Source organism: Sphingobium sp. B2D3C (assembly GCF_025961835.1).
GTDB lineage: Bacteria > Pseudomonadota > Alphaproteobacteria > Sphingomonadales > Sphingomonadaceae > Sphingobium.
In genome coordinates this window covers 171202-228264 of sequence record NZ_JAOQOK010000001.1, presented here as the reverse complement: position 1 = coordinate 228264, position 57063 = coordinate 171202, and the positions used below count along the sequence as shown (strand labels likewise).

The window sequence follows — 57063 nt, the reverse complement described above, 5'->3', positions numbered from 1 at the left end:
TCGACTTTGCCGATGTCGCCCGCTGCGCCTCGGCCAATGACTGGGATTGCGGGGCCGGCCACATGGTCGGCGCAGCCAAGCGGCTGCAGGCGGCCGGCGCGGAAGCGCTGATGATCTGCGCCAACAGCCTGCACAAGGTGGTGCCGCAGATCGAGGCGAGCGTGGACCTGCCGGTCATCCACATCATCGACGAGATTGGTGCGCGGCTGAAGGCGGACAAGGTGAAATCGGTCGCGCTGGTCGGCACCAGCAATGTGATGAGCGACCGCGATTATCGCCAGCATCTGGTGCAGGAGGGCGGCGTCTCACTGCTGCCCGCCGAGGCCGATCTGGCCGAGGGCATCGACAAGCTCGTCTATACCGAGCTGGCGGCCGGCATCATCACCCGCGAGGCCGAGCGCTACATGAAGACCGAGCTGACCAACATCGCCAAGGAGGATGTGCAGGCCGTGGTTCTCGCGTGCACGGAGCTCGACCTGATCGTGGACGTGAATGCCAATGTGCTGCCGATCTACGACAGCACGACCATCCATGCCGAGGCCGGCGCCCGCTTCGTGCTGGGCAAATAGCCGGGCCGCTTTGGGCTTGTGCCGGGGTTCGCACCGGGCGATACATACGGTCCTAATGGTTTGAAAGACCAAGCGAGAGGATCTGCCCGATGCGAGTCTCCCCAACCAAGATCTCGTTGCCTTTGATCGCCGCCGCGCTGCTGCTGAGCACGGCCCCTGCTCATGCTCAGATGCGTGCACTCAATGACGCGGTGGTGGCGCATCCCGACCCCGAATCGCTGTTCACGAGTCCCGACCCGAAGCTGCATCGCAACAAGCAGACCGCGCTCAAGATCGTGAAGGAGTTGCTGGAGGCCAATCACTGGGACCGCGCGCCGCTGTACCTCACCGATCGCTACATCCAGCATAATCCGATGGCGGGTTCAGGCCTCAAGGCCGTGATGGACTTCTTCATGAACGTCGCCAAGCGCACGCCCACGCCGATCCCTGAGAAGATGAAGACGCCGGTGGTGGCGGTGCAGGCCGAGGGTGATTTTGTGACGGTCAGCTTCGTGCGGGAAGTGCCCTATCCCAACGATCCTTCCAAGACCTACACGACGACCTGGTTCGACATGTGGCGCTTTGTCGATGGCAAGGCCGACGAGCATTGGGACCCGGCGACGCTGCCCGCCGCCCCGCCGCCCGCCGCAGCCCCGACGGCCGCGCCCGCCGCGCCGTCCCAGCCCGTGCCGCCGCCGGCCGGCTGAATCATAAACAGGGAGAGGACAAATGACGACACGCACAACTCTGACCGGCGTGGCGCTGAGCGCACTCATGCTGGTCGCGCAGCCTGCCCCACTGCTCGCGCAACATGCCGGGCATGGCGATCAGGCCGATCACGCCCGCATCCTTCAGGAAGTGCAGGATCGCACCCAGATCGAGAAGCTGATGTGGGATTATGTGCGCGCGGCCGACAGCTTGAATGCCGAGGCCTATGCCGCGCAGTTCACGCCCGACGGCGCCTTCAACGACGTCAAGGGCAGCGAAGCGCTGCGCAAGATGATCACCGCCATGAAGACCAGCCAGGAGGAGCGCCGGGCCAAGGGCGAGCATATCGGCGCGATGCACCACATGATGAGCAACCAGACCATCACCTTCATCGACCGTGACCATGCGCAGGTGAATTATTACTGGCAGACGGTGTTCGCCGACCGCGCGCTCAATCCCCCGCCGCGGCTCGCCGCTGCCGGTCGCGGGCGGGACGATGTGGTGCGCGTCAATGGCAAGTGGCTGATCCAGCTGCGCAATGTCGCGGTAAAGGACTAAGAGCGGAGGCCGCCCGTGCAGCAACAGGTCGCCGTCATCACGCTGGGCATCGGCGATCTGGCACGCGCGCGGCGCTTTTATCGCGAGGGTTTCGGCTGGACGCCGGTGTACGAGGGGGAGGACATCCTCTTCTACCAGATGAACGGCTTCGTCCTCGGGCTTTGGGCGAAGGACGCGCTGGCGCAGGACATGCAGCGCCCAGTGGCTAGCCATGGCGCTGCTCCGGTGGCGCTGGCGCATAATGTCGCGACGCAGGCGGAGGTTGCGCCGCTGATTGCCCGGCTTGTCGAGGCCGGCGGCGAGCTGCTGCGCGCCGCCGACGCGCCGCCCCATGGCGGGATGCGCGGCTATGTTGCCGATCCTGACGGCCATGCCTGGGAGATTGCTTGGAATCCGGCCTGGCCGATCGATGCCGAGGGGCGCGTGACCTTCGCGCTGTGAATGGGGGTTAAGCTGTCTGCGCGCGCCTTAGCCCCTCCCCTTCAGAGGAGGGGTTGGGGTAGGGCTCACCGCCCACGAATGTTCGCAATGCGAGCGATGCTGCGCATCGCCACCACCCCCTTCCCCTCCCCTGAAGGGGAGGGGCTGATGGACGTCAGGCGTCCGTCGGCTCGGCAGGCTCCTTGGCAAGCAAGATCGGATCGTCCAGCCCCGCCGCGAGCGCATCCTCGACTGTCTCCAGCCAGATGAACTCCAGCTTCTCCCGCGCATTGGCGGGAATGTCGTCATAGTCGCGCTTGTTACGGGCGGGGAGCATGACGCGGGTGATGCCGGCACTCGCGGCGGCGACGACCTTCTCCTTGATACCGCCTACCGGCAGCACAAGACCGCGCAGGGAAATCTCCCCGGTCATCGAGGTATCGCTGCGCACCGTGCGGCCGGTGAGCAGGGAGGTGAGCGCCATGAACATGGCGACGCCCGCGCTTGGCCCGTCCTTGGGCGTGGCGCCGGCGGGGACATGGACGTGAATGTCGCTCTTCTCCAACAGCTCCGCCGAGACGCCGAGGCTGTCGGCTCGGCTCTTGAGCAAGCTCAGCGCCGCCTGCGCGCTTTCCTTCATCACGTCGCCGAGCTGGCCGGTGAGGATGAGCCGGCCGGAGCCTGACATCTTCGTTGCCTCAATGAACAGGATGTCGCCGCCGACGGGCGTCCAGGCCATGCCGGTGGCCACGCCGGGCACGCTGGTGCGCTGCGCCACCTCATTCTCGAAGATGCGGTCGCCCAGCACCTCGTGCAGATCATCGACGTCGATGGAGACCTGCGCGGCGCTGCCCTCGGCAATCCGCACGGCGGCGTTGCGGATGGTCTTGCCGATCTCCCGCTCCAGGTTCCGCACGCCCGCCTCGCGGGTGTAATAGCGGATGATCTCGCTCAGCACGGCATCGTCCACCGTCACCTGCTCGGCCGTAACGCCATTGGCGGCGAGTTGGCGCGCGACGAGATAGCGCTGGGCAATCGCCAGCTTCTCATCCTCGGTATAGCCCGAGAGGGTGATGATCTCCATGCGGTCGCGCAGCGGGCCGGGGATCGTGTCCAGCATGTTGGCCGTGGCGATGAACACCACGCGCGAGAGATCGAACGGCACGCCGAGATAATTGTCCCGGAAGCTGCCGTTCTGCTCGGGGTCGAGCACTTCGAGCATGGCGGCCGAAGGATCCCCCTGCACACCGCGCCCCATCTTGTCGATCTCGTCCAGCATGATGACGCAATCGCGCCGCCCGGCCTTGCGGATCGCCTGGATGATGTTGCCGGGCATGGCGCCGACATAGGTCCGGCGGTGGCCGCGAATCTCCGACTCGTCATGCACGCCGCCCAGACTCACGCGCTCGAACGGGCGGCCCATGGCTCGCGCGATGGACTGGCCGAGCGAGGTCTTGCCGACGCCGGGCGGGCCGGCGAAGCACAGGAGCGGCGCCTTGCCGCCGGGCGCGAGCTTGCGCACGGCGAGATATTCGACGATCCGCCGCTTGATCTTGTCGAGGCCGTAATGATCCGCATCGAGCGTCTCGCGCGCCTTGGCGATGTCGATGGGCTGCTCTTCGGGAATGTCCCACGGCAGTTCCGTCAGCCAGTCGAGATAGGTGCGGATGATGCCATGCTCGGCGGCGGCCTCGGGCATCCGCTCGAGCCGGCGCAGTTCCTTGCGCGCTTCCTTCTCGACCGCCTCGGGCATCTTGGCGGCCTCGATCTTCTCGGTCAGCTCCGCGATTTCCGCCGCACGGCCATCGTCCTCGCCAAGCTGGCGCTGGATGGCGGCCATCTGCTCGCGCAGGATCGCTTCGCGCTGACGGCTGGTCAGCGTCTCCTGCACGTCCTTGCCGATCTCGGCCGAGAGGCGCAGCACCTGCAGGCGCTGCTCCAGCAGCCGTGAGACACGGTCCAGCCGCGCCGGCAGCGAGACAGTCTCCAGCAGTTCCTGCTTCTGGGTGGTATCCACGTCCAGATAGGCGGAAACGGTATCGGCCAGCGTCGATGCCGACGCGATGTTCTGGATCGCCTCGGCCAGACCCTGCGGCGCCTGCGGCAGCAGCTGCACCGTCTCCAGCGCCTGTTTGCGCACATGGATCAGCCGCGCCTCGACGTCCGGCGTCTTGTCCTCCTGCTCGGCGAGCTTCTCGACCCGCGCGACCATGAACGGCCAGCCTTCCAGAAACTCGACAATGCGAAAGCGCGTTTCGCCCTGCAGGATGAGGTGATGGGTGTCATCGGGCGCCGTCACATAGCGCAGCACATTGGCGAGCGTGCCCATGGCGTGCATGTCCGCAGGGACGGGGGCGTCGACGCCCGCATCGCGCTGGGTGAGCACGCCAATCGGCAGGCTCTCGCGCACCGCAGCCTGTGCGGCGTTGACCGAGATGGCCCGGCTGAGCGCCAGCGGCATCACCACATCAGGGAACAGCACGAAGCCGCGCACGGGGACGATGATGATCGCATCCTCCGGCAGCGGGCGGAAAGGCTGCGTCTCGCCGGGCGCGGCGCCCTGGGGCTGCGCGGCGCCGGTGGACGTGGGATTGGCGGTGTTCGTGGTCAGAACGTCCATCAGAAGCGGCCTCCATCGACCTTGCTGAGCGTAACGAGCAGGCAGCCATTCACGGCGGCGCGACGCACGCCTTGATACTGGCCGCCGGGGAGCGGCAGGCGGCGCTCGAAGCGGCCCTGCGGCAATTCGAGGCGATGAATGCGCGCGGTGCGCAGCTCCGGCGGCAGGATGCGCTGGCCGCGCACGATGAGCACGCCATCCTCGATGAACGCCTCCGCCTTCTCGGCATCGACGCCGGGCAGCGCCACGATGACCAGCACCTCATGCGCCGTCTCGATCATGTCGGCGGGTGGCTCCCAGGCCGGCGGACCGCTGGCGGCGCGGACGGGCGCATAATTCTGCTGCTGGAGGCGCTGCATACGATCCAGCAGGTCGACCGCATCGGCCCACATCCAGTGCCTGTTCCGCGAAGTCATGCGCGCCCTCTTCCCCTTGGGTCACCGGGCGAGATGCGCGGCGTGCATCCAATAAGGTTGCTCGCCGGGCCGATTTCAAGCCCGGCAGAAGGGCGCGGGGAAAGCCCAGGCAGCAATCAGCTGCCGGGCAGCACCGCAGGCAGATGCACGGGCGCGTTCGGCCCGAGCGGTAGGTCGAGGAGCGTCCAGCCGGCGAGCAGTGCCCCGCCAAAGAGCAGCAGCCAGAGGGAATAAGGCAGCATGACCGCCGCAAGGCTGCCAAGGCCGAAGCTCGGCACCCAGCGCTGGCAATAAATGAGGATCAGCGGGAAATAGACCATCAGCGGCGAGATGATGTTGGTCGCCCCATCGCCGACGCGATAGGCGGCCGTCGTCGTCTCCGCACTGATCCCGAGCAGCATCAGCATCGGCACCAGCACCGGGGCGAGCAGCGCCCATTTTGCGCTGGCCGAGCCCACGAACAGATTGAGCACGGTGGTAAACAGCACGATCAGGAGCAGCAGCACCGGCGTCGGCAAGGCGACGGCCTGCAGACCGCCGGCGCCGTGAATCGCGAAGATGAGGCCGAGATTGGACCAGCCGAACATCGCCACGAAATGCGCCGCCGCGAAGGCGAGGACGAGATAATAAGCAAGGTCGCCCATCGCCCCGCTCATCATCTTCACCACGTCGCGATGATCGGCGATGGTGCCCGCCGCCTTGCCATAGGCCCAGCCGCCGGCAAGGAAGAGCAGGAAGAAGCCGCCGACCAGCGACTGGTAGAAGGGCGTCAGTCGCGCCTCCGGCACCGCTGCATTTGCATCGACCAGTGGCGCACCCGGCATCAGCGCCATGATCGCCCAGAGTGCGACCACCGCCAGCATCGCCAGGCCGCCGTGGCGCAGGCCCTTGCGCTGCGCGGTGGTGAGGCGCTGTTCGGCGGTGGCATCCGGCGTGCCCGCAATCATCGCCGCCTCGCCCTGCGGCACATAGCCGCCAAGGCGTGGCTCGATGATCCGGTCGGTGACGTACCAGATGACCGGGATGTAGAGGATGAGCAAAGCGGCCATGAAGAACCAGTTGCCGGCAATGTTCATCTGCCAGTCGGCATCCAGCAACTGCGCGGCCTGCTGGGTGATGCCGAAGAGCAGCGCGTCGAGCTGGCCGGGCAGGAGATTGGCCGAGAAGCCGCCGGACACGCCGGCAAAGGCGGCCGCGATCCCGGCGACGGGATGGCGACCGGCCGCCGCATAGATGATGCCGGCCAGCGGTACGAGCACGACATAGGCCGCATCTGCGGCGAGATTGCCCATCATGGCGACGAAGGCGACCATCGGCGTCAGCAGCATCGCCGGTGCATTGGCGACGCTGGCGCGCATGGCAGTGCCGAACAGGCCGGAGCGCTCGGCCACGCCCGCGCCGAGCATCACCACCAGCACATAGCCGAGTGGGTGGAAATGGGTGAAGGTGGCGGGCATCTCGACCCACAGGCGGCGGATATTCTCCGCGCCGAGCAGGCTTTGTGCCGTGATCGTCACCGGCGCGCCGGTTTGCGCATCGACCTGCGTCGGGTGCACGGCCGACAGGCCGGCCAGCGCGGCGGCGAGCGAGATCAGTACCAGCGCGAGGATGAGGTAGAAGAAGATGAACACCGGATCGGGCAGCTTGTTGCCCGTCCGCTCGATCCAGCCGAGGATACCCTTTGGTGCGCTGTCCGTCCCCGCCTGTGCCACGAGCCCTCGCTATGTGATTGTGATCGCTTGGCTTGTGCTAACCCGACGGCGCGAGCGGGGCAAGGCGGGTGGTGGGCTGGAGGCGATCCAGTGCTCCTGCGAAAGCAGGAGCCTCGGGCAGATAAGGTGGTCGGTTGGGCCCTGGGCTCCTGCTTCCGCAGGAGCACGCGTGAGACCTAGTAGCGATAATCCACCGCAATGCGCACGGTGCGCGGGCGCTGGGGGGTGGTGTAGCCGCCGGTGCCGGTGCCAAAGGGCGTGCCGAGCGCGAAGCGGTTGCCGGTTGTGTCCAGCAGGTTGGTGAGCGACAGCGTCACCCCCCGTCGCGCATCGCCGTAGCGGGCGGTGACGCCGGTATCGACATAATCGCCTTGCTCATCGCCCAGCACCGGCCCGATGCCAAGGCGCGAGGGGCCGATATATTTGAGCCAGCCGGCCAGCCGCAGGTCCGCCGCACCCAGCAGCACGCGATAATCGATGCGGGCCTGCGCCGCATATTCCGCGACATTGGGAATGCTGCCGGGCGAGGCATCCGCGCTAAGCTGGCCCAGCGAGCCCAAAGCGGGAAGTTGGGCCAGGGCGTTGGTCACCGGCAAATCGGTGGCCCGCAGCGCGGCGAGCCGGAACGCCTCGGGCGTCAGCGCAATGACACGGCTGTGATTGTAGACGGCATTGAGATCGATCTGCAGTCCCTCGAGCGGGAAGAGCGAGAGGCTGCCGGCTATGGAGGTGATGCGGCCATTGCCGATATTGGCCGTGGTCGGCAGCCCATTGCCGTCGATGAAATCGGCCTGGATGTCGCGCCAATAGGCGTAAGCGGCCGAAAGGCTGGCCGCGAAGCCATAATAAGCGCTGCCCATCCGCACCCCGCCTTCCAGGCTCTGGATGTGATCGTTGCGGAACTGGCGGACGAACTGGGATTCGATGGCAAGGCCGCCGGGCCGGAAGCCCTCCTCATAGCGGGCATAGACGGTGAGCCCCGGCACCAGATGCGCCAGCACCTCGCCGGAGGGCAGCAGCTTGGTTTCGGTCCGGCCCGCAACAATATCGCCGCCCTGCAGGGCGAACAGCGGCTGCACATCCTCCGCGCTGCCGCTCAGCCGGCTGTGCGTGATCCGCCCGCCGCCGCTCAGCAAAATGCCGCGCGACACCTCGACGCTGAGCTTGCCATAGCCGGTCAGCTCCGTGACGCGATTGCGCACGCCGGTGGCAGCGGCCCGCAGCGTGGTGAGCCCGAAGGCGCGGCGCTGCTCGGCCTCATTGTCGATGGCGCTGATGCCCAGCACCCAGCCAAAGCCATTTTCGACCGGGCGCCATAGCCGGGTCTCGCTGGTCAGCATCCGCGTTCGGTTGCGCTGCTCGAACACGCGTGGGAGCGTGTCGGTCCGCGTCGCATCGAAGCGCTCGTCCAGACCGTGGCTGACATAGGCATTGGAGGATTGGAAGCGCAGCGCGCCGAAATCCTTGCGGACCACCAGCGTCGCCATGCCATAATCGGCATTGGCATCCTCGACCACAAAGCTGTTGCGGGTGAGCGGCGGGGCATCGCGGTCGGCATATTGGGAATCGTCGATGAGCGTCGACTGATAGATGCCGCCGACATCCACCGTCCATGCATCGCCCAGGTCCAGCCGCAGCACGGCGCGCCCGCCAGCGATGCGCGTGCGGTTGACATCGTTCACGCCGCGTACCGGATTGTCGATATAGCCGCCGTCGGTGATGCCATAGCCGGTCAGGCGCAGGGCATGGCCGCGCGTACCGATCGGCATGTTGACGGTCGCGGCGACATCGGCGCCCGGCTCGCCATGCTGGGTGACGCTGAGCCCGGCACTGGTCTCAACAGTGAACCCGCGCGGATCAGGATCATTGGGCACCAGCCGGATGATGCCGCCGAGGGAGCCCGCACCATAGAGCGTGCCCTGAGAGCCTTCCAGCACCTCGACCTGCTTGATGTCCTGCAGGCGCAGGTCCGGGTCCGGCGCATTATAGGTGAGGCGCAAATCGCCCAGATATTGCCCGACCGTCGCCTGCGTTGGCCCGGTGAAGCTGGAATCGGCGATGCCCCGGATGAACAGCTTGTTGCGTCCGGAGCCCAGATGGGTGGAGGCGACACTGGCCAAGCGCGAGGCGATGGAGTCTGTGCCGCGCTCACCGCCAAACCGCAGGTCTGCGCCATCCAGCAGATGCACGGCGCCCGGATAATCCTCATAGCGCTGATCGAGCTTGCTGGCGGTGACGACGAAGGATTCCACTTCGGCCGGCGGGGCCGGAGGGGGTGGCGGAGCGACCGGACGCCTGGGCCTTTGCGCCTGCGCTACGGCAGCGGGCGCGCTCACCGCATCGATCCGCCAGCTCGTGGCGCTCAACTGCACGGCCCGGCTGCGCGTGCCGGCCAGCATCCGCGCAATGGCCTCGGCCGGCGTCATGGTGCCGCGCACGGGCTTGACCTTTGTGCGCCAGAGCGCGTCGCTGGTCACACTGATGCTGATGCCCGCCTGCCGCGCGAGTTGCGGCACCCGATCGGACAAGCGCCCTGCAGGCACGTCGATGGGCCGGGTCTGCGGCGCCTGCGCGGCGGCCGGCCCGGCGACGCCCAGCAGCGCCGCCGTGGCGAACAGCGCCAGCGGGGCACGAGCTATCTTGAGAGCGTCCACCCTCCGCTTTCCTTTGTCGCAGAGGTGCCGGAGAGCGCCGCCAGATCGTTCACCAGCCGTTCCTCGGGCAGATCGGTGCGCAGGGCCCCGCGGAAGCGAATGCCCGCCGCCGCCGGCGTGGTGCGCAGGGCAATGCCGGTGGTGCGCGCAACTTCCGCCGCGACATCATCCAGATGCACGCCATCATAGACGAGCTGGCCGGCGCGCCAGCCGCCTACCGCTGCGGGACTGACCGCGCTCAGGTCCGTCGCGCTGCCATCATCGCGGGCGGTGAAGCGATAGCCGGCATCGACGCGGATCGCCGCGCCGCGCGGATTGTAGACCACCGCACCTTCCGACACGGCCACGCTGATCCGCCCGTCATTGCGCGCGACATCGAACACCGTGCCGACATCGACCAGCTCGGCGCCGCCGACCGAAACCCGGAACGGCGCAGCATCCTTGTGGACGACGGAGACGAGCACCTGCCCTTCCTCCAGCTCGATCCGGCGCGGATCGCTGCGGCTGAGCTTGACCGAGGAGCCGCCGTTCACCGCAATCTCGCTGCCATCGACAAGGGTGACCACTTGCGAGCGGCCCAGTGGGGTCTTCACCCGGTAGCTATCCGACGACGCCTGAAACATGCCAATGCCGACCATGCCCGCGATCGAAGCAGCGAGCGCACCGCCGACCCACAGCCGACGGCTGATCCGGCGCGGCGTAGGCGGCGTGGGCGAGGCAGCCCGACCCCCGTCCCGCGCTACGGCGCCACCCTCCGGCCAGATGTCCTCGGGGCGGGCGGGCAAGGTATCAAGATCGGCATCCAGCGCGGCGAGCTGGTGATAGGCGGTCGCATGGTCTGGATCGCTCTCGAGCCAATCAGTGAAGGCCTCCCAAGCATTGAAGGCCGGATCGCGCTGGCGCATCAGCCAGTCGATGGCCGCTGCGTCCGCCGGGTCCATCCCCGCCTGCCGATCATGCGTCATCGGACTGTCTCCTTGCGGCCAGCAGGGCAGCATAAGCACGGCGCAGATCGCTCTCGACCGTGCTGAGGCTTACCCCCAGCTCGGCGGCAATCTGACGTTGGGGCACGCCATCGAGGCGATAGCGGCGGAAAACCTGCGAAGCGCGCGTGCCCAGCGCGTCCAGCGCGCGGTCGAACCGCCGCAAATCCTCGCGCGCAATCAGCTGCGCTTCCGCAGTCGGCTCGGGTACGACCTCCCCCGTGCCGCGCGCCTCCGTCCAGGCCTGATCTCGGGCCCGCGCCTGCCGCTCGGCACGATAGCGATCGACCATGAGGTTGTTGGCGGCGCGATACAGATAGCCCAGCGGATTGCCGACCGGGCCGGTAGGGCGCTGGGTGACGCGCATCCACAATTCCTGAAACAGATCCTCGGCGGCATCCCCGGCGCCATGGGCAACCAGAAAGCGGATGAGCTGGACGCGATGCGCCATCAGCGCACTGGCCAGCCCCTGCCCTTCGACAGGACCGGTATCGGTTCCCGTTTCACCTCTCATGGTCCGTCCGTTGTGGCTTCCCTGTGCCTTCATCGCCCGGCACCCTGTGTCCCGGGTCGCACCTGAAACTCCTGCGCGGTATAGCCCGCTGACACCACCACGCAAGGGCCGGTGCGGCCCGCTCCACACAGGCTCCACGCCCCCTGAGCGAACGGCGCAAAGGGATTGTGAGCCAGCGTGCGTGCAGCGATCGATCGCAAGGACGGTCATCTCCATTCAACTCCGGGTTGGGCAAGAGGGAGTTGGGGGGTGGTGGGCACGGTTCCACGCTCCCTCTTGCCCGCACACCGGCCTCAAGAACCGTTTAGAGGCCGATGCGAAGACTGGCGCGCAGCGACAGGGCCCAATTGCCCTGATACTGCTCCGCGCCGAGTTCACCGCCGATCTGGAATCCGCTGTTGCCGGCGACGCCGCGCAGGCGCCCGACCCAACCGCTTTCCCGATCATCGGGCAGCAGCGTGAACGCCTCGCCACCCTTGAACTGCGCCACCGTGGTGCCGAGATTGCCGCTCACGATCTCGCGACGACCGGCCTCTACCTCCAGCCGGGACCAGCCGGACCACTCATCCTGGCCGCCCATGTCGATGCCCAGCACTGCGGTGCCGGTGACCGCCAGCTCGTCGCTGGTCCGCGAGCGCACGATGAGGTTCATGGCATCGCCGCCGCCCGTCTCGGTGTAGCCATTCTCCTTCAGCCGGAAATAATCGAGCGACACGACCGGGCGGAAGGAGATTCCGCCCTGCGACACCCAGTCGTAGGAGAGCGTGCCCATGGCCGAATAGAGCCGGGCATTGCGATCGCTATTGGCGGTCAGCGTGGTGGCGGTGCCATCCTTCAGCCCGTCGAAGCTACGCTTGCCATCCAGATCGACAAAGCCGACCGACCCGCGCGCCGTCGCCCGCAAGCGCCCGGTCTTCAGGCGCCAGTAGCCGGCGACCTCGATCTGGTTGGCGGTCACCTGATTGGCCGTGTCGCCATCGCGATTGCGGCCCCACAGATAGGCTACCGACGTGCCGAAGCTGCCAAGGCCGGTCTTGATTTCGGCGCCGCCGCCAAAGCCCCAGCCGGAGGTCTCATACGCCGCCGTGTCGCCGCGCCCCTTTTCGACGCCCCAGACGAGCTGGTTGATCCAGTAGCCCCATTTGCCTTCATCCTTGAACGGGCCGGTGGGGTCATCCAGCATCCGCCCGAAGGTGCGCGATCCTTGGGTGACGACCTGGAAGGTCCCGCCGGCATGATCCGGCAGGAGCTGGCGCAGGCTGGTGCGGAAGTCCTCGCCATCGGTGATGCCGAGGAAGGCGGTTTCCACCCGTTCGTCCTTGGAGAGGGCGACATAGATCGCATCGAAGGCCGCAGCCTCCGAGCGGTTGAGGCCTAGGTCCGCAGTGGTCTTGCGGCCGAGGGTCACGCTGAGCGTGTTGGCGCTGCTGCTGAGCGTCGCCTTGTAGAGATAGGGCACTAGCGCGGTTTCGGCATTGAGGTTGCCGGCGCCTGTGAGCGTGCCGGCGGTCAGCACCAGATGATTGCCCACTGCATTCTCGATATCGCTGACCCGCAGCACCAGCCGCGAGTCCGCCGCGAAGCTCGCGGTGCCGGCGACCGAGAGATAGGCCGTGCTGTTGCCGGCCGCCCCCAGCGTGATGCCGAGCGCGCCCTTGTCGGTCACGGCCAGGCTGCCGATCTGCGCCGGGCCCGTGAGATCGAGTGCACCGCCCGCAAGGCTGAGCGCCAGTTGGCCGGCATTGGCAAAGGTGCCGGAATAGACGGCGGTACCGCCAATCGAGAGCGTGCTCGCGGTGCCGCCGAAATCGGTCGTTCCCTTGAAGCGCGACGTGCCGGCAAGGCTCATCGTGCTCGTGCCGGTGCCGAAGGCGACATTGCCGGTGTAGACCGCATCGCCGCGTAGTTGGAGCGTGTCGGCTCCGGCGCCGAAGCTGGTGTTGCCGGTGACCGTGCCGTCCGCGATGTCAAAGAGGTCATTGCCGCTGCCGAACCGGACGTCGCCCACAATGTTGGGCGCGGTAGCGCTGGCGGCGACCTCGGTCTGCTTGACGGTCACGCCGCTGCCGTTGGCGGTGAGATCGATAGCGATGTTACGGCCCGAATCCGCCTTGGCGCCGGTCGCCGAGATGGCGCCGCTATTCTCGATGAGCGTCAGCCCGCCCGAGGCATCGATGATGGCGACCGCGCTGCCGGCCTCGCCGGTCGTCGCCTTGATCGTGCCGGCATTGCGCAGGGTCGGCAGGCTGGCGCCGGCATCGACGCGTACGGCGGTCGCCGTCGCGCCATCCTTGCTGGTGCCGGTCGCCTCGACCTTGCCGGTGACGTGCAGCAGCGGCGTCGATGCCCCGGCGCCGAGGCGCAGGGCCGTCGCCGAAGCATCGCGGGCGGAGGCCTCGACGCTGCCACTGATACCGATGCCTCCGGCGATGGTCACGGCGCCACCCTGGCCGCCGACGAGCAGGCCATTGCCCTGCACGCCGGTGTAGAGGCCGCTGCCGGACACGGTGCCGTCGATGATCAGGCCGTAGCCGCTGCCCGTCGCCGGCACCGCACCGATGGCGATATCGCGCCCGGCCGCGCCGATCCGCATCGCCGGTGCCGCGCCATAAGAGCGCACGACGGCAGAGCCTTCCTCGCTGTCCTTGATGCCGTCCTTGTCTTCATCATCATCGGTGGTGCTGCTGTCTTTGGGGGGTACGGCAAGGATGATGCCGCCCGCGACATTGCCTTCCACGATGACCGCCGAGCCGCCCTGCAGCAGATCGTCCGCATCCAGCTTGGAGGGGTCTGACGGCGGCGTGGTGTAGCGATAGCCCGTGGCGCTGATCGCGCCCTGAATGGTCAGCGTGCCGCCGACATTGCCGAGAAATGCCGCGCCGACCGCATTGACGCCCTGCGCGCCGACCGTGCCGGCAAGGCGGACATTGCCGCTGATGTCTCCGGCCTGCACGCCGATCGCATGATCGCCCAGCACGCTGCTGGTGCCATCGTGCGAGAAGGCGCCGGTGAGCGGACCGCCGAGCCGGATGCCGAAGGAATCATTGCCCTCGACCTGGATCGTGGCACCGCGCGCCACGGTGATGGGGCCGGAATAGGCGCCCAAGGTGCGGATGCCGTGGCGCCCGGTGCCGACCGCGAACGGCCCGTCGAGATCGCCATCATTATCGCCGTCGGTGGGCGCGTAGCTCTCATCGATGATGATCTTGCCGCTGTGGACGATGCCGCCCGACGTGCCGGCATTGGCGACGATGCCCGCGGCATTGTCCGCATTGCTGATCTGGATCGTGCCTTCATTGGTGATCTTGTTGGCACTGTTGACCGTGACCGCAACGCTGCCCGCACCGGTCAGTTCGATCGACCCGGCCGAGCCGATCTTGATATCGTCGGCCGCGCCATTGTTGGCTGTGGCCGTCGCGATTGCGGTGGTCCGCTTGGTCGTGATCGAGGTTTCCGCTGACGCCGCACTGGCAAGAGCGAAGGCGCAGGTGGAAGCAAGCAGGAAATGACGCATGAATACTCCGCTGGTCGTTCAGTACCGGGGAGTGTTCCCTCCCCCCTTGACCAGCAGGACGGAGCCGAGGGCATACAGCCTTGGCTCCGACCGATACTCTGCGCCGCGTGGTGCCGCGACCGGCGGACTGAGGCCCGCCGATCCCGCAGCTTATTGCGGTTTTGCCGCCACGCTCATCACATAAGTGGCGACGTCGTTGATGTCCTTCTCGCTCAGCTGGCCCTCATAGCCGGGCATGGCGCCGGCACCCTTCGTGACGCGCTCGACGATCAGCGCGTGGGTGAGGTTGGCATTGCCATCCAGCGAGGGGCCGATGGGGCCGCTGGCATCAGCTGCGGCCAGCGTGTGACAGGCGCCGCATATGGTGCTCTCGAACACCTGCTTGCCATGGGCAGGATCACCGGCGGGTGCATCAGCTGCCTGCGCCGGAATCAGGGCGAGCGGTGCTGCGGCGAGCAGGGCGGCAATCGCTGATATGCTCCACATCTTGGCGGCGTTTGCGCGTGTCACAGAAAATCCCTCCGTCCGAATCATTGCCATTCTAATCATCTGCGCCCTAAGTCAGGATCGGCAAAAAAGTCCAGAACCGCGCCTGACGCTCAAGGCCTTCGTCCCGACGCCTGAACCGGGGCGGCTGAACGGCGGCTGACGCGCGCGGCAAGACGAGAGGAGCAGAGCCATGGGCCAGGCAGACACAACGCGCTTTTCCGACGTACGCTTTCCCCAGAGCGGCGGGTGCCAGTGCGGCGCGGTGCGCTATGAACTGAGCGCGCCGCCGCTGGGCATCTGGGCGTGCCATTGCAGCCTGTGCCGCAAGCAGAGCGGCAGCGCCTTTGGGCTCTCCATGGGGGTAGCTATCGAGAGCCTGGCGTTCACGCAGGGGACGCCGGCGATCTGGACGCGCAACACCGACTCCGGCCATCGGCTCGACTGCCTATTCTGCGCCGACTGCGGATCGCGGCTGGTCCATCGCCGTCATAGACATGAAGGCATGCAGACGCTCAAACCGGGCACGCTGGACGATACGAGCTGGGTGGTGCCGGGTCGCCATTTCTTCGCGGAGACGGCGCTGGATTGGGTGAAGCCGCTGATTCAGGGCACGGACTAACCGCCGATCTAAAACCTATTTGGAATATTTTTTGATATTCATCATTCCAAATTGACGTGTCTGCGCCTGAGACTGCAAACACCTCAAGTCTCTCGTGCCCCCTGCACTTGCCAATATCCCCGGTCAGGCTCATGGGATGGGGATGCTTTCGCTGCTCTCCATTCTGATCGGCGCGGTCGCGCTGATTCTTGCCATTCCCGCGATCATCCCCGGCCTTGGCTGGGCCAATTGGGTGATTGTGCCGATGGCCCTGTTCGGGGCGCTGATCGGCCAGTTCGCGGCGGGCAGTGGCGCGCGCAATTTCTGCCTCGCCGTCGCCGCCTTCGGCACGTTGCGCCTGTGGGCCGGCGGTGGAATTTTCTGAACGAGAGCGGCAATATGAGCAGCCAACCCACCGACATCGCGGATGCCGAACAGGCGGCCGAACGGCGCGCGGGCCTGCTCGCCGGCGTCGGCGCCTATGCGATCTGGGGCCTGATGCCGCTTTATTTCAAGCTGCTCGGCCATGTCTCTCCTTTCGAGATCGTGGCGCATCGGGTGATCTGGTCCGTCGCCTTCCTCGCCATCGTGCTGGCGGCGATGCGGCAATATCGCGCTTTCGTCGCGATCTTCAGCCAGCCGCGCATTCTCGCCGCGCTGGCGCTGAGCGCGGTGCTCATCGGCATCAATTGGCTGGTCTATATCTGGGCGGTGGATACCGACCATGTCGTGGCGGCGAGCCTTGGCTATTTCCTCAACCCGCTGGTCAATGTGCTGCTCGGCACGCTGGTGCTCAAGGAAGTGCTGCGCCGCCGGCAGGCTGTCGCCATCGGCATCGCGGCAGTGGGCGTCGCGCTGCTCGCCATCGGCGAGTGGCAGACTCTCTGGATCAGCCTCGCGCTGGCGATCAGCTTTGCCTTTTATGGGCTCGTCCGCAAGCTGACGCCGGTGCCCTCGACCTCGGGTCTGGCGGTGGAGACGCTGGTGCTGTGCGCCCCGGCCCTCGCGCTGGTGAGCTTTTATGCCGCGCAGGGCACCCTGGCCTTCGGTGAGGATCGCTGGGTGACGCTCGGCCTGATCGGCACCGGGGCGCTCACCTCCGTGCCGCTGATCCTGTTCGCTATTTCCGCGCGCGCCCTGCCGCTCGTGACGCTCGGGCTGATGCAGTATATCGCTCCCTCGCTGCAGTTCCTGTGCGGGGTATTCCTGTTCGGCGAGCCGATGTCCGCCGGGCGCTGGGGCAGCTTCCTACTGATCTGGGTCGCCCTCGCACTGTTCGTGTGGGACAGTCTGAGCGGCGCTCGCGCGCGGCGGCGCACGCTGGCATGAGCAGCGCCGCCGCTGCCGAGGCCCCCTCCGCGCCCGCACGCCGCGACCGGCCCCTGTTCGCGATCATGCTGCGGCTGCTGGCGATGATGATGATCGGCGCGACCTACGCCATCGGCAAGCTGCTGATCGAGCGCGGCGCCAATCTGGCCGAAGTGGTGTTCTACCGGCAGCTCTTTGCCTTCCCCGTCGCGGCGCTCTGGGCGGTCGCACTGATGGGCACGGCCCTGCTGCCCAAGGCACCGATGCGCACCCACATCACTCGCACCAGCCTCGGCATGATCGGCATGTTGCTCAACTTCGGCGCGGTCGCATTGCTGCCGCTGGCGGAAGCGACCTCCATCGGCTTTACCATGCCGATCTTCGCCACAATCCTTTCGGCGCTATTGCTGCGCGAACAGACCGGCATCCACCGCTGGAGCGCGGTGCTGCTCGGCTTTGTCGGCGTGGTCATCATGACCCATCCGGACTCCGCCAATTTCGCCTCCGCCGGCGTGTTTGTGGCGCTCGGCGGGGCAATGGTGACGGCGCTCGTCGCCATCGTGCTGCGCGATCTTGGCAAGCGCGAGTCGGCGCCGATCATCGTCTTCTGGTTCACCCTGCTCTCGCTGCCGCCGCTTGGGCTGATGCTGATCTGGTACGGGCAAAGCCATGATCCCGTCGCATGGACGCTGTTCATCGGCTTGGGGCTGACCGGCGGGGCGGCGCAATTGTTCATGACCTCGGCCCTGCGCTACGGGCCGGTCTCCATCGTCATCCCCATGGATTACAGCCAGATGATCTGGGCCACGCTGGCCGGCTGGCTGCTCTGGTCCTACTGGCCGGAACCCTCCATCTGGGTGGGAGCCGGGCTGATCGCAGCGAGCGGACTCTACATCGCCTGGCGCGAGCATGTGCGCCGCGCGCTCACCGTCAGCCCGGATGAGGACCGCGCCGGAAGATCAGGCTGAGATTATTGGCCGGCATCTCGACGACGCGCTTCAGCTCGAAGCCCTCGGACGCCGCCGCCGCCTCGACATCGTGCACCCAGCGCAGGCCCCAGGCGGGGTCGCGCGCGCGCAGCGACTCATCGAAAGCGAGATTGCTTGGGGCCGTCTCCGCCTCGCGGCGGAAATAGGGGCCGTAAAGAAAGAGCGGCGCGCCTTCCGGCAACAGCATCGCCGCGCCGTGGAGCAGGCCGAGCGTTGCAGCCCAAGGCGAGATATGCACCATGTTGATGCACAGGATCGCGTCCGCCTCGCCGATCGGCCACGCCTCGGGATCGGCAGCGTCGATCTGCAGCGGCGGAGCGAGATTGGGCAGCGCGACCTCATCCGCCCAGGCGGTGATCGAGGCGCGCGCGACCGGGTCAGGGTCGCTCGGCAGCCAGCGCAAGGCAGGGAAGCAGCGCGCGAAATGCACGGCATGTTCGCCGGAGCCGCTGGCGATCTCCAGCACGAGCCCGGTGGCCGGCAAGGTCTGCGCGAGCAATTGGGCGATGGCATCGCGGTTGCGCACCGTGGCGGGCGCGTGGCGCTTGCCGCCCCGTGCGGGAGACTCACCGGTCAGCCAAGGCTTCGACCTGTCATCCATCGATCCATGCTCCCTGTTCAAGCTCACCCTCTATAACAGACCGGGCGACGAAAAGAGGCATCAAACCGACGTAAAATGGCTCAATCCCAGCGCATGACGGTCTTGCCGATCAGCGCACCGGCCTCCAGCGCGGCGTGCGCCTCGCGCAGCGTGTCGACACTGGCGGTGAGCGTTCGGGTGCGGGTGGAAACCAGCGTGCCCGCATCGACCAGCGCCGCCACCTGCCGCAAAACCGCCTGCTGCTCGGCCATGCGAAAGCCGTTGATCGACTTGGCGAACATGAACTCCCAGTGGACCGAGAGCGCCTTCTGCTTGAACGGCAAGATGTCCAGCGCGGCGGGATCGTCGATGACCATGAGATGGCCAAAGGGGCGCAACAGCGTGGGGATGACCGGCAGATAGGCATCGGTATGCGTGGTGCTGAAGATGGCATGGAGATCATGCAGGCCGAGCCCCGCCAGTTCGCGCTGCACATCCCGGCCGATGACATGGTCGGCGCCCATAAGCTGCGCGAAGGCGACCGTCTCCTGCCGGGATGCGGTGGCGATGACGGTGGCGGGGGTCAGCGCCTTGAGCAGTTGGATCGCCATCGAGCCGACGCCCCCTGCCCCGCCGATGATCAGCACGCGGCTGTCCGCATCATAGACGATCCCGCGCTCCAGCATCGCCTCATAGGCGGTGAGCGCGGTCAGCGGCAGGGCGGCGGCATCGGCGAAATCGAGGCTCGCGGGCTTGTGCGCGACAAGGCGGTGATCGACCGCTTGCAGACGGGCATAGCTGCCCGGTCGGTTGAGATCGCCGGCATAATAGACGGCATCACCAACCGCAAAGCCCTGCACCTGCGCGCCAACGGCCTCGACGATGCCGGCAGCATCCCAACCGAGCACGACCGGCGCATTCGCCGTGCCGCCGCGGCGCTGGCGGATCTTGGTATCGACCGGATTGAGCGCGAACGCCTCGACCCGGACCAGCAGATCCTGTGGGCCGGGCACCGGATCGGGCAGGTCGCGCAGGGTGAGCGCGAAGTCCGTCAGCGGGTGGGCGGCGTCATAAGCAAAGGCCTTCATCGCGCGTCGACTCCTGGCTCCTGAATTGGGCATCTGGTTGGAAAGGGCGCCGTCAGTCCTTCAGGCGGACCCAGACCGGGGCGTGATCGCTGGCTTTCTCCCGCCCGCGATAGGCCTTGTCCACCTGCGCATCGACCAGCCGGTCGGCAGCAGTGGGCGAGAGCAGCAGATGATCGATGCGGAAGCCTGCATCGCGTTGCCAGGCGCCGGCTTGATAATCCCAGAAGGTCCACACGCCGCCGAGCGGATGGCGCGCGGCCAGCGCATCGGTCCAGCCGTCGTTGAGCAGGGTCTTGTAGGCGGCGCGGCTCTCCGGCTGCATCAGTGCGTCGCTGGCCATGGCGGGTGGCGACCAGACGTCGCGATCGAACGGTATGACGTTGTAGTCCCCGGCCAGCACGGCAGGCACTTCCTCCGCCCAGATCTGCGCCGCACGGGCGCGCAGCCGGGCCATCCAGCGCAGCTTGTACTCGAATTTGGGGCCGGGCACCGGATTGCCATTGGGCAGATAGATGGAAGCGATGCGCACGCCGTTCACATCCGCCTCGATGTAGCGGCTGTGCTCGTCTTCCGGCTCTCCCTCGAGCCCGCGCGTCACTTCCTGCGGGGTGGCGCCCTTCGCCAAGATCGCGACGCCGTTAAAGCCCTTCTGGCCGTGCCAGATGGCGCCATAGCCGGCATCTTCGATATCCTTGATCGGGAAGCCTTCATCCTGCGTCTTGATTTCCTGCAGGCAGGCGACGTCCGGCTGGGTTTCCGTCAGCCACTCGACCAGACGCGGCAGCCGCGCCTTGATGCCGTTGATATTGAAGGTCGCGATCCGCATGAACTAAAGCCCTTTTGCCGGCACCTGCCAGTGAGGGTCCGTCTTAGGGAGAAGCGGGGCGCTTCGACAAGCGCGTCCCGGCGCAAACGCCCAGAAAGTCAGACCGAGAAGCTGGTTCCGCAGCCGCAGCCGGCGGTGGCATTGGGATTTTCAACCTTGAAAGCCGCACCACCGAGATTGTCCACAAAATCAACCACGCAGCCGCGCACCAGATCGAGGCTCATGGAATCGACGACCAACTTCACGCCGTCCGTCTCGACCATAACATCGTCCGCCTCGGGCGCATCGGCCAAGCCGAAGCGATACTGGAAGCCGGAGCACCCCCCGCCTTCCACCGCGAGGCGGAGAATGGCCGGCTTGCTCTGGCGCTGGGCGATCCAGGCGACCCGCGCGGCGGCGGTGGGAGAGAGGCTGATATCCATGGCTGCTAGATAGGGCGCACACGCCGCAACGGCAAGCGGCGGCCCGCAAGGGAGCCGCGCCGCGCTTGACGATGGAGAAAGAAACTCAGGACAGCCTGCTCACCCGAGCGGGCGAGCGGCGATCAACGATCGCGGTTGTCGGTGGGGCGGTTGGCTTCCGGGCCACCCATGGCGACCTGACGATCGCTGTGCTCCTTGGCCTCGGCCAGAGCCAGCTCGTAATTGGTGCCTTCCAGATAGGGCATCGGGTTCACGGCGCTGCCGGCGATGCGGACTTCATAGTGAAGGTGGCTGCCAGTCGAGCGACCGGTGGAGCCCATCAGGCCGATGAGCTGGCCGCGACGGACGCGCTCATTGGGCTGGGCGATCAGCTTGGACATGTGGCCGTAGCGGGTCTCGAGGCCATTGCCATGGTTGATCTCGACGAGATTGCCATAGCCGTTCACCCACTGCGAGCGGCGCACGACACCATCGGCCGTCGCATAGATCGGCGTGCCGATCGGGCCGGGAATGTCGATGCCCTGATGCATGCGAGCGCGGCCGTTGAACGGATCGCTGCGAGTACCGAAAGAAGAGGTGAGACGCACATCGTCGACCGGCTGGCGCGACGGGATGGAGGCCTTGCTGTCCGTGCTCTGCTCGGTGGACTGCTCCATCTGGACCATCGCCGAGAAGAGCGAGGCGAACTGGGCGTCGTGGCCGGCATCGGCCAGAGCAGGAGAGGCAACCATCAGACCGGCAATCGCCAGAACCTTCGCGGCAGATTTGAGGACACCCTCTTTGGCGAAGGTCATAGCGCTCGAATCGATCATTTGGACCCCTTGATGGGCCGTGACCGACCCCTCAATGTTTTTGTGTTTCCGGCTCATGTGAACCGGCTGGGGCTTTTCGAGCGAAGAACGGGTTAAGGCGCAAGAGGCAGGTAGAAATCGCGCGTCAAACCGGCCTGACTCCGCGCTGAGTCGTTGAACGGCGGCTTAACCGCACCGCGACAGTGGCGCCGAACCAACATTTGGTAGCTTTCCTGCGGGTTTGCGCCGGATCGATTCATCGACCAAAAAAACCACTTCGTCCCTGCGCCGACATGACGAATTTCGTCGTCAACGATTCGGGTCAGCATCCGCGCGGTCCGCTCATCGTTGAAATGCCTGAACCGCACGATGGTTTCCGGGGTGATGTCCAGCGCCCGCGCTTCCAGCACCATCGGCACGATGGCGAGGCGGGCCGCGACGTCATGCGCGGTTTCGATCGCGGCCTCCCACAGACCATCATGGGCAGGCAGATCGCCATAGGCGCTGCCCAGTTCCTCCAGCCGGCGCGCAAGTAGGGCGAAATGCATCGCCTCGTCTGCGCCGACACGCAGCCAGTCGTCGGCAAAGTCGGGCGGGAAGTCCGCGCCAAAGCGTGCGATGAGATCGAACGCCAGATCGATGGCGACGAATTCGATATGCGCCAGCGCGTGAATCATCGCGATGCGGGCGCGCTCCGAGCCCCCCTTGCCGCGCTTTGGCATGCGGTTTGGCGGCAGAAGCTCAGGGCGCTCGGGCCGGCCGGGCCGGTCTGGCGGGGGCGTATCGAACCGGTGCGCGAGGCGCCCAAGCCGCCAGTCCCGCGCCGCCTTGCGTGCCGCCATCACCTTCTCGCGCGGATTGCTGCAGCGCAATACGGCAACGCAGGCATCGCCCAATGTGGCCGGTTCAGTCAGAGCCATTCCATCACCGCCTTCCCGATGTAGAGCATGCCAATCGCGGTGACGATCCATGCCGTATAGCGCCGGAAGTGGCCGTCACTGATCCGATCCAGCAGTCGCCCGCCAAGCATCGTGCCGACCATGGACAGCGGCACGGCGATGGCGAACACCCACCAGGGCGGCATGGCACTCCGACCGGCAAGCAACATGGGCATACCAAAGACGCCAATCTTCGCGATATGGCTGAAAACCTGCCCCGCCGCCTTGGTCGAGACGATCTGGTGGCGGGTCAGCGGGGTGCGGACGAAGAACACGTCCATCATCGGGCCGGCAACGCCCGCCGTCAGGTTAAGGCCTGACACGGTGAACCCGGCAAGGAAGGCATGGGAGGGCCGGGATGCATCGAGAGCGATCCAGCAGCGGGGCAGCCAGACGACCAGCGGCACCAACCCGAGCAGCAGGAACAGCAAGGGTCGCGAGGGCGAGAAGCCGATCATCGCGACCACCGCACCTGCAGCAAAAACGCCCAGTGCATAAGTGCGCATGATCGGCCAGACGACATGCTCGCGATGCACCACCGCCCGCCAGCCATTGGCGACAAGCTGGAGGATGCCATGCGTAACGAACGCCGCCGACACCGGCAGCAGGAAGGCGAGGATGCCCATCAGCAGCAATCCCCCCGCCATACCGAAGATGCCGGAAAGAAACGCGGTGGCGAAGGCCGCGATTATGATCAGGACGCCCGTCATCGTCGGCGCGGTTAGCCGCTTTTGGTCGGCCCGTCACCCGCCTGCTTGCCCATCACCAACGCGCCGCCGCATCAGTCTTGCCGGGCGAGAACGACGCGCCTAGGGCGAAACCGTGTGACGGATCAATGATCGCGACAGCACGGAGGGGACCAGCATGATGAGCGCGCAGCAGACAAGGGACCAACGGCTATGAGCGGCGGCACCTTTTCTCCCTTGCGCCACCGGACCTTCCTGCTGATCCTGCTCGGCAGCCTGTTCTCGCACTTCGGCAATGCCATCCAGTCCGTGGGCGCCGCCTGGCAACTCACCATCACCGGCCAGCCGGCTGACGTCATCGCCCTCGTCCAGAGCGCGACCAATCTGCCGATCATGCTACTGGCCCTGCCGGCCGGCGCGTGGGCAGACATGTTCGACAAGCGACTGGTGATGCTGGGCGCGCAGACCGGCATGGTCTCGCTTTCCGTCCTGCTGGCGGCGCTCGCCTTTGTTGGCACGACACCGCCGGGGCTGCTCATCGGCCTCACCGCCCTTCTCGCCTGCGGCGTGGCCTGCTTCAATCCGGCGCTGGCCTCCTCCATCGGCAGCATCGTGCCGCGCAACGAACTGGCCGCGGGCGTCGCGCTCAACATCCTCGCCTTCAACATCGCGCGCAGCCTTGGCCCGGCCATCGGCGGCGGTGTCGTCGCACTGGGCGGCGCGAAGGCCGCCTTCGTCGTCAATGCCCTCTCCTATCTGATGGTCATCGTCATTCTGCTGCGCTGGCGCACCGCGCCGCCAGCGCCGGCCACAAGGCGCCCGCTGCTGACGGTGATCGGCGAGGGCTTCCGCTTCGCGCTCGGCTCCCCGGCGATCCGCACCGTGCTGGTCCGCGCCATCAGCTTCACGCTCGCCGGCAGCGCCGCCTGGGCGCTGATGCCACTGGTCGCAACACAGATGCTCGGCCAGGGATCGATGACCTTCGGCCTGCTGCTCGGCGCACTCGGCCTTGGGGCCGTGATCGGCGCGGCGAGCAGCACCTGGTTCCGCCAACGCTTCTCCAGCGAGGCGATCATCCGGGGCGCCGGCCTGCTTTATGGCGCGGTGTGCGTGTGCGTCGCGCTCGGCATCGGGCTGGTGCCCACGCTCGTACTGCTTGTGCTGGGCGGCGCCGGCTGGGTGCAGGCGCTCTCCGGCTTTGCCGTCGCCGGCCAGATGTGGTCGCCCGCCCCGCTTATCGGGCGCATTACCGCCATGGTGAGCAGCCTCACCTTCGGCGGGATCGCGCTGGGGAGCTGGCTGTGGGGCCATGTGGCGCAGGCCCATGGCGTTGCCAGCGCGCTGCTGTTCTCCGGTCTGGCGATGCTGGTTCTGCCGTTCATCGGCCTGATCTGGCCGATGCCCCGGCACGAGGGCGCTAAGCCCGCCTGAGGCTCTGCGTTCGCGGGGCCTGCCCGCCTCTCCTCTGCCCCACGCTCTTGCCGCCGCTGGCCCACGCGCCTAGGGAAGCAAGGGACCATGGCCGATCCCCGCATCATCGACATCGTGCTCGACGAGAAGACGATATTGTGGCGCAGCGCGGATGTGGAGCAGGAACGACGGATCGCGATCTTCGACCTGCTGGAAGACAATCATTTCGCGCCGGTGCGCCAGCATGAGGACGGCTATGCCGGCCCTTATCGAGTGTTTCTGCGCGTGGCGGACGGGCGGCTGGTGATCGAACTGCGGCGCACGGATGACAGCGCGCTGGAAGCGATCATCCTCGGCCTCGCCAGCCTGCGGCGCGCGATCCGGGACTATTTCGCGATTACGGAGAGCTATTATCAGGCGATCCGCCAGGCGACGCCGAGCCAGATCGAAACCGTCGACATGGCCCGGCGCGCTGTCCACAACGATGCCGCCGAATTGCTGCGCGGGCGGCTGGAGGGGAAGATCGACGTGGACTTCGATACCGCGCGGCGGCTGTTCACGCTGATCTGCGTGCTGCATATCCGCGCATAACAGGACTGACGAAAAGACATGAGCACTACCAAGGCCAAGCGCATGACCAGCGCTCCGGGCGCCCGGCGCCGGCGGATCAAGGTGACGCCGCTGCGCCTCTTCATGCTGCTGCTGGTGATCGGCGGCGGACTGGTGGCGGGCCTCTTCATGCTCGCCCGCAGCTGGACGCCCTCTGCCAAATATTTCCCCGTGCAAGGCATCACGCTGAGCGCCCAGAGCGGCGCGATCAACTGGCGGATGGCCCGCGCGGCAGGTGCCGACTTCGTCTATCTGCGCGCCACCGATGGCGCGCGCGGGCGGGACAGCGCCTTTAATGATTATCTCGCCGGCGCGGTCGCCAACGACATGCGCCACGGCGCCATCCATCGTTATGATCTGTGCAGCAGCGCCTCGGCGCAGGCCACGCGGTTCATCGCCACCGTCCCGCGCGACCCACAGATGCTGCCGCCGGTGGTGGAAATGGGCTTCGACCTGCCCTGCACGGCGCGGCCCAACCGCGATACGCTGCTCGCCGAGCTGAACACCTTCCTCAACCAGATCGAAACCCACGCCGCCAAGCCCGCCGTGATCCGCACCAGCCGCGAATTCGAGGCGGCCTATGATGTAGCCGGTGGCATCAACCGCACCTTGTGGGTGGACGGCGACTTCTTCGTGCCCGATTACACCACGCGTCCCTGGACGATGTGGACCGCCTCGACCTGGAAGCGGGTCAACGGCATCGAGGGGCCGATCGAATGGAATGCGGTGCGGCAATGAGCGATGAAGCGACCCGACAAGACCCGGCAACGCCGACCCCCGACGAGCGCACGCTGATCGACGCTGCGCGGGGCGCCATGGCGCAGGCCCATGCGCCCTACAGCCGCTTTGCAGTCGGCGCGGCGCTACGACTGACCGACGGGACGATCCTCACCGGCGCCAATTTCGAGAATGCGAGCTACGGCCTGTCGCTCTGCGCCGAAACCGTGGCCATCGCTGCTGCCAATGCGCAGGGGCGGCTGCGGGACATTGTAGCGATTGCTGTGACGGGCGGAGCCATGGGCGGCGGGGATGGCGGCATCATCACGCCTTGTGGCCGCTGCCGGCAGATCATCAAGGAAGCGCAGGATATGGGCGGACGCCCGCTCGCGATCCTGTGCGCCACGCCCGATGGCGCCGCCGTGCTGCGCCTCACGCTCGACGCGTTGCTGCCGCACGCCTTCGGCCCGGCCAATCTCGGCATCGGCCCGGGCTGATCCCCACCATATCATCGCCTCTGGCATTCGGCGCGGCGAGCGATTAGCAACGCCCCCATGGCCATACTCTCCGACAAATGGATTCGCCGTCAGGCGCAGGAAAACGGCATGATCGAGCCGTTCGTGGAAAGCCAGCGGCGCGAGGGCTGCATCAGCTATGGCCTCTCCTCTTATGGCTATGACGCGCGGGTGGCCGAGGATTTCAAGATCTTCACCAATGTCGACAGCGCCGTGGTGGACCCCAAGGACTTCGCCGCCAACAGCTTCGTCGACCGCAAGACGGACGTGTGCATCATCCCGCCCAACAGCTTCGCGCTGGCGCGGACCGTGGAATATTTCCGCATTCCGCGCGATGTGCTGGTGATCTGCCTCGGCAAATCCACTTATGCGCGCTGCGGCATCATCGTGAACGTAACGCCGCTGGAGCCAGGTTGGGAAGGCCATGTGACGCTGGAATTTTCCAACACCACGCCGCTGCCCGCCAAGATCTACGCCAATGAAGGCGCCTGCCAGTTCCTGTTCCTGGAAGGCAATGAGCCGTGCGAGACGAGCTATGCCGACCGCGCCGGCAAATATATGGGCCAGCGCGGCGTGACACTGCCCAAGCTCTAACCGTGCTGGCATGTCGCCGGAAAGCTTTTGCTAAGCACGATTGCGCTGGCCGGATCGCTCCCGCTCGCTTTATATGGAGAGGCACATGTTTGGCCTCTTCAAATCCAAGTCAAAGCCTGAACCTCTGACCCATGCGCCAGACCTGGGCGAGGGCCGCCGCGTCTATGCGATCGGCGACATTCATGGCCGGCTGGATCTGCTGCTCGAACTCATCGATCTGATCGCGGCCGACGACCATAGCCGTGGCCCGACCGGCAGCACGCAACTGGTGTTCCTGGGCGATTATGTCGACCGCGGGCAGGACAGCAGGGGCGTGATCGACTATGTGCTGCAACTTCGCGACTGGTGGCCAAACATCCTCTGCCTGCGCGGCAATCATGAGGAAGTATTCGCGATGGCCGTAGAGGGCGATGAGAGCGCGCTGCGCTTCCTCACCCGCATCGGCGGCCGCGAGACCCTCCTCTCCTATGGCGCCAGCGAGGCCGATCTCGACACAATGACGCTGGGCGAACTGCGCGACTGGCTGACGAGCGCGGTGCCGGATACGCATCGCGCCTTCCTCGCCGGGCTGACGGATAAGGCGATCATCGGCAATTACGCCTTCGTCCACGCCGGGGTCCGGCCCGAAGTGCCGCTGGACGAGCAGGACGAAAAGGACCTGCGCTGGATCCGCGAGGAATTCCTGTTCTACGACGAACCGCACGATTATTTCATCGTCCATGGCCACTCGATTACCGAGGCGGTCGAGCAGCGCGAAAACCGGATGGGAATCGACACCGGCGCGTACAAGTCCGGCGTGCTGACAGCGGCCGGACTTGAGGGCACGGAGCGGTGGTTTCTCTCCACCGGTAAATCGGGGGGCTAGGTCGGCTCCGTCAGGCACAACGCAGACATTGCGATGAGTGCAGCCGGACTGCCCTCGCTTCCCGTCACCTACGGCTCCCCACCGCTCCGTTCGTGTCGAGCGAAGTCGAGACACGGTTGGCACAGGCCTCGCGTGTCTCGACTTCAGCCAAAGGCTGAAGTTCATCCCGAGCGCTCGCCTGTGGGCAGTCGAAGGGCTCGACACGAACGGCGCGTCTGTTCTGAGCACATGATGCAATCGCACCGATGGTGCCATCGCCACGGGGTTGAGGCCGCGCGCAAGTGCTTTAAAGGCTTCCGCTCACGCTCTACGAGCGCCTTGTCGGTCGCCTAGCGCGTCCGCCCGGCAGCGCGTGTCAGGAATTTGAATCACCATGAATTACCGCCATTCCTTCCATGCCGGCAACAGCGCCGATGTCGTGAAGCACAGCCTGCTGATCGCCCTTGTCCGCGCCTTGCAGCAGAAGCCGGGCGCCCTGACCCTGATCGATACCCATGCCGGCTGCGGGCTGTACGACCTTGGCAGCGAGCAGGCCCAACGCACCGGCGAGGCCATGAACGGCGTGCTGCGCGCCTTTGCCGATCCTAACCCCTTGCTGAGCGACTATCGCGCCGCCGTGCAGGCGGTGAACGTGGGAGCCGAGCCGCGCCTCTACCCCGGATCGCCGCAGATTCTGGCGCAGCTTCTGCGCCCGCAGGATTTGCTGATCCTCAACGAAAAACATCCCGAAGACGCTTACTCCCTGCGCGGCGTAATGCGCGGCACGTCCGCCGCCGTGCACGAGCGCGATGCCTACGAGCTTTGGCTGGCGATGGTGCCGCCCCGCACCGCGCGCGGCGTGGTTGTGGTCGACCCGCCCTATGAGCAAACGGACGAACGCGCCCGCATCACCGCCACCCTCGCCGCCGCTCACCGCAAATGGGCGCATGGCGTGACGGTGATCTGGTACCCGCTCAAAGACCGCGCCACGCATCAACGTTGGAGTGGGCAACTCCGCAAGCTCGGCATCCCGAAATTCTTGCAGGTGGATCACTGGTTGTACGATGCCGACCAGCCGGGCATCTACAACGGCGCAGGCCTTTATATCGTCAACCCGCCCTACGCCTTCACGCAGGCGCTGCCGCCTCTGTTGGAAGCCCTGCGGGCCACGCTGGCGCCGGAGGGGCATCGAGGCGAGATCACAGCCGATTGGTTGAGCGAGTAGGGCAGAATCTCATCGGGGGCGGCAGTGGGCCGAAAGGCAACGTTTGCCGGTGGGTCGGCGCATGAGCCAGTCCTTCGATACGCTGCTTCGACAGGCTCAGCAGCTACTCAGGACGAACGGAGGGTTGTCCGGATGCCGTTTTCGGCCGCAGATGACGCGGCGGCTATTCCATCGGGACTGCATCTGCCTGGGGTGCGCCAGGCCAAATCGAGGTGCTTGTCTGCCCTGGGCTCCTGCCTTCGCAGGAGCACGGGGTGGTTTTTTGGAGGTCGGGCGTGTCCGGTATATGGGGCGTATGGTGTGCCCGCATGCGGCTGCGTTTTCTGCACACCTGTCCTGATCCACCGGTTCCGGCGAGGCCCACGCAGCAAAGGCCGACGGATCGCTCCGCCGCCTTTCCCATAAATCCAGTTCGCAGCGTGAAGTCAGGCGACCTGCGCCGTCTCCAGTTCGTCGATGATCTCGTCGGGATCGCGCAGCACATAGCCGCGGCCCCAGACGGTCTCGATGTAATTGTCGCCGCTGCACGCGAGGCTCAGCTTCTTGCGCAGCTTGCAGATGAACACGTCGATGATCTTGAGTTCCGGCTCGTCCATGCCGCCATAGAGATGGTTGAGGAACATCTCCTTGGTGAGCGTGGTGCCCTTGCGGAGCGACAGCAGCTCCAGCATCGCATATTCCTTGCCGGTGAGGTGGACGCGATTGCCATCCACTTCCACGGTCTTGGCGTCGAGATTGACCGACAGCTTTCCGGTGCGGATGACGCTTTGCGAATGGCCCTTGGAGCGGCGGACGACGGCATGGATGCGCGCGACCAGCTCTTCCTTGTGGAACGGCTTGGTGACGTAATCGTCTGCACCGAAGCCGAAGGAGCGGACCTTGCTGTCCATCTCGGCAATGCCGGAGAGAATGAGGACCGGGGTCTGCACGCGCGATGCGCGGAGCTTCTTGAGCACGTCATAGCCGTGCATGTCCGGCAGGTTCAGGTCCAGGCAGATGATATCGTAATCGTAGAGCTTGCCGAGATCGAGGCCTTCTTCGCCCAGATCGGTCGTGTAGACGTTGAACCCCTCGGTGGTCAGCATCAGCTCGATAGCTTTGGCAGTCGTCGGTTCGTCTTCGATCAGCAACACGCGCATACACCAGCCCCTTTGCTCAGTTGGCCGGAGAGCTGCTCGTCACTCAATCCAACCACCAGTAACTATTAACCATATGAAGAGTGAACGCAAAAGGTTAATTTTACGTAAACTGGCCTGAAAGCACGAGTCGCGGGCCGTTTGCGTGCTTAATGGAGTGAGAATCAATGCGGCTCCCTCCGCCAATGGCAAGTAAATGGAGGCCATCCCTCCCTGCGTCTTCCCCCTGCGGGCGATAGCGCCTAGGGAGGCTGCATGTCCTTTACCCATGATCCCCGGAACAGCCGCAGAGGGTCGCCCGTGGGCGATCTGTCCCCCCTTACCGACCGGGTGATCTTCATGGATGGCGAGGCCATCGTGCTGGACAAGCCGGCGGGCCTGCCCGTCGACCGCCCGCGCGACGGCGCGCTGAGCCTGGAAAATCATCTCGACAGCCTGACCTTCGGCTTCCAGCGCTGGCCGGTGGCGGTGCATCGGCTGGACCGGGACACCAGCGGCTGCCTGCTGCTCGCTCGTAATCCCAAGGCTGCCAAGCGCTTCACCCAGGCCTTCGAAGCGCGCGAGGTGGAGAAGGTCTATCTTGCGGTGCTGGACGGCGTGCCAGCGGAGCGCGAAGGCGTGATCGACCTGCCGCTGGGCAAGACCAGCACGCGCGAGGATGGCTGGCGGATGCAGCCGGACCCGAAGGGCAAGCCGGCCGTCACGCGCTGGCGCCTGCTGGAGGCGCGCGATGGCCGCGCGCTCGTGCAGTTCCGCCCCGAAACCGGGCGCACGCACCAGCTGCGCGCCCATGCCCTGCACGGCCTTGGCCTCGGTATATTGGGCGACCGTTATTACCCCTCCGCGCCACCCGGGGCGCCATGGGATGGCCGGATGCTGCTGCACGCAGTCAGCCTCAAGCTGCCGCGCGCAGGCAAGCCGCCCGTCGAGGCCGAAGCCCCGCCCCCGGCGCCGTTTGCAGCGGCGGGCTTCCCCGATGCCCAGTCGCTTAACCGGGACGCGCCTTCACCGGCCGAGGGCTAACAGGGCTGGTCAGACCTGCGCCTTGAAGGGCGTGAAGTCGGTCTGCTCATCATAGACGTCCAGCCCCTCGCGCCGCTTGAAGAAATTGACGGCGAGGTAGGTGACCGGCGTCAGCACCGCTTCCCAGCCTACTTTCAGCGCCCAATTGGTGACCATCACGGTCAGCACCTGATCGGTGGACCATAGGCCATAAAAGGCCAGCGGATAGAAGAGCAGGCTGTCAACGCCCTGCCCGACGATGGTCGAGCCAATAGTGCGAGTCCACAGATGCTTGCCTTTGGTCAGCAGCTTCATCTTGGCGAGCACGAAGCTGTTGGTCAGCTCACCGGCCCAAAAGGCGAAGATCGAGGCGAAGACGATCCGCGGCACCTGGCCAAAGACCGACTCATAGGCCGCCTGCCCGTCCCAGCCATCCGCCGGGGGCAGCGAGACGACCACCCAGCTCATCAGGGCCATGAACAGCATCGCGGCGAAGCCGGCCCAGATGCAGCGCCGGGCGCGGGCATAGCCATAGACTTCCGTCAGTACGTCGCCCAGCACATAGCCTAAAGGAAAGAACAGGATGCCGGCACCGAAGGTGAAGCCCCACAGGCTCGCCAGCTTGGCGGCGCCGATGACGTTGGAGAGCAGCAGCACCGCGACGAAGGCGGCCATCACGAAATCATAATATTGCAGCCGGTGGCCCGCGAGCGCGCTGGCATCGACATGAGCGATCGAATGGGGAGCGATCGAGGGCGGAGTCGCGGCGGACGCGGCGTCGGAGGGAGCAGCCATGGCGCGGGACTATGCCGCGCGATATCGCGCCCTGCAATCGATCTTGCAGCCTCCTGCCCCCACCCAAAACCGCGCGCGGCATCGCTTTGCCATTGCCAGACGCCCGGCGATGCGGTTAGCGGATCGTTCCGTGGCCCCGTAGCTCAGCCGGATAGAGCATTCGCCTTCTAAGCGAATGGTCGCAGGTTCGAATCCTGCCGGGGTCGCCACTTCTTCCATTTCGCGTCAGCAAAGGCCGGGAAAGTTAAGCCCGCGCCGCCTGTGCCTGAGCGCGCCGTCGCTTGGCGGCATAGAGCGCCTCGTCCGCCTCGCGCATCAGCACTTCCATGTGGCTCTCCTCGGCGCGCGCGGTCGCGGTGCCGATGCAGGTGGAGATGCGGATGCGGTTGCCCTCGATGACGAAGGGCTGCGCGATGGCGCGGACCACGCGATCAGACAGCAGCGTGGCATCCTCCGCCTTATCGAGGCCGAACTGCACGATGACGAACTCATCGCCGCCCAACCGCGCCACGATATCCTCGCTGCGGATGGCACTGCTCAGCCGCTTGGCGACCATCTGCAGCAGCGTATCGCCGGCGGCATGACCGTGGGTGTCGTTCACCGGCTTGAACCCGTCGAGATCGAGATAGTGAACCGCCACGATCCCCTTTCCCCGCTTGAGGACCACGGCCTCATCGAACCGCTCGCGCAAGGCGAGCCGATTGGCAAGGTTGGTCAACGGATCGCGCCGGGCCAATGATCCGGAGGTCAGCCGCTTGCTGATCCCCGTCACGGCAGACTCATGCCGCGTCGCAAGACTCTGCGCGCCGGCATAGAGGAAGGCCAGAATGGAGGCGCCGGTGGCGATCGACATGGCGTCGGCACGGATAAAGGCGGCCAGAGCGGTGGGGAGGCTGGCCGCCAGCATGCCCGGCACGGCAACGGGGGGGCGCAGGCCCGACCCGGCGGCGAGGCCGGCACAGAAGCCGACGACCAGACACACCATCAATGGCTGCCCGTCCGACTTCTGCAGGATGACAAGCCCGCTGAACAGGCCAAGCGCGAGGGCAAAGCTGAGCTGGGGTATGAGGAACATGAGCTCGAGCTGTCTGGCCCGGACCGGGTGAAGGTCGCTGGCTAGCGCCTGTCCGCGCAAACGCAGCGTGACGATGATCCGCACCCCCATCGCCAGCACCCCGGCCACGCCGAGCGTCAGCGTGAGCCGGTCCCGCGTCTCGTTGACAATAAGGGCGACGCTGAGGGTAAAGGCGACCGCCATGATGGCAGACGGCGTCACATTGACGAACAGGCTGCGCACCAGTTCGACATACACCTTGTCCGCGAGCAGCACCTGCCGGTTGATCATGGCCCTCTTCCCTGCCCCCTTCTACCAGCAAAACACACGGGCGCCGAGAATGTTCGCCGGGAGCCGGAAAAGACGGGAAATGCCAAGACGGCGCAGTGGTTCCCTACGCGCGCAGTTAGCGCGTTATCCGCGGATCAAGGTTCCGGCGGCCCGCAGGCTTTCGTCACTGTTGACCAGCATCGACCAGCCCTGCGCATGCTGCTGCTCCAGCAGGCGGCCGATCTCGCGATAGCCCTGCGCCAGCGGGTAGCGCTCGTGCGCCTCCAGCCAGAGCCGCAGGAGCAACCGCTCGCGACCGGGCGTGTTGGTAAAGCCGGTGCGCGAGTGCATCACCCGGAAATTGTGCCAGAAGATCATCTCGCCCGGCTGCAGGGTGAAGGACACCTTCAGCTCCGGCCGCGCCGCCATGCGCATCAAGACGCGCAAGGCCTCCACGAAGCGCTCCGGCACCGGCTCGCCCCTGATCTGTGCGGCCTGCACGATGAAGAGCACATAATTGTAGATGCCGATATGCCCGTCGATCACGGAGAAGCTGGGCACCTTGTAATCGGTGACGCTCTCCAGGCTGGTCGGGTAATAATAGCCCTCCTCCAGCACCGCCAGAACGTCCGGTCGCTCCGCTTGGATCGCCGCGTAGACGGCGGCAGCACTGACCAGCCCGCTTACCCCGCCCTCCGGCGAGGTGACGACGGAAGCCAGGCTGAGGATCTCGTGATAGTCGGTGTGCGGCCCGAGCTCGGTATCGTTGAGATAGCCGCGCCGTTCGGGATTGGGCTCCTTGCGCACCAGCCCGATGCGATCGTGGCGCGCGCTCTGTTCGACCGCGCGGCCCAGATGCGTGCCAAGACCGAAGTGCAGGCGCTGGAACGCTTCCAGGTCGTAGCGCGCGATGTCGATCCCGCTCAGCAACACGGCGCCGCGCCCGGCCATCAGGTCGTAATTCACCGCTGCCATCAGGCTCGCGATCGCCGGCGCGCCGAAATCCTCCTGCGTGACGGCGGTCGGCGCGCGGCCCTGCGTGGCGCGGACGGCAGCGTCCAGCGCGTCGAGCTGCGCCGGTCCCAGCCGCCGGGTGAGGCCCTCGGCACCCCCGCCGAGCGTGCCGGTCCATGCGCCGGAAGGCTTACCGAGACGGGTCAGTTCGCTCGGGTCGGGGCGGGATAGGGTCGCGCTGTCAGTCATCAATACTCTCAATTCACGGGATTATTCCGCTGCGGCGGCCTGCTCGGCTTCCGGCATCTTGCCTGCCTGGTCATGCAGGAACACGCCCTGCCTGCGCAACTCTGCCTGCAGGCTGGTCACATCGAGCGCGCGCGGCTGGACGCCGGCGTTCACGCTGAGCGCGGCTGCGGCGCCAGCGGCCTGTCCGGTCAGCCAGCATTGCGGGATCTCGCGCATGAAGCCATGCGAGTTGGCATCGCAGCTGATGTGCTTGCCGCCTGCCAGCAAGCCATCGAGCTTGCGCGGCACCAGCGCGCCATAGGGCACCGAGATCACCGGATATTTGAGGCTGACCGAAGGGCTGACGCCAACCTCGTCCGGGAGCGCAATGCCGTCGGCCCACTGGCTGCGCAGGATCTTGCCCATGCCGGCCAGACGCCTTGTGTGCCGCACGCCAAGCTGCGAGCCGCTCTGCAGCATATAGCATTGCTCGAAGCCCGGCGCATGTTCGAGGAAGAACTCGCAATGCGTCTGCATGAAGCGGTGCGAGCGGATCTCCAACTCGGTCTGGTCATCCACATCCAGCGCGGACAGGCCGGATTGGCGCGGGCCGAGGAACAGCGCGATGTCGTTGCGCCAGGAGACATAAGGCGGCTGGAAGAAGCCGAGCCGCTCACGGCCGAGCTTGGCGAACTCGGCATATTGCTCGGGCTCATTGGCGCGGAAGGCCAGCCAGCGGTCCATGTCCACACCGCCCAGCATGAAGCCGGTATTGGCGCTGTGATGGACGTCGCCTTCCTCGATATCGGTATCGAACTCGGCCCCCGCCCGCGCGAAGATGTCGCCATCGCCGGTGGTATCGACCACCACCTTGGCACGCAGCGCCTGACGCCCGGCCTTGGATTCGAACACCACACCCTCGACCTTGCCATCGGCAACCATCGGCACTGCTGCCCAGCTGTGGAACACCAGCCGCACGCCGGCTGCCAGCAGCATCTCCTGGCTGATCAGCTTCAACCGCTCGGGATCGAGCGTTGGCGACCAGCAGACCGTGCCGTGGAAGGCCGCAGTGCGCTGGCCCCAGTAGCTCGCCTTCTTGGGATCGCGCGAGCCCCAGTCGGCGCGCGGCGGCCCGGCAAGGCCCGCGGCGGGCAGGCGCCCAAGCACATCATTGGCAAAGCCCTGGATGACCTGGCGACCGGTCCAGTCGGTCATCCGATCGATCCAGATGACGAGGCCGCCCGTGGAAAGACCGCCCAGATGATTATAGCGCTCCATCAGCACCACATCGGCCCCGGCCTGCGCCGCCGCCCAGGCCGCCGCCGTGCCCGAAGGCCCGCCGCCGACCACCAGCACGTCGCAGCTGTGATACACCGGAATCTCGCGCGCGGGCTCGACCCAGGTCCCCGTGCCATTGGCCCGCGGCAGCACCCGACCACCCGTCTCGAACACGTCAGAGGCCAGAAAACGATCCTCCGACTGGCGAACCTGACGGACCTTCGGCGTCTGCTCTTCAGCCATCTGACATTCTCTCCTCACTGATTCGCCTTGCTTCATAGTCAAGGCAACAAATTTTCGCTCGTGTATAGAGAGCTTGCTAATTATTAGTTCAGATGTAGCTAAACAGGTAGCGAAATGATCGCAGTCCCGGCAAAGGACGGCGAGATATGGATAATCTGCGCGAAGAGGGAGACGCCTGCGGTATGGCCAGAGCGGCAAAAACGGTTGATCTTGCAACGTTGCTCGACGGACGCAAGCTCACGCCCTTCAACTATCTGCTGATCATGCTCTCCTGGCTCGTCACGCTGTTCGACGGGCTGGACATGATGATGATGTCGTTCACCGCCCCCTATATGCAGGACGAGCTGCAGCTCACGGACATCGAGATCGGCAATGCCTTCTCGGCCGGCACGGTGGGCATGGTCGTCGGCGGGTTGATCTTCACTTATGTCGGCGACCGCATCGGCCGCCGCCCGACAATCATCATGTGCACCTTCGCCTTTGGCATCCTGACCTTCCTCACCGGTTTCGCGACCAATTATCCGGCGCTGCTCACCCTGCGCTTCCTCGATGGTCTGGCCATTGGCGGCGCTCTGCCGCTCGCCTGGGCGCTCAATGTCGAATTCGTGCCACCCAAACTGCGCGCCACGGTGATCGCCTTCATCATGATGGGCTTCAGCCTCGGCAGCGCGGCCGCCGCCCCGCTCACCAACATGATCGCGCCGTTCCATGGCTGGGAAGGCGTGTATTTCGCCGGCGGCATCGGCTCGGTCGTCTGTGCGCTTGCCATCGCGATTTTCCTGCCGGAATCCCCGCGCTTCCTGGCCAGCAAGGGCATCAAGCCCGAGCTGATCGTCGCGACCATCAAGCGGCTGGACAAGAGCATCGACGTGCAGGCGGACGACCAGTTCATTCTGGCCGACGAAGGCAAGCACAAGCGCAACTTCCGCTTCAGCGACCTGTTCGTCGGCAATCTGCGCCTGCTCACCCCGATAATCTGGATCGGCTATGGCGCCAGCGCCCTCGGCATCTTCTTCAAGTCCGCCTTCGGCCCGCTGGTGCTGGAACGGATGGACGTGGCGCGGGAAACCGCCGCCAACGTTTCGGCCATCGGCGCGCTGCTCGGCGCGGTTGCCGGCGTGGTCATCATGCGCTTCTCCGCCCGCTACGGCCTCAAATTCGCGGCTGCCTGCACGCTCCTTATCGTGCCCATGGCCGTCGGCATCGGCATGGAATGGATTCCGCGCGCGATGCTGCTGCCGACCATCGTGGTGCAGAGCATGCTGGTCGGCGGCTGCCATGCGGCAATCATCAGCCAGCTCGCGCTCTATTATCCGAGCGCGATCCGGGCGAGCGCCGGTGGCTGGGCCTCGGCGGTCGGCAAAATCGGCGGCATCGTCGGCCCGCTGATCGGCGGCGCGATCCTCGCGAGCGGCATCCCCGCCGTGCGCACCTATGCACTGGCGGCGATCTGCCCGTTCATCCTCTTCCTCTCGATCCTCGTGATCAACATGCTGCTCAAGCGGCCCGAGCGCCCGGCGACCGCAGCTTAAATCCTACCCGCTCGCGGGGAGGGGGACCGCCGAAGGCGGTGGAGGGGGTCTCGCCCGCCCCCTCCGTCAGCGCTGCGCGCTGTCACCTCGCCATATATGGGGAGGATTTGAGGCGCGCTTAGGCGAGTGCGCGCTCAATGAGCGCCATGGTCGAGGGATCGAAGCCCTGCGCGCCATTCTGTTCGATGGACTTGGCGATCTCCTTGCCGAGTTCCACCCCGAACTGATCGAAGCTGTTGATCTCCATCAGCACGCCATTGGCAAAAGTGCGGTGCTCGTAGAAGGCAATCAGCGCGCCCAGCGTGTGCGGGCTCAGCTCATCGATGAGGATCGTCGTCGAGGGGCGGTTGCCCGGATAGGCCCGCGCCGGGTCGGCGGCATTCTCGCGACCCTGCATCAGCGCGGCGCCCTGCGAGAAGCAATTGACCAGCAGGGTCTGGTGATGGGCAGAGTCGAGCGTGTCGCCCGGTTCGGTCACCGCGACGAACTCCACCGGCACGACATGCGTGCCCTGATGGAGAAGCTGGAAGACCGCGTGCTGCGCATCCGTGCCGACACCGCCCCAGGTGATCGCAGACGTCGGTCCATCGACCGGGCTGCCATCCGCCTTCACCGACTTGCCGTTGCTCTCCATCTCCAGCTGCTGAAGATAGGAAGGCAGCAGCCGCAGCCGCTGATCATAAGCGAAGACGGCGCGGGTCTGGCAGGCCATGACGCGGGCATAGAACAGGTCGACAAAGGCAGCGCGCAGCGGGGCATTGTCGCGGGCGTCGGCGTGGCGGAAATGCCGGTCCATCGCCGCAGCGCCTTCCAGCAGCGCCTCATAGGCATCCCAGCCCAGCGCCAGCGCGGCGGGGAAGCCGATGGAGGACCAGAGCGAATAGCGCCCACCGACACTCTCCGAGAAGCCGAGGATGCGCGTCTCGTCCACGCCCCATTCGATCGCCTTGTCCGGCGCGGCGGTGAGCGCGATGACCTGGCCATAAGGATCGTCCGCACCGGCCTGCGTCATCCACGCGATCGCGCTGGCGGCATTGAGCATCGTCTCGGTGGTCGTGAAGGTCTTGGAGGCGATGACGAGCAGCGTGAAGGCCGGATCGAACCGGGCCATCGCATCCTCCAGCGCCACGCCATCGACATTGGAGACGATGGCGACGTCATAGCGGTCGGCATGACGAGCAAGCGCATCGACCAGCAGATCCGGTCCCAGCGCCGATCCGCCGATGCCGACGTGCAGGATGTGGCGGATCTCGCCGAGCGCGCCGGCCTCGATGGCGTCGATCAGCGTGCGCATCCGCACCTTGTGCTCGCGTGCGGCGGCCACGCTGTCCGGGTTGCCCTCGCCACGCTCGGCGGTGTGCTCGACAGCGCGCCCTTCGGTCACGTTGATGACCTCGCCAGCGAACATCGCCGCGCGCTTGCCGTTAAAGTCAACTGCCTGCGCCAGCGCCTCGAAGGCCGAGAGCGTCGTCTCGGTGAGGTGCGTCTTGGAGAAATCGAAGCGCAGGCCGGCCTCCTCGACCACATGGCCCGCCAGCCGATCCGCCTCATCGCGGAACAGGCTGCGCAGATCGGGAATCGGCGCGGCCTTGATGTCGGTCCAGCAAGCGGTGATGCGATCAGGGTCGGTCATGGTGCGTAAGCGCTCCGGTCTGGCGTTGCTTTATTCATGGGCGGCATATCCAATGCGCAGGCCTATTGCACGTGCGAAGCGCGCCACAATGCTTGACGCCGCCACCCCCGCCCCGCAAAGACGCTATATTCCCGTCATCGCGACGAACCTGTCTGGAAAGCTGCCTTTCGATGTCCCACAAATCCGAGACACGGGATTTCCTGTGGTTCCTCGTCAAGCTTGTGGTGATCGTGGTGGCGATCCGCTCGCTGCTGATCGCGCCGTTCAATATTCCCTCCGAATCCATGCAGCCGCGCCTGCTGATCGGCGACTATCTACTCGTCTCCAAATGGTCCTACGGCTATTCGCGCTACAGCTTCCCGTTTCAGCCCGCTTTGTTCGAGGGGCGGGTGATGGGCAAGGTGCCCGAGCGGGGGGACGTGGTGGTGTTCGCCTCGCCGGGCAATCCCAAGGAAGACTGGATCAAGCGCGTCATCGGCCTGCCGGGCGATACCATCCAGATGCAGGACGGCGTCGTCTATCTAAACGGCAAGGCCATTCCCAAGCGGCGAATCGATGATCTGGTGATCCCGGTGACCGCCAACATGCTGCAGGCCGCCAATACCGAGCGCAGCCCCTCGCCCTGTTTCATCGAGGAATTCGAGTTCACGGATGCCAAGGGCGAGGCCTTTTGCCGATACCCGCGCTATCGCGAGACGCTACCGAACGGAAAAAGCTACGAAGTGCTGGACCTTATCGACGGTCCGGCGGACAATAGCGCCGTCTCTGTTGTACCGGAGGGCCACGTCTTCGTCATGGGCGACAATCGCGACCGCAGTGCCGACAGCCGCATTCCCGTCGACGCCCGGGGCGTCGGGCCGTTGCCGATCGACCATCTGATCGGGCGGGCGCTGGTCAGCTTCTTCTCCACCGACGGTTCGGCCAATCTGCTCCTGCCCTGGACATGGTTCACCGCCGCCCGGCCTGAACGCATCGGCGAAGGCTTTTGAGCACGGCCGATCTCGACGCCTGGCTCGCCGACCTTATCGGTCAGGCGCCGGGGCAGCGGGCGCTCTATGAGCAGGCGCTGACCCATGGCAGCGCGAGCGCGACCCATTATGAGCGGCTGGAGTTTCTGGGCGACCGGGTGCTGGGGCTGGTGATGGCCGATTGGCTCTACGTCCGCTTTCCCGCCGAGAAGGAAGGCCAGCTCTCCCGCCGGTTCAATCAGCTGGTGACCGGCACTAGCTGCGCGCAGGTAGCGCGCGAGATTGGCGTGCGCACGCATCTGCGCCTCGGCAAGCAGGCGCGCGACGACGGGGCGGTCGAGAGCGACAATGTGCTCGGCGATGTCGTGGAAGCGCTGATCGGCGCCATGTATCTCGACATCGGTATGGATGCCGCGCGGGCGTTTATCCACCGCATGTGGGAGCCGATGGTCGAGGGACAGGCCAGCGCGCCCAAGCACCCCAAATCCGCGCTGCAGGAATGGGCGGCGGCCCATAACCGCCAGCCGCCACATTATGAGCTGCTGGAGCGCAGCGGGCCGCAACATGCCCTGCGCTTTACCATCTCGGTGTCCATACGCAGTGCGGGTGAGGCGCAGGGCGAGGGCCATTCCAAGCAGGAGGCCGAGACGGCCGCCGCCATTGCCCTGCTCGCCAAGCTCAAGGCATGATCCGCGCCCCCTTTTCAGCCAGCGCGCGCCATGCGCCCGACGGAGTGACCAGTGACCTCAACGCCATCGCCTGACCATCAACGCTGCGGCGTCGTCGCGGTCGTGGGGGCTCCGAATGCGGGCAAGTCCACGCTGACCAATGCCTTGGTCGGCCAGAAGATCGCGATCACCAGCCCCAAGGCGCAGACCACCCGCACGCGGGTAATGGGCATCGCCATCGAGGGGCCCGCCCAGATCATCCTTGTCGATACGCCGGGCATCTTCCAGCCGGACAGGCGGCTCGACCGCGCCATGGTGCAGGCCGCGTGGGGCGGCGCGCAGGATGCCGACCTGATCGCGCTCATCGTCGACGGCCGCGCCGGCCTTGGGCCCAAGATGGAGCCCATCCTCGACGGACTGGCCCAGCGGCGCGAAACCAAATGGCTGATCGTCAACAAGGTGGACATCGCCGCCAAGGACAAGCTGCTCACGCTGACCCAGCGTCTGCACGAGCGGGTGGCGTTCGCCGAGACCTTCTTCGTGAGCGCCACCACGGCAGACGGGCTGGTGGACCTCAAGGCCGCCATGGCCGCCGCGGTGCCGGAAGGGCCATGGCATTTTCCCGAGGATCAGGTTTCTGATGCCACGGACCGCCTGCTCGCCTCCGAAATCACCCGCGAGCAGCTCTATCACCAGCTCCACGACGAGCTGCCCTATCAAAGCGCAGTCGAGACCGAGCAATATAAGGAGCGCGCCGACGGGTCGGTGGAGATCCACCAGCAGATCCTCGTCGCGCGGGCCACGCAGCGGGGCATCATTCTCGGCAAGGGCGGGCAGCGGCTGAAAGAGATCGGCAGCAAGGCCCGGGCCGAACTGTCGAGCCTGCTGGGCGTGCCCGTCCACCTCTACCTGCATGTGAAGGTGAAGGAAGGCTGGGACGAGGACCGCCACGTTTATCGTGACATCGGCCTCGACTGGGTGGACTGACCCCATCCCTCGCGCAATCCCGGATTGGATCAATCCGCTCCTCGCGTCGAAACCAGTGGTTGACGCCACGACCCTGCTTTTTCATGGAGCTTAGGTCGCTACCGAACGCCGGGAGGCTCGGTCGCGGGGGTGGGAGGATTGATCGCTTTTGGGAAGAGCGCTGCCCAGTCTGACCGAAGCTATCCTGAGTGCGCCTCTCACCGAGGGCGGCTGGGAGGACGCCTTGCGTGCGCTCGCCAGAGAGACGCGGTCCTTGTCCGGCCAGTTGCTGGGTATTGGGTCGCCGACCACGCTGGCCTTCAACCTCCTCACTGATCCGGTGAACGAGCGTCTCTGCCGCCAGTTTGACAGCGAGGTTGCCAATTATTCCCATGGGAATTGGCGGGTCGCCGCTGCCAGCGGTCCGCTCGATGTGCGCCACGAATATCATTATGATGCCATCAAGGCCGCGCAGAACACCGACATCTATGACGACTTCACGCATGACGCCAACATGCCACATGGCTGCCAAGTGGTGCTCGTCAATGACGGGCAGGTGATGGTCGGACTGGCCGTTCTGCGCACCTATCAGGATGGGCGCACCACCGAGGCTGATCGCGCCGTTTTCACGCAGGCCGCGCCGCTGATGCAGTCCGCCGTCCGGATGCAGCGCACGCTGGAAGGCGAAGGCGCAAAGCTGCTCGCCGGATCGCTGGACACGATGAACACCGCCGCCTTCGTGTGCGACGGGCTGGGCCGGGTGTGCGCCACCACCCGCGCCGGCGAGGCGCTGCTCCGCGCCGAAGACCTGATCATGCTGCGCGACGAGCGGTTGACCGCCCCCAACAGCGCCGAAGCGCGCGAACTGCGGATGCAGATCGGCGCGATGCTGCAGGCAGGCGACCTGGCGCTGCCGAGTTGCGGCGTCTGGCTGGGCCAGCAGCGCCCTATTGCCCAGCGCCGCCTGTGCGAAATCTTCCGCCTGCCGGCCAAGCCCGCCGCGCTCGGCTTCGAGCCGCGGCTGCTCGTCACTGTACGCGCGGCTGGCAACATTGGCGCGATGGAGCGCCAGGCATTGCAGCGCATGATGGGCCTGACGCGGGCCGAGACCGAGATCGCCATGCTGCTGGCCGAAGGCACCTCCCGCGAAATGATCGCCCTGCAGCGCGGCACGAGCCTTGGCACGGTCAACATCCAGATCAAGCGCCTGTTCGAGAAGACCGGCACCAATCGGGAAGCCGAGCTGGTCGCGCTGATCAACCGCCTGCTCCGCTGAGCAGCTTTTCGGACTTTATCAACGTCAACCATCGCGCATGGCTTGACCGGCGGAGGACAAGCAGGCAGCAGCGGCAGCACGAGACTTTTCGAGAGGAGCCGGAAATATGAGCGCCGGAAATATGAGCGATCGCCGCATGGTGACCATTGCGCCCACCGGGGGCACCACCTTCAAGAGCGCCAACCCGGCGCTGCCCACCCAGCCGCAGGAAATCGCCGACGACGTCTATGCCTGCTACAAGGCCGGCGCCTCGATCGCCGCCATCCACGCGCGCCGCCCGGACGACGAGGCGACCTGCAACCCGGCCATCTACCGCGACATCAACGATCGCATCCGCGCCAAGTGCGACATCATCCTCAACAACTCCACGGGCGGCGGCAACAGCGGCGACATGCTCATCGAGCGGCCCGACGGCATGTTCGAGAACAGCTTCGAGGAGCGCCTCAAGGGCACCGAGGGCGGCGCGGAAATGTGCACCTTCGACGGCGTGACCGTGGTCGACACGATCAGCGGCAAGGACGTGCTGGTCATCACCCCGCCCTCGCGCTGCGAGACGCTGGTCAAGGCGATGGTCGACAAGGGCATCAAGCCGGAGTGGGAGGTCTTCTCGCCCGACCACATCCTGCAGGACGTCACGCGGCTGATCCAGAAGGGCTATGACAAGCCGCCCTACTACATCAACATCGTGCTGGGCGGCGACAAGGGCTTTCAGGGCGCGATGCCCTACAGCACCGACATTCTCGACTTCATGGTGAAGTGCCTGCCGCCGCAGTCCATCTGGTGCATCTCCGGCATCGGCCCGGCCCAGCTTCCCGCCACCACGCAGGCGCTGCTGCTCGGCGGCCATGTGCGCGTGGGGCTGGAGGACAATCATTATTATTCGCGCGGTGTGAAGGCGACCAATCTCCAGCTGATCGAGCGGCAGGTGCGCATCATGAACGAGATGGGCATCGAGCCGATGAGCGCGGCGGAGTCGCGGGAGTTGCTGGGATTGAAGGCGGTCTGAAGTCGGGCGGTCGGGGAGCGAGTGATGTGCCGCTGCCTCGACGGCAGGCACAGGTGCAAGCTTGCTCCCCACCCCGACCCCTCCCCTGAAGGAAGGGCTTAGAAGGGCACGCGCAGCGGTTTGACTCTGCTGCACTGACCATCCAAGGTTGCCCGGTCGATGATCGGGCGGACGGGCTGCTGAGATCTGCCTCATCGAGCATGGAGCCGCCCGATTGTCCGCGCTGACCGCGCCGGCCTGACGGCTGCCGGGGATTGGGACGGACAGCATGGCGGACGCATCGATGGGTTTCGGGCTGGGTCAGGCCATCATCCTGATGGGGGCCGGCGTGATTGCGGTGCCGCTGTTCCGGCGGCTGGGCCTCGGATCGGTGCTGGGCTACCTCGCCGCCGGCCTCGCCATCGGCCCCTTCGGCTTGGGCCTCATCAACGATCCGCAGGCACTGCTGCATATCGCCGAACTGGGCGTGGTGATGTTCCTCTTCATCATCGGCCTCGAAATGCGGCCGCGCAAGCTGTGGAACCTGCGCAAGCAGATCTTCGGCCTTGGCGCGGCGCAGGTGCTGCTATGTGGTGCGCTGCTGACGCTGCTCGGCATGGCGACCGGCCTGCCTGCGGCCGTGGCGGCTGCCGGCGCGATGGGCTTTGTCCTCTCTTCCACCGCCGTCATCATGCAGATACTGAACGAAGCTGGGGACGCGGGCACCGAGGAAGGCCAGAAGGCGATCTCGATCCTGCTGCTGGAAGACCTCGCCATCGTGCCGCTGCTCGCGCTCGTCGCCTTCTGGGCGGCGTTCCATGGCGCGGTGGGTGTGGAGGACGCGCCGCCCGTCTGGCAAAGCATCGGCATGGCGCTGGCGGCGCTCGCGGCGTTGATCGCGGCGGGGCGCTGGCTGCTCGATCCGCTGTTCGGGCTGATCGCGCGGGCCGGGGCGCGGGAAGTGCTGACCGCCGCCGCGTTGCTCATCGTACTGGGATCGGCCGTGCTGCTCGATGCCGCCGGGCTGTCCATGGCGATGGGCGCTTTCCTCGCTGGCGTGCTGCTCTCCGAATCCAGCTATCGCCATGAGTTGGAGGCCGATGTCGAGCCGTTTCGCGGCATCCTCCTCGGCCTGTTCTTCATCAGCGTGGGCATGTCGCTCGATCTCTCGACCGTGCTGCGCGAGTGGCAGCTGGTGCTGGGCGGCGTCCTCGCCTTCATGGTCGTCAAGGCGATCGGCATCTATACCGTCGCGCGGCTGATGGGCTCGGCCCACAGCGCCGCGAGCCACCGCGCAGCGCTGTTCGCGCAGGGCGGCGAGTTCGCTTTCGTGCTCTATGGCGCCGCGCTGGCAGTGGGCCTGTTCGATGCGCGCATCGCGGCGATCATGAGCGCGATCGTCATCCTTTCCATGGCGCTGACGCCACTGGTGCTGATTGTGCAGAGCCGGATGCGCCGCAACGCGCCGGTTTCGCTCGACGGCGTCGACAAGGCCAAGGACCTGACCGGCCGCATCCTGTGCATTGGCTTCGGCCGCTTCGCGCAGGTGGCGAGCCAGGCGCTGCTCGCGCGGCGCTTCGAGCTCTCGCTGATCGAGAATGATGTCGAGATGATCCAGGCGGCCGGCAATTTCGGCTTCAAGGTCTATTATGGCGATGGCACGCGGCTGGACGTGCTCCATGCCTCCGGCGCCGGGCGGGCCGAGGCGATCCTCGTCTGCGTCGACAAGCCGGATGTGGCCGACAAGATCGTCGAGCTGTGCCGGCACGAATTCCCGCTCGCCAAGCTCTATGTGCGCGCCTTTGACCGCGGCCATTCGCTGCGCCTGATCAAGGCGGGCGTCGACTATCAGATCCGCGAGACGTTCGAATCCGCGCTGGCCTTCAGCGAGGCGGTGCTGACCGACCTTGGCGTGGACGAGGACGACGCTCGCGAGGCGATCGAGGACGTGCGCGAGCGCGATGCCCAGCGGGTGGAGCTGCAACTGGTCGGGGGGATCACGGCAGGGCGTTCACTCATGCGTGGGAATATGGTGACCCCGGAGCCGGAGCCCTTCTTCCCGCCGCAGCGGGCTGAGGGCGGCTAGGGGGGTTGGGCGGGCCGGAGTATCATGCCCGCGTTCCATTCGTGTCGAGCGAAGTCGAGACACGCCAGAACTGCGCATGGTGTCTCGACTTCGCTCGACACGAACGGGGGTAGGGGTGGGAGTAAATCCCGCTCTTCCCTTTTCCGTTCACCCTGAGCGAAGTCGAAGGGCCCTGCTGAGCGGAGGCGAAGCCAACCTCGCTGCGCTCGGCTTCATCCTTCGACTTCGCTCAGGGCGAACGGTGAGAGGGTAGTCGGCGCGAGAACCGCTCGGCTCAGCCCTCGCTGAGCGCAGCCACCAAGGCTTTCACCTTCTTCTGCCGCCATTGCGGGAGCGGAGCGATAAGCCAGTAGCCGGGGCCGTTACGCGGTTCCCCAAGGGCGGCCACGCGGCCGGCGGCGATGTCCGCGGCCGCCAGCAGCGCGGGTACGCAGGCGCGGCCGAGGCCGTTGGCTGCGGCATCGATGGCGAGGCCGGCGTCGGCGACGCGGACGATGGCCTTGCCGTCATCGACCGGGCAGCCGGGCCAGGCGATGGGCGACTCCAGTCCGCCGCCATCGGGCGCGCCGACCGTGACGAAGCGCGGCTCGCCGAGGGCGACGCCCTCATGCTCGCCGGCACCGTCGGTCAGGCGCAAAGCGAGATCGAGATTGGCCTCGGTGAAATCGAGCGCATCGTCGGCAGCCACCAGCATGAACTGCACGCCTGGCTCCTGCGCCGCATAAGCGGCGAGGCGTGCGCTCAGCCATTTGGCGGTGAGATCGCGCGGGGCGGCGATGGTGAGATGCTGGCTGCTCTGCCCGGCCTGCATGGCACGGACCGATTCCTCGAGTTCCAGGAAGGCGCTGCGCAGTGCGGGCAGGCCAGCCTCCGCTTCGGGCGTCAATTCCAGCCCGCGGGGCGTGCGACGGAACAGCACGACGCCGAGCATATCCTCCAGCGCGCGGATCTGCTGGCCGACGGCGGCGGGGGTCACTGCTAGCTCATCCGCCGCGCGGGTGAAGGAGAGATGCCGCGCTGCCGCGTCGAACACGCGCAGGCCGTTCAGCGGCAAATGGGTCCGCTTCATCCCGAGACCGCCGGCGCCTGCAGCGCGAAGCGGGGGATGCGCACATCCAGCAGGCTGCCGCCGGCATCGAGCATCTGGTAGCTGCCTTCCATCCAGCCGGTCGGCGTGGAGAGCGGACAACCGGAGACATAATCATAGGCCGCGCCGGGATGAATCACCGGCTCCTCGCCGACGACGCCCTTGCCCTCGCGCTTGTAGAGCGCGCCGCGTCCGTCCGCGATGGTCCAGTGGCGCGTGAGCAACTGCACCGGGGCCTTGCGGCCATTCTCGATGCGGATGTGATAGGCCCAGAACCACTTGCCCATGTCCGGCTCCGATTGCTCGGAGAGGAAGTTCACGGACACGCGCACGGTCACGTCATGCGTCGTCTCGGCATAGGCGAAAAGGGCGTTCATCAAGGCATTCATGCTACGACCCGTCCTGTGTCCTGCCTGGCCCCGAGACCGACCCTACTCAAAGGCCGACAGCGGTCAATGCCTGATCCAGATCGGCGATGATGTCTTCCGGGTCTTCCAGCCCGACATTGATGCGCACCATGCCCTCGCCCACGCCGGCCTCGGCGCGGCCCTCCGGCCCCATGTTATTATGGGTGGTGGAGGCGGGATGGCACAGCAGGGTGCGGGAATCGCCGATGTTGTTGGAGATGTCGCACAGCTCCATCGCATTGAGCAGGGCCATGGCCTGCCCGCGATCAGCGAGGTTGAACGAGAAGATCGGCCCGGCGGCGCTCATCTGCTTCATCGCGAGATTGTGCTGCGGATGGCTCGGCAGGCCGGGATACAGCACATCCACGCCACGCTGCTCCATGAAGCGCGCGACCTTGAGCGCGTTTTCGGACTGGCGATGGGCACGCAGGTCCAGCGTCTCCAGCCCCTTCAGCACCACCCAGGCGTTGAAGGGCGAACAGATCGGCCCGGTATTGCGCTGGAAAGGCGAGAGGACGCCGTTGATCCACGCATCCGTGCCGCAAATGGCGCCGGCGAGCACGCGGCCCTGCCCGTCCATCAGCTTGGTGGCGCTGTAGGCGACGACATCGGCCCCGAAATCGAGCGGGCGCTGGAGGACGGGCGTCGCGAAGGCATTGTCCACCACCGTGGTGATGCCATGGGCGCGCGCGAGGCCGCAGACATGCTCCAGATCGACGATATCCATCGTGGGATTGGCCGGTGTCTCGAAGAAGAACACCTTCGTGTTGGGCTGGATCGCCTTTTCCCACGCATCATTGTCCCGCGCATCGACGACGCTGTGCGTGATGCCGAAGCGGTTGAGCACGTTGGAGAGGATCCAGCGGCACGAGCCGAAGGCCGCGCGCCCGGCGACGACATGATCGCCGGCGCTCAGCATGCACAGCAACGCGCTGGTCATCGCCGCCATGCCGCTCGCCTGCACCTTGCACGCCTCGGCGCCTTCCATCAGCGCGATGCGCTCTTCCAGCATCTGCACCGTCGGGTTCTGGAAGCGGGAATATTGCATCCCCGTCGCTTCCCCGGCGAAGCGGGCGGCGACTTCCTCCGCGCTGTCATAGGTATAGCCCGAGGTGAGGAAGAGCGCCTCGCTCGTCTCCCCCTGCTCGGAGCGCCAGGTGCCGCCGCGCACGGCCTGTGTCGCGGGCCGCCAGCGGCTGGTGCGGGAACGATCCTGTCCGGTTTGTCTCTTCATGACGTTGCCTTCTAGACCCTGTCAGGGGCCGGTCAATCCAATGGCGTCAGAGCGCCGCGAGCACAGCATCGCCCATGGCAGACGTGCTCATTGAGCCGCCAAGGTCGGCAGTGCGGGCACCACCGGCCAGCGCCTTGGCCACGGCCGCCTCGATGCGATCGGCCGCCTGCGCCTGATCGAGCGAGAAGCGCAGCATCATCGCGGCGGAGAGGATCGTCGCCAGCGGATTGGCCTTGCCCTGCCCGGCAATATCCGGCGCGGAGCCGTGGATCGGCTCGTACAGCCCCTTGACGTTGGCATCGAGCGAGGCCGAGGCCAGCATGCCGATGGAGCCGACGCACATGCTCGCCTGATCGGAGAGAATGTCACCGAACAGATTGCCGGTCACGATCACATCGAACTGCCCCGGATTGCGCACGAGCTGCATGGCGGCATTGTCGACATACATGTGGGAGAGCTCGACATCGGGATATTCGGCGGCAACCTCGATCACCACGTCGCGCCACAGCTGGCTGGTTTCCAGCACATTGGCCTTGTCCACCGAGCAGAGCTTGCCCCTGCGCGCCTGCGCGGCGCGGAAGGCGCTGTGGGCGATGCGGCGCACCTCGGCCTCGTTGTAGGACATGATGTCATAGCCTTCGCGCAGGCCGTCGGCGGTCTTGCGGATGCCCTTCTCGCCGAAATAGACGTCACCATTGAGTTCGCGGACGATCAGCAAGTCGATCTTCTCGGCGACTTCCTTGCGCAGCGTGGAGGCATCGGCCAGCTCGGCGAACATCTTTGCGGGGCGCAAGTTGGAGAAGAGCGTCAGCTCCTTGCGCAGGCCGAGAATGGCCTGCTCGGGCCGCAGGGCGCGTTCGAGCGAATCGCAATCGGGATCGCCCACCGCGCCGAAAAGGATCGCATCGGCGCGCTTCGCCAGATCGAGCGTGGCCGGCGGCAGCGGATGACCCTCCGCCTTATAGGCCGCGCCGCCGACCGGCGCTTCCTCATAGGTCAGGCCGGGGATCGCCAGCGCATCGATCACACGCTTGGCCTGCGCGGTGACTTCCGGGCCGATGCCGTCTCCGGGCAGGATCGCAACGAGCATGGGTTTCCCTTTCTCAATCTGAAGACGGGCGGTGGCTGCGAGACAGGCGCGCCGGCCCTGAGGATGTGGGCTGAGCCATTGCCTCAAGCAGGCCGGGTCACGCAACCGCTCTTTTGAGCCGCTCGATCAGCCGCTCGCGTGCGGCCAGCACCTCAGACCGGCGTGGATCGAACAGCGACTGGGCGAGGAAATGGCCGGTCAGGTCAAAACCGGCGAGGATATCGGGCCAGCCCGCCTCGCCGCCTTCGGTGAGAAAGGCTGGCAAGGGCAGCAACCGGTCGCGATGCGTGCCCGCCGCTGCCGCCGTCACCGCGCGGCCGGTGCGGGGACTGACATAGGCCAACCCCTCGCGCGCACCGGTGACCGCGCACTCCGCCAGATCGAGCCCGAAGCCCAGCTCGGCGAGCAGCAGCAGTTCGTAACGCACCAGCGCAACGGCCCAGCCACGCGCGGCGGGCGCGGCTTCCACCGCATCGAGCACCGCGCCCAGCGCGGCGAAGAGCGCGGGATAGGGATGGCCCTCCGGCAAGGTCACCGCCGTGAAGGCGCAGGCCCAGTCGATGGCGGCGGCGGGCAGCGGCTCGGCCAGCAGCGGCCCCCGGCTGTGCTCCAGCTCGACCGAGAGGCTGGCGAGCTGATCGGCCGTGCGGGCGCGGAAGGTGCCGCGCACGATATTGCCGGGCAGCAGCACCGGGCGCATCCGGCTCGAGCGGCCGCCCTGCACATAGCCCGCGACCAGCCCCGCATCCGCTGTGAGCGCCCTCACGATCGCGCCATGCTCGCCATGCGCCCGAACGGCGCAGACGATGGCAGTGGCGGCGAGCGTGGACATGGGCGCTTATCTACCGGCTCGCGACCGGTTTAGCGATGCCGATCAGGCCGCGGCGATGATCGGCCCGAACTTGGCGGCGGTGAGGCTCGCCCCGCCGACCAGTGCGCCGTCGACATTCTCGGTGTGGAGGATGTCCGCCGCGTTCTCACCGCTCACCGAGCCGCCATAGAGGATGCGCATGGCATTGCCGGCCTCCGCGCCCAGCGCCTTGACGAGCGCGGCGCGCAGCGCGGCGTGCATGGCGGCGATTTGCGGCGGGGTAGCAACCTTGCCGGTGCCGATCGCCCAGACCGGCTCATAGGCGATGGTCAGCCATTCCGGGTCCGCGCCCTCGGGCAGCGAGGCGACAAGCTGATCGGCCACGAAGGCGTGCGCCACATCGTCGCCCTGCTCACGCGTGTCCAGCGTCTCGCCCACGCACAGGACGACCGAGAGGCCGCCCTTGTGCGCGGCGAGCGCCTTGGCGGCGACATCGGCATTGCTCTCCTGCTGATATTGCCGCCGCTCGCTATGCCCGACCAGCGTGCCGCGCGCGCCAGCTTCGGCCAGCATGGCGGCCGAGAGATTGCCGGTATAGGCCCCGGCCTCTTCCTGATGGCAATCCTGCGCGCCGATGAGCACGGCGCCGCCAAGCGGCGCGGCGGCCGCGATGAGGGTGGCCGGGAGATAGAGCGCCACATCGATATCGTTGCGGGCGGCGGCAAGCTCGGCAATGGCGGATACCTCGCCAAGCTGCCCCTTGAGGCCGTTCATCTTCCAGTTGCCGGCGACGAATTTGCGGCGGACGGTCATAGCTTCACTCTCCTGCACAGGTGATCAATGATCTGGCGGCCCGGATGAACGGGCAGGACGGCTTTGTCCAGCCGGCACCGCATGGCTGCGGAAGCCCCATGGACAGCCGAGCGCGCAAAGGCTTGATGCCGTCGGACGCCCGCCCTAAAGCAGCCCCCAGCCTTTCGCCGCCTTTCTGGACAAAGACCCCATGCAGATTTTCCGTCGTCTTCTCGGTTCGAAATTTGGCGGCCTGTTCGCAATCGGATTTCTCGCGATCATCGCCTTTGCCTTCATCGCGGGCGATCTCACTGGCAACAACGTCAGTTTCGGCGGCAGCTCCAAGACGGACGTCGCCAAGATCGGCGACCGCCCGCTGACCGTCGCCGAGTTGCAGAGCCGCACGCAGATGGTGTTCGAGCGGCAGCGGCAGGAAAATCCGGCGCTGACCATCGACCAGTTCCTGGCCCAAGGCGGCCTTAAGCGCGTGGCCGACGAGCTGATCTCCTCGCGCTCGCTGATTGCCTATGGCGAGAAGCACGGGATGCGGGTGAGCAAGGCGCTCATCGATGCGGAGATCGCCCGCAATTCCGCCTTCACGGACGCAACCGGCAATTTCAGCGAGACGGTATTCCGCCAGATGCTCGCCCAGCAGCGCGTCTCCGAGCAGGATCTGCGGGACGATATTGCCGCGCAGATCATCCAGCAGCAGCTGCTCCAGCCGGTGGGCGTGGGCACCAAGGCGCCGGCCAGCATGGTGCCGCCTTATGCCGCGATGCTGATCGAGGAACGCGCCGGCGAGATGTTCGCGATTTCCGCCGCCAGGTTCGCGCCGCAGACCGCGCCGACCGAGGCGCAACTCCAGGATTATTACAAGCAGCATGGCAGCCAGTTCGCGATTCCCGAGCAGCGCCAGCTGCGCTACGCGCTCGTCAATCTCGCTCGCTTCGAGCCCCAGGCGACGCCGACCGACGCGGAAATCGCCGATCTCTACAAGAGCCGCCAGAGCCAGTTCGCCGGCCGCAAGACGCGCGATTTCAGCCAGCTGATCCTCGCGACAGAAGCGCTCGCCAAGGACGCCGCCGCCAAGGCGAAGGCCGGCCAGTCGCTGCAGGACGTCGCCAAGAGCCTCGGCCTCGCCGCCTCGCGCGTCGATGGCGTGGACGAAAAGCAGCTTGCCACGCAGATGAATGCGGAGATCGCCAAGGCCGGCTTCGCCGCCGCGCAGGGGGGCATCGTCGGTCCGGTCCGCTCGCCCGCGGGCTGGGCAGTGCTGCGCGTGGAAGCCCAGCGTGACGTGCCGGGCAAGACGCTGGCCGAAGCGCGCGAGGAGCTGTCCGCCGAAGTGCGCCAGATCAAGGAACGCCAGCTCTTCAGCGAATTCCTGAACGATATGGATGGCCGCCTGGGCGCCGGCGCGACGCTGACCGACATCGCCAAGGAGCACAACCTCACCATCGTCGAGACGCCGCTGATCGTGCGCAACGGCCAGTCGCTGCGCGACCCGGCGTTCAAGCCGGACGCGACGCTGCAGGCGCTGCTCGAAGGCGGCTTCGCGGCGCGGCAGGATGACGATGCGCAGATCGTGCCGGTGAAGCCCGACGAGGAAGCCGCGCTCCTGACCGTGGCCGAAGTGGTGCCCGCCGGCCCGCCGCCCTTCGCGCAGGTGAAGCCGGCCGTGGAAGCGGCCTGGAAGCTGGCGCAGGGCGTTGGCAAGGCGCGCGAAATCGCCACGCAGCTCGCGGCGCAGCTGGGCAAGGGCACCGAACCGGGGCCGCTGCTCGCCAAGCTCGGCATCGCCGACGCGCCGCGCCAGCCGCTCTCCGCGCGCCGCGCCGACATCAACCAGCAGGGCGGCCAGATTCCGCCGCCGCTCAAGGCGCTGTTCAGCATCCGCCAGGGTGGAACGCAGATGGTGCCGCTGGAGAATAACCAGGGTTTCATCGTCGTGCGGCTCGACAAGATCACGCAGAACGATCCCACGCAGGTGCCGCAGCTGATGCAATCCACCGCGGCCGGCCTCAGCAATGTGCTGGGCGGGGAATATGCGCAGCAGTTCGTCACGGCGATCCAGCAGGAGCTGGGCGTCAAGCGCAGCGAAGCGGCCATGGCCGCTGTGGAGCAGGAACTGCGCCGCGCTTATGGCGGCAGCGCGGAATAAGGCGGACCCGTTGACCATCGCACAGGACAGCATCGATGCCGCACGCGCGGCCCTCTCCGCCGGGCGCTCCGCGCTCGTGTGGGCACGGCTGATCGCCGATACCGAAACGCCGGTCTCCGCCGCGCTCAAGCTGATCGAGCCGGAACGGGGCGACTTCATTCTCGAATCGGTTGAAGGCGGCGCCGTTCGCGGGCGCTACAGCCTGATCGGCATCGCGCCCGATCTCGTCTTCCGCGCCACTGGGCGCAGCGTCGACATCAACCGCGACTGGCGGACCGACCGGACCGCCTTCACGCCGCTGGAGAGTGATCCCCTCGCCGCGCTGCGCGATCTGGTGGCGGAATGCCGGGCAGACGTCGACCCGGCGCTGCCGGCTGCGCTCGCCTGCCTCGTCGGCTATTTCGCTTATGAGACCTTCGGCCTGGTCGAAAAGCTGCCGCGCCCGGCCGACAATGGCCTCGGCACGCCCGACATGCTGTTCGTGCGCCCGACGGTGGTGCTGGTGTTCGATCGGCTGGCCGATGCGCTCTACATCGTCGCGCCGACCTGGGCCGACCGGCTCGGCACCGGCGAGGCCCCCATCGACGCGCTGATCGATACGGCTGTGGGGCGCATCGAGGATGTCGCGGCGCAGCTCGCCCGGCCGCTCGCCGCGCAGACCAGTCAGGCCCCCGCCATCGACCTGGACGCGATCACGCCGACGCCGGTGATGAAGCCCGGCGCCTATGCGGAGATGGTGAGCAAGGCCAAGGACTATATCGTCGCGGGCGACATTTTTCAGGTCGTGCTGGCGCAGCGCTTCACCACCCCCTTCCCGCTTCCGCCGATCGACCTCTACCGGGCGCTGCGGCGGATCAATCCCTCGCCCTTCCTCTACCATCTCGATCTGCCCGGCTTCGCGCTCACCGGCTCCAGCCCGGAGATTCTGGTCCGTGTGCGCGATGGGGAAGTGACGATCCGGCCGATTGCGGGCACCCGACCGCGCGGCAAGACGGCCAGCGAGGATGCCGAGAATCGCGATTCGCTGCTGGCCGATCCCAAGGAGCGCGCCGAGCATCTGATGTTGCTCGACCTGGGGCGCAACGATGTCGGCCGCGTCGCCAGCGCCGGCTCGGTGAAGGTGACGGACAGCTACACCATCGAATTCTACAGCCATGTGATGCACATCGTCTCCAATGTCGTCGGCAAGCTCGACCCGAAGCACGATCCGCTCGATGCGCTGTTTGCGGGCTTCCCGGCCGGCACGGTCTCCGGTGCGCCCAAGGTGCGCGCCTGCGAGATCATCGCCGAGCTGGAGCCGGAAACGCGCGGGCCTTATGCCGGCGGCGTCGGCTATTTCTCGCCGGATGGAAACATGGATAGCTGCATCGTGCTGCGCACCGCGCTGGTGAAGGACGGCGTGCTGCACGCGCAGGCGGGCGCGGGCATCGTCGCGGACTCCGAGCCGGCCTATGAACAGCGCGAATGCGAGCACAAGGCCGGCGCGCTGTTTGCGGCCGCGCGGGAGGCCGTGAAGGTCGCGCAGGACGGCCGCTTCGGGCAGTAATAGCCTGTTCTCAGCAATGCCGTGCTCCTGCGAAGGCAGGAGCCTAGGGCGTAACGGACGAACTTAGCCGCCCTGGGCTCCTGCCTTCGCAGGAGCACGTCAGAGGTTGGGCACTACCGCGCCACAAAGGCCCCCTTGGCACGATCCTTCACCACCTGATCCGCACGGAACACCGTGCCATTCATGGTGATGTAAACGCCCGGCGGGGCGATCTGCGCTGTCGCGAAGGCCATGCCGAGATTGAAGGTGGCGTCGCTCTCCGAGAAGCGCGCCGGGGCCAGCGCGCCCACCAACACAATGATCTTGCCCGATATGCCCGCCAGCGAGGCGGCCGTGTCCGTCATCGTATCCGTGCCGTGGGTGATGACGATGCGCTCGGCGGGCGAGGCCGCAACCCGCGCCGCGATCAGCGCGCGATCATCGGCGGTCAGCTCCAGACTGTCCTTGCGGGCCACTTCCTCGATCTCGACCGGCAGGGTCACCCGCGCGATCTCCAGCAGGCGCGCGAGGATCGACTCGCCGATCTGATATTCGCTCAGCGCATCGAAATAGAGCTTGTCGATGGTGCCGCCGGTGGTGAGCACATGGATGCGCGGGTCTTGCTGGGTCATGCCCGCGCTTATAACCGGTCGGTGCGGCCTTGTCCCGCTTGCGCGGTGGAGCGCCGGCCCGTAGAAGCCGGCCATGATCCTCGTCATCGACAATTATGACAGCTTCACCTGGAATCTCGTCCATTATCTGATGGAACTGGGCGCGCAGGTCGAGGTGGTGCGCAACGATGCCATGTCCGCCGGACAGGCGCTGTCCTCCGGCGCGGAAGCCTTTCTGCTCTCGCCCGGCCCCTGCACGCCCAATGAAGCCGGGATCAGTCTCGATCTCGTTGCCGCCTGCGCCGATGCAGGCAAACCCCTGCTCGGCGTATGCCTGGGCCATCAGACGATCGGCCAGCATTTCGGCGGCAAGGTGGTCCGCGGCGGCCTGATGCACGGCAAGACATCGCCGGTGACGCATGACGGCACCGGGCTGTTCGAGGGTCTGCCCTCGCCCTTCACCGCCACGCGCTATCACTCGCTGATCGTCGAGGACATTCCCGATTGCCTGCTGGTCAATGCCACCAGCGAGGATGGATCGGTGATGGCATTCCGTCACGCGAGCCTGCCCATCCACAGCGTACAGTTCCATCCCGAAAGTATCGCGACCGAACACGGCCACGCGATGCTGGCCAATTTCATGCGCCTCGCCGGAATGCCGGTGACCGCGCGCGCAACGGCCTGACCCGAAACCGTTCGTCCCGTTTGAGGGAACGCCCATTTATCTCCCACGTTGGTCGGCCATCATGCGAATGCGCCGCAACAGTGGAGAACATAGGTGAAAATCGACCCTGCGGCCGCGCTCGCCTTGGCCCTTTTACTAGCGGCCTGCAGCGGTCGCGATGACGCGGCCAATCAGCATCCCGATGAGCCTGCCGTCCAGCTGATCGCCCATCCCGGCTCTCAAGCCGCCAAGGGCAAGGCAGCACTGAATCTGACCGAACGCGAACTACTCGATGCCGAACTGGTCGATACAGACGGCACGGAGCTGGGCG

55 protein-coding genes and 1 tRNA gene (2 of these 56 cut by a window edge) are annotated in these 57063 nt (G+C 66.3%); 28 read left to right on the top strand and 28 right to left on the bottom strand.

Annotation, left to right across the window (positions count from 1 at the left end; genetic code table 11):
• The 4 genes from M2339_RS00990 to M2339_RS00975 form a co-directional block, all read left to right on the top strand.
• Positions 1-569, top strand: the 3' portion of a protein-coding gene (locus tag M2339_RS00990) for an aspartate/glutamate racemase family protein (protein WP_264571221.1). Its footprint begins 127 nt before the window's first position; the window shows 569 of its 696 coding nt (coding positions 128-696); its start codon lies beyond the left edge, outside the window; it ends in the stop codon at positions 567-569.
• Positions 570-658: 89 nt separating this feature from the next.
• A complete protein-coding gene (locus tag M2339_RS00985; protein ID WP_264587794.1) occupies positions 659-1255 on the top strand; it encodes a nuclear transport factor 2 family protein in 597 nt (198 codons plus the stop codon).
• 22 nt (positions 1256-1277) lie between these two features.
• Positions 1278-1814 (top strand): nuclear transport factor 2 family protein, encoded by a 537-nt coding sequence (locus M2339_RS00980; RefSeq protein WP_264573537.1) that lies wholly within the window; start codon positions 1278-1280, stop codon positions 1812-1814.
• 15 nt (positions 1815-1829) lie between these two features.
• Positions 1830-2255, top strand: a complete 426-nt coding sequence (locus tag M2339_RS00975) for a VOC family protein (RefSeq protein WP_264587795.1) — start codon at positions 1830-1832, stop codon at positions 2253-2255.
• Between the two features lie 154 nt (positions 2256-2409).
• Here M2339_RS00975 and lon read toward each other — a convergent pair whose 3' ends face one another.
• The 8 genes from lon to M2339_RS00935 form a co-directional block, all read right to left on the bottom strand.
• Positions 2410-4854 (bottom strand): endopeptidase La, encoded by a 2445-nt coding sequence (gene lon, locus M2339_RS00970; RefSeq protein WP_264587796.1) that lies wholly within the window; start codon positions 4852-4854, stop codon positions 2410-2412.
• Complete coding sequence (locus M2339_RS00965; protein ID WP_264573540.1) at positions 4854-5270, bottom strand: Hsp20/alpha crystallin family protein; 417 nt, start codon at positions 5268-5270, stop codon at positions 4854-4856. The genes lon and M2339_RS00965 overlap by 1 nt, the downstream gene beginning before the upstream one ends.
• Before the next feature lie 116 nt (positions 5271-5386).
• On the bottom strand, positions 5387-6982 hold the full coding sequence (locus M2339_RS00960; RefSeq protein ID WP_264587797.1) for an AbgT family transporter: 1596 nt from the start codon (positions 6980-6982) through the stop codon (positions 5387-5389).
• A gap of 176 nt (positions 6983-7158) precedes the next feature.
• The gene (locus M2339_RS00955; protein WP_264587798.1) at positions 7159-9636 is read right to left on the bottom strand and encodes a TonB-dependent receptor; all 2478 of its coding nucleotides are present in this window, start codon (positions 9634-9636) and stop codon (positions 7159-7161) included.
• On the bottom strand, positions 9618-10601 hold the full coding sequence (locus M2339_RS00950; protein ID WP_264587799.1) for a FecR family protein: 984 nt from the start codon (positions 10599-10601) through the stop codon (positions 9618-9620). Before M2339_RS00950 ends, M2339_RS00955 begins: the two co-directional genes overlap by 19 nt.
• Positions 10591-11133 (bottom strand): sigma-70 family RNA polymerase sigma factor, encoded by a 543-nt coding sequence (locus M2339_RS00945; RefSeq protein ID WP_264587800.1) that lies wholly within the window; start codon positions 11131-11133, stop codon positions 10591-10593. The genes M2339_RS00950 and M2339_RS00945 overlap by 11 nt, the downstream gene beginning before the upstream one ends.
• Before the next feature lie 304 nt (positions 11134-11437).
• On the bottom strand, positions 11438-14647 hold the full coding sequence (locus M2339_RS00940; protein ID WP_264606122.1) for an autotransporter domain-containing protein: 3210 nt from the start codon (positions 14645-14647) through the stop codon (positions 11438-11440).
• 150 nt (positions 14648-14797) lie between these two features.
• Positions 14798-15157, bottom strand: a complete 360-nt coding sequence (locus M2339_RS00935) for a c-type cytochrome (protein WP_264587802.1) — start codon at positions 15155-15157, stop codon at positions 14798-14800.
• A 169-nt stretch (positions 15158-15326) separates the two neighbouring features.
• Here M2339_RS00935 and M2339_RS00930 point away from each other — a divergent pair, with 169 nt between their 5' ends.
• The 4 genes from M2339_RS00930 to M2339_RS00915 all read left to right on the top strand — a co-directional run bounded on the left by M2339_RS00930 (position 15327) and on the right by M2339_RS00915 (position 18010).
• Entirely contained in the window at positions 15327-15755 is a 429-nt protein-coding gene (locus tag M2339_RS00930) for a GFA family protein (protein WP_181560553.1), read from the top strand.
• Positions 15756-15891: 136 nt separating this feature from the next.
• Positions 15892-16119, top strand: a complete 228-nt coding sequence (locus M2339_RS00925) for a hypothetical protein (protein WP_413714710.1) — start codon at positions 15892-15894, stop codon at positions 16117-16119.
• A 14-nt stretch (positions 16120-16133) separates the two neighbouring features.
• Positions 16134-17063 carry an EamA family transporter RarD gene (gene rarD / locus M2339_RS00920; protein WP_264587803.1) on the top strand — a complete coding sequence of 310 codons (930 nt, stop codon included), beginning with the start codon at positions 16134-16136 and terminating at the stop codon, positions 17061-17063.
• Positions 17060-18010: a DMT family transporter gene (locus M2339_RS00915; protein ID WP_264587804.1), complete on the top strand. Its 951-nt coding sequence runs from the start codon at positions 17060-17062 to the stop codon at positions 18008-18010. Before rarD ends, M2339_RS00915 begins: the two co-directional genes overlap by 4 nt.
• On the opposite strand, the gene M2339_RS00910 is transcribed toward M2339_RS00915, so the two are convergent.
• The 7 genes from M2339_RS00910 to M2339_RS00880 all read right to left on the bottom strand — a co-directional run bounded on the left by M2339_RS00910 (position 17973) and on the right by M2339_RS00880 (position 23386).
• On the bottom strand, positions 17973-18632 hold the full coding sequence (locus tag M2339_RS00910) for a class I SAM-dependent methyltransferase (RefSeq protein ID WP_264587805.1): 660 nt from the start codon (positions 18630-18632) through the stop codon (positions 17973-17975). The genes M2339_RS00915 and M2339_RS00910 overlap by 38 nt on opposite strands.
• An 80-nt stretch (positions 18633-18712) precedes the next feature.
• Complete coding sequence (locus tag M2339_RS00905; RefSeq protein ID WP_264587806.1) at positions 18713-19699, bottom strand: zinc-binding alcohol dehydrogenase family protein; 987 nt, start codon at positions 19697-19699, stop codon at positions 18713-18715.
• A gap of 52 nt (positions 19700-19751) precedes the next feature.
• Positions 19752-20525, bottom strand: coding sequence for an exodeoxyribonuclease III (xth, locus tag M2339_RS00900; protein WP_264587807.1), 774 nt, complete (start codon positions 20523-20525; stop codon positions 19752-19754).
• A gap of 98 nt (positions 20526-20623) precedes the next feature.
• Positions 20624-20947, bottom strand: a complete 324-nt coding sequence (gene erpA / locus M2339_RS00895) for an iron-sulfur cluster insertion protein ErpA (RefSeq protein WP_264587808.1) — start codon at positions 20945-20947, stop codon at positions 20624-20626.
• A gap of 122 nt (positions 20948-21069) precedes the next feature.
• Complete coding sequence (locus tag M2339_RS00890) at positions 21070-21759, bottom strand: M23 family metallopeptidase (RefSeq protein ID WP_264587809.1); 690 nt, start codon at positions 21757-21759, stop codon at positions 21070-21072.
• Positions 21760-21851: 92 nt separating this feature from the next.
• A complete protein-coding gene (locus M2339_RS00885) occupies positions 21852-22658 on the bottom strand; it encodes a ferritin-like domain-containing protein (RefSeq protein WP_264606121.1) in 807 nt (268 codons plus the stop codon).
• A complete protein-coding gene (locus M2339_RS00880) occupies positions 22649-23386 on the bottom strand; it encodes a sulfite exporter TauE/SafE family protein (protein WP_264587811.1) in 738 nt (245 codons plus the stop codon). The genes M2339_RS00885 and M2339_RS00880 overlap by 10 nt, the downstream gene beginning before the upstream one ends.
• 189 nt (positions 23387-23575) lie before the next feature.
• Here M2339_RS00880 and M2339_RS00875 point away from each other — a divergent pair, with 189 nt between their 5' ends.
• The 7 genes from M2339_RS00875 to M2339_RS00845 all read left to right on the top strand — a co-directional run bounded on the left by M2339_RS00875 (position 23576) and on the right by M2339_RS00845 (position 29276).
• Positions 23576-24793 carry an MFS transporter gene (locus tag M2339_RS00875; protein WP_264587812.1) on the top strand — a complete coding sequence of 406 codons (1218 nt, stop codon included), beginning with the start codon at positions 23576-23578 and terminating at the stop codon, positions 24791-24793.
• Between the two features lie 87 nt (positions 24794-24880).
• Positions 24881-25363 carry a UPF0262 family protein gene (locus tag M2339_RS00870; protein WP_181560564.1) on the top strand — a complete coding sequence of 161 codons (483 nt, stop codon included), beginning with the start codon at positions 24881-24883 and terminating at the stop codon, positions 25361-25363.
• 18 nt (positions 25364-25381) lie between these two features.
• Entirely contained in the window at positions 25382-26119 is a 738-nt protein-coding gene (locus M2339_RS00865; protein WP_264587813.1) for a GH25 family lysozyme, read from the top strand.
• Positions 26116-26595: a cytidine deaminase gene (locus M2339_RS00860; RefSeq protein WP_264587814.1), complete on the top strand. Its 480-nt coding sequence runs from the start codon at positions 26116-26118 to the stop codon at positions 26593-26595. Before M2339_RS00865 ends, M2339_RS00860 begins: the two co-directional genes overlap by 4 nt.
• A 57-nt stretch (positions 26596-26652) precedes the next feature.
• A complete protein-coding gene (gene dcd, locus M2339_RS00855; protein ID WP_181560566.1) occupies positions 26653-27207 on the top strand; it encodes a dCTP deaminase in 555 nt (184 codons plus the stop codon).
• 85 nt (positions 27208-27292) lie between these two features.
• Positions 27293-28072, top strand: coding sequence for a metallophosphoesterase family protein (locus M2339_RS00850; protein WP_264587815.1), 780 nt, complete (start codon positions 27293-27295; stop codon positions 28070-28072).
• Between the two features lie 373 nt (positions 28073-28445).
• Positions 28446-29276: a 23S rRNA (adenine(2030)-N(6))-methyltransferase RlmJ gene (locus M2339_RS00845; RefSeq protein WP_264587816.1), complete on the top strand. Its 831-nt coding sequence runs from the start codon at positions 28446-28448 to the stop codon at positions 29274-29276.
• A gap of 425 nt (positions 29277-29701) precedes the next feature.
• Here the strand turns inward: M2339_RS00845 and ctrA are convergent, their stop codons facing one another.
• Positions 29702-30415 (bottom strand): response regulator transcription factor CtrA, encoded by a 714-nt coding sequence (gene ctrA, locus M2339_RS00840; RefSeq protein ID WP_181560569.1) that lies wholly within the window; start codon positions 30413-30415, stop codon positions 29702-29704.
• Between the two features lie 306 nt (positions 30416-30721).
• Here ctrA and M2339_RS00835 point away from each other — a divergent pair, with 306 nt between their 5' ends.
• Positions 30722-31435 carry an RluA family pseudouridine synthase gene (locus M2339_RS00835; RefSeq protein WP_264572301.1) on the top strand — a complete coding sequence of 238 codons (714 nt, stop codon included), beginning with the start codon at positions 30722-30724 and terminating at the stop codon, positions 31433-31435.
• A gap of 9 nt (positions 31436-31444) precedes the next feature.
• On the opposite strand, the gene M2339_RS00830 is transcribed toward M2339_RS00835, so the two are convergent.
• Entirely contained in the window at positions 31445-32209 is a 765-nt protein-coding gene (locus M2339_RS00830; protein WP_413714709.1) for a queuosine precursor transporter, read from the bottom strand.
• Positions 32210-32341: 132 nt separating this feature from the next.
• Between M2339_RS00830 and M2339_RS00825 the strand changes: the two genes are divergently transcribed.
• Positions 32342-32418 (top strand) — tRNA-Arg (locus tag M2339_RS00825).
• A 35-nt stretch (positions 32419-32453) separates the two neighbouring features.
• On the opposite strand, the gene M2339_RS16200 is transcribed toward M2339_RS00825, so the two are convergent.
• The 3 genes from M2339_RS16200 to M2339_RS00810 form a co-directional block, all read right to left on the bottom strand.
• Positions 32454-33554 (bottom strand): diguanylate cyclase domain-containing protein, encoded by a 1101-nt coding sequence (locus M2339_RS16200; protein WP_181560572.1) that lies wholly within the window; start codon positions 33552-33554, stop codon positions 32454-32456.
• A gap of 123 nt (positions 33555-33677) precedes the next feature.
• Positions 33678-34736, bottom strand: a complete 1059-nt coding sequence (locus M2339_RS00815; protein WP_264571247.1) for a TauD/TfdA family dioxygenase — start codon at positions 34734-34736, stop codon at positions 33678-33680.
• Between the two features lie 21 nt (positions 34737-34757).
• Complete coding sequence (locus tag M2339_RS00810; RefSeq protein WP_264571248.1) at positions 34758-36236, bottom strand: FAD-dependent oxidoreductase; 1479 nt, start codon at positions 36234-36236, stop codon at positions 34758-34760.
• A gap of 146 nt (positions 36237-36382) precedes the next feature.
• Between M2339_RS00810 and M2339_RS00805 the strand changes: the two genes are divergently transcribed.
• Positions 36383-37768 (top strand): MFS transporter, encoded by a 1386-nt coding sequence (locus M2339_RS00805; RefSeq protein WP_264606120.1) that lies wholly within the window; start codon positions 36383-36385, stop codon positions 37766-37768.
• 118 nt (positions 37769-37886) lie between these two features.
• Here the strand turns inward: M2339_RS00805 and pgi are convergent, their stop codons facing one another.
• A complete protein-coding gene (gene pgi / locus M2339_RS00800; RefSeq protein WP_264587818.1) occupies positions 37887-39401 on the bottom strand; it encodes a glucose-6-phosphate isomerase in 1515 nt (504 codons plus the stop codon).
• Positions 39402-39571: 170 nt separating this feature from the next.
• Here pgi and lepB point away from each other — a divergent pair, with 170 nt between their 5' ends.
• The 6 genes from lepB (at position 39572) to M2339_RS00770 (ending at position 46350) form a co-directional block, all read left to right on the top strand.
• Positions 39572-40390, top strand: a complete 819-nt coding sequence (gene lepB / locus M2339_RS00795; protein ID WP_181560576.1) for a signal peptidase I — start codon at positions 39572-39574, stop codon at positions 40388-40390.
• Positions 40387-41058 (top strand): ribonuclease III, encoded by a 672-nt coding sequence (rnc, locus tag M2339_RS00790; RefSeq protein WP_264579713.1) that lies wholly within the window; start codon positions 40387-40389, stop codon positions 41056-41058. The genes lepB and rnc overlap by 4 nt, the downstream gene beginning before the upstream one ends.
• A 51-nt stretch (positions 41059-41109) precedes the next feature.
• A complete protein-coding gene (gene era / locus M2339_RS00785) occupies positions 41110-42024 on the top strand; it encodes a GTPase Era (protein ID WP_264587819.1) in 915 nt (304 codons plus the stop codon).
• Positions 42025-42247: 223 nt separating this feature from the next.
• On the top strand, positions 42248-43279 hold the full coding sequence (locus M2339_RS00780) for a helix-turn-helix transcriptional regulator (protein ID WP_264579715.1): 1032 nt from the start codon (positions 42248-42250) through the stop codon (positions 43277-43279).
• A 106-nt stretch (positions 43280-43385) separates the two neighbouring features.
• On the top strand, positions 43386-44285 hold the full coding sequence (locus M2339_RS00775) for a 3-keto-5-aminohexanoate cleavage protein (RefSeq protein WP_264587820.1): 900 nt from the start codon (positions 43386-43388) through the stop codon (positions 44283-44285).
• A gap of 268 nt (positions 44286-44553) precedes the next feature.
• Positions 44554-46350 (top strand): monovalent cation:proton antiporter-2 (CPA2) family protein, encoded by a 1797-nt coding sequence (locus tag M2339_RS00770; protein ID WP_264587821.1) that lies wholly within the window; start codon positions 44554-44556, stop codon positions 46348-46350.
• 274 nt (positions 46351-46624) lie between these two features.
• On the opposite strand, the gene M2339_RS00765 is transcribed toward M2339_RS00770, so the two are convergent.
• The 6 genes from M2339_RS00765 to tpiA all read right to left on the bottom strand — a co-directional run bounded on the left by M2339_RS00765 (position 46625) and on the right by tpiA (position 51792).
• Positions 46625-47419: a LysR family transcriptional regulator gene (locus tag M2339_RS00765; RefSeq protein WP_264571256.1), complete on the bottom strand. Its 795-nt coding sequence runs from the start codon at positions 47417-47419 to the stop codon at positions 46625-46627.
• The gene (gene apaG / locus M2339_RS00760; RefSeq protein WP_181560583.1) at positions 47416-47814 is read right to left on the bottom strand and encodes a Co2+/Mg2+ efflux protein ApaG; all 399 of its coding nucleotides are present in this window, start codon (positions 47812-47814) and stop codon (positions 47416-47418) included. Before apaG ends, M2339_RS00765 begins: the two co-directional genes overlap by 4 nt.
• A gap of 58 nt (positions 47815-47872) precedes the next feature.
• Positions 47873-49078 carry an O-succinylhomoserine sulfhydrylase gene (gene metZ / locus M2339_RS00755; protein ID WP_181560584.1) on the bottom strand — a complete coding sequence of 402 codons (1206 nt, stop codon included), beginning with the start codon at positions 49076-49078 and terminating at the stop codon, positions 47873-47875.
• A 46-nt stretch (positions 49079-49124) separates the two neighbouring features.
• On the bottom strand, positions 49125-50168 hold the full coding sequence (gene leuB, locus M2339_RS00750) for a 3-isopropylmalate dehydrogenase (RefSeq protein ID WP_264587822.1): 1044 nt from the start codon (positions 50166-50168) through the stop codon (positions 49125-49127).
• 97 nt (positions 50169-50265) lie between these two features.
• The gene (recO, locus tag M2339_RS00745; protein ID WP_264587823.1) at positions 50266-51000 is read right to left on the bottom strand and encodes a DNA repair protein RecO; all 735 of its coding nucleotides are present in this window, start codon (positions 50998-51000) and stop codon (positions 50266-50268) included.
• 42 nt (positions 51001-51042) lie between these two features.
• Complete coding sequence (gene tpiA / locus M2339_RS00740) at positions 51043-51792, bottom strand: triose-phosphate isomerase (protein WP_264587824.1); 750 nt, start codon at positions 51790-51792, stop codon at positions 51043-51045.
• A 190-nt stretch (positions 51793-51982) separates the two neighbouring features.
• Here tpiA and M2339_RS00735 point away from each other — a divergent pair, with 190 nt between their 5' ends.
• Positions 51983-53932: a peptidylprolyl isomerase gene (locus M2339_RS00735; protein WP_264587825.1), complete on the top strand. Its 1950-nt coding sequence runs from the start codon at positions 51983-51985 to the stop codon at positions 53930-53932.
• A 10-nt stretch (positions 53933-53942) separates the two neighbouring features.
• A complete protein-coding gene (locus M2339_RS00730) occupies positions 53943-55478 on the top strand; it encodes an anthranilate synthase component I family protein (protein WP_264606119.1) in 1536 nt (511 codons plus the stop codon).
• Positions 55479-55591: 113 nt separating this feature from the next.
• On the opposite strand, the gene M2339_RS00725 is transcribed toward M2339_RS00730, so the two are convergent.
• Positions 55592-56089 (bottom strand): asparaginase, encoded by a 498-nt coding sequence (locus M2339_RS00725; RefSeq protein WP_264587827.1) that lies wholly within the window; start codon positions 56087-56089, stop codon positions 55592-55594.
• A 73-nt stretch (positions 56090-56162) separates the two neighbouring features.
• On the opposite strand from M2339_RS00725, the gene M2339_RS00720 reads away from it, so the two are divergent.
• Positions 56163-56753, top strand: coding sequence for an anthranilate synthase component II (locus M2339_RS00720; protein ID WP_264585728.1), 591 nt, complete (start codon positions 56163-56165; stop codon positions 56751-56753).
• A gap of 93 nt (positions 56754-56846) precedes the next feature.
• On the top strand, positions 56847-57063 hold the start of the coding sequence (locus tag M2339_RS00715) for a PRC-barrel domain-containing protein (protein WP_264587828.1). The gene runs 266 nt beyond the window's last position; the window shows 217 of its 483 coding nt (coding positions 1-217); its start codon is at positions 56847-56849; its stop codon lies off the right edge, out of view.

Bases quoted from the DNA above. Each gene is read 5' to 3' on its own strand.
- M2339_RS00985 (WP_264587794.1), top strand. From the start codon at position 659: ATGCGAGTCTCCCCAACCAAGATCTCGTTGCCTTTGATCGCCGCCGCG.
- M2339_RS00980 (WP_264573537.1), top strand. From the start codon at position 1,278: ATGACGACACGCACAACTCTGACCGGCGTGGCGCTGAGCGCACTCATG.
- lon (WP_264587796.1), bottom strand. From the start codon at position 4,854: ATGGACGTTCTGACCACGAACACCGCCAATCCCACGTCCACCGGCGCC.
- M2339_RS00965 (WP_264573540.1), bottom strand. From the start codon at position 5,270: ATGACTTCGCGGAACAGGCACTGGATGTGGGCCGATGCGGTCGACCTG.
- M2339_RS00950 (WP_264587799.1), bottom strand. From the start codon at position 10,601: ATGACGCATGATCGGCAGGCGGGGATGGACCCGGCGGACGCAGCGGCC.
- M2339_RS00945 (WP_264587800.1), bottom strand. From the start codon at position 11,133: ATGAGAGGTGAAACGGGAACCGATACCGGTCCTGTCGAAGGGCAGGGG.
- M2339_RS00940 (WP_264606122.1), bottom strand. From the start codon at position 14,647: ATGCGTCATTTCCTGCTTGCTTCCACCTGCGCCTTCGCTCTTGCCAGT.
- M2339_RS00930 (WP_181560553.1), top strand. From the start codon at position 15,327: ATGGGCCAGGCAGACACAACGCGCTTTTCCGACGTACGCTTTCCCCAG.
- M2339_RS00925 (WP_413714710.1), top strand. From the start codon at position 15,892: ATGGGGATGCTTTCGCTGCTCTCCATTCTGATCGGCGCGGTCGCGCTG.
- rarD (WP_264587803.1), top strand. From the start codon at position 16,134: ATGAGCAGCCAACCCACCGACATCGCGGATGCCGAACAGGCGGCCGAA.
- M2339_RS00915 (WP_264587804.1), top strand. From the start codon at position 17,060: ATGAGCAGCGCCGCCGCTGCCGAGGCCCCCTCCGCGCCCGCACGCCGC.
- M2339_RS00910 (WP_264587805.1), bottom strand. From the start codon at position 18,632: ATGGATGACAGGTCGAAGCCTTGGCTGACCGGTGAGTCTCCCGCACGG.
- M2339_RS00905 (WP_264587806.1), bottom strand. From the start codon at position 19,699: ATGAAGGCCTTTGCTTATGACGCCGCCCACCCGCTGACGGACTTCGCG.
- xth (WP_264587807.1), bottom strand. From the start codon at position 20,525: ATGCGGATCGCGACCTTCAATATCAACGGCATCAAGGCGCGGCTGCCG.
- erpA (WP_264587808.1), bottom strand. From the start codon at position 20,947: ATGGATATCAGCCTCTCTCCCACCGCCGCCGCGCGGGTCGCCTGGATC.
- M2339_RS00890 (WP_264587809.1), bottom strand. From the start codon at position 21,759: ATGATCGATTCGAGCGCTATGACCTTCGCCAAAGAGGGTGTCCTCAAA.
- M2339_RS00885 (WP_264606121.1), bottom strand. From the start codon at position 22,658: ATGGCTCTGACTGAACCGGCCACATTGGGCGATGCCTGCGTTGCCGTA.
- M2339_RS00880 (WP_264587811.1), bottom strand. From the start codon at position 23,386: ATGACGGGCGTCCTGATCATAATCGCGGCCTTCGCCACCGCGTTTCTT.
- M2339_RS00875 (WP_264587812.1), top strand. From the start codon at position 23,576: ATGAGCGGCGGCACCTTTTCTCCCTTGCGCCACCGGACCTTCCTGCTG.
- M2339_RS00870 (WP_181560564.1), top strand. From the start codon at position 24,881: ATGGCCGATCCCCGCATCATCGACATCGTGCTCGACGAGAAGACGATA.
- M2339_RS00865 (WP_264587813.1), top strand. From the start codon at position 25,382: ATGAGCACTACCAAGGCCAAGCGCATGACCAGCGCTCCGGGCGCCCGG.
- M2339_RS00860 (WP_264587814.1), top strand. From the start codon at position 26,116: ATGAGCGATGAAGCGACCCGACAAGACCCGGCAACGCCGACCCCCGAC.
- dcd (WP_181560566.1), top strand. From the start codon at position 26,653: ATGGCCATACTCTCCGACAAATGGATTCGCCGTCAGGCGCAGGAAAAC.
- M2339_RS00850 (WP_264587815.1), top strand. From the start codon at position 27,293: ATGTTTGGCCTCTTCAAATCCAAGTCAAAGCCTGAACCTCTGACCCAT.
- M2339_RS00845 (WP_264587816.1), top strand. From the start codon at position 28,446: ATGAATTACCGCCATTCCTTCCATGCCGGCAACAGCGCCGATGTCGTG.
- ctrA (WP_181560569.1), bottom strand. From the start codon at position 30,415: ATGCGCGTGTTGCTGATCGAAGACGAACCGACGACTGCCAAAGCTATC.
- M2339_RS00830 (WP_413714709.1), bottom strand. From the start codon at position 32,209: ATGGCTGCTCCCTCCGACGCCGCGTCCGCCGCGACTCCGCCCTCGATC.
- M2339_RS16200 (WP_181560572.1), bottom strand. From the start codon at position 33,554: ATGATCAACCGGCAGGTGCTGCTCGCGGACAAGGTGTATGTCGAACTG.
- M2339_RS00815 (WP_264571247.1), bottom strand. From the start codon at position 34,736: ATGACTGACAGCGCGACCCTATCCCGCCCCGACCCGAGCGAACTGACC.
- M2339_RS00810 (WP_264571248.1), bottom strand. From the start codon at position 36,236: ATGGCTGAAGAGCAGACGCCGAAGGTCCGTCAGGTTCGCCAGTCGGAG.
- M2339_RS00805 (WP_264606120.1), top strand. From the start codon at position 36,383: ATGGATAATCTGCGCGAAGAGGGAGACGCCTGCGGTATGGCCAGAGCG.
- pgi (WP_264587818.1), bottom strand. From the start codon at position 39,401: ATGACCGACCCTGATCGCATCACCGCTTGCTGGACCGACATCAAGGCC.
- lepB (WP_181560576.1), top strand. From the start codon at position 39,572: ATGTCCCACAAATCCGAGACACGGGATTTCCTGTGGTTCCTCGTCAAG.
- M2339_RS00775 (WP_264587820.1), top strand. From the start codon at position 43,386: ATGAGCGCCGGAAATATGAGCGATCGCCGCATGGTGACCATTGCGCCC.
- M2339_RS00770 (WP_264587821.1), top strand. From the start codon at position 44,554: ATGGCGGACGCATCGATGGGTTTCGGGCTGGGTCAGGCCATCATCCTG.
- M2339_RS00765 (WP_264571256.1), bottom strand. From the start codon at position 47,419: ATGAAGCGGACCCATTTGCCGCTGAACGGCCTGCGCGTGTTCGACGCG.
- apaG (WP_181560583.1), bottom strand. From the start codon at position 47,814: ATGAACGCCCTTTTCGCCTATGCCGAGACGACGCATGACGTGACCGTG.
- metZ (WP_181560584.1), bottom strand. From the start codon at position 49,078: ATGAAGAGACAAACCGGACAGGATCGTTCCCGCACCAGCCGCTGGCGG.
- leuB (WP_264587822.1), bottom strand. From the start codon at position 50,168: ATGCTCGTTGCGATCCTGCCCGGAGACGGCATCGGCCCGGAAGTCACC.
- recO (WP_264587823.1), bottom strand. From the start codon at position 51,000: ATGTCCACGCTCGCCGCCACTGCCATCGTCTGCGCCGTTCGGGCGCAT.
- tpiA (WP_264587824.1), bottom strand. From the start codon at position 51,792: ATGACCGTCCGCCGCAAATTCGTCGCCGGCAACTGGAAGATGAACGGC.
- M2339_RS00735 (WP_264587825.1), top strand. From the start codon at position 51,983: ATGCAGATTTTCCGTCGTCTTCTCGGTTCGAAATTTGGCGGCCTGTTC.
- M2339_RS00725 (WP_264587827.1), bottom strand. From the start codon at position 56,089: ATGACCCAGCAAGACCCGCGCATCCATGTGCTCACCACCGGCGGCACC.
- M2339_RS00720 (WP_264585728.1), top strand. From the start codon at position 56,163: ATGATCCTCGTCATCGACAATTATGACAGCTTCACCTGGAATCTCGTC.